Annotated in this window: 47 protein-coding genes (1 of these 47 running past the window's edge); 26 read left to right on the forward strand and 21 right to left on the reverse strand. The window is 68.1% G+C overall.

What is annotated here, in order from left to right; all coding sequences use genetic code 11:
* Window positions 1-581: 581 nt before the first annotated feature.
* Window positions 582-1,343 (forward strand): class I SAM-dependent methyltransferase, encoded by a 762-nt coding sequence (locus tag ABN034_RS26735; RefSeq protein ID WP_349693736.1) that lies wholly within the window; start codon window positions 582-584, stop codon window positions 1,341-1,343.
* Here ABN034_RS26735 and ABN034_RS26740 read toward each other — a convergent pair.
* The 3 genes from ABN034_RS26740 to ABN034_RS26750 form a co-directional block, all read right to left on the reverse strand.
* Window positions 1,330-3,291 (reverse strand): glycosyltransferase, encoded by a 1,962-nt coding sequence (locus ABN034_RS26740; protein ID WP_349693737.1) that lies wholly within the window; start codon window positions 3,289-3,291, stop codon window positions 1,330-1,332. The two genes, ABN034_RS26735 and ABN034_RS26740, sit on opposite strands and share 14 nt — an antisense overlap.
* A 199-nt stretch (window positions 3,292-3,490) precedes the next feature.
* The gene (locus ABN034_RS26745) at window positions 3,491-3,769 is read right to left on the reverse strand and encodes a hypothetical protein (protein ID WP_349693738.1); all 279 of its coding nucleotides are present in this window, start codon (window positions 3,767-3,769) and stop codon (window positions 3,491-3,493) included.
* A gap of 392 nt (window positions 3,770-4,161) precedes the next feature.
* Window positions 4,162-5,034, reverse strand: a complete 873-nt coding sequence (locus ABN034_RS26750; protein WP_349693739.1) for a sigma-70 family RNA polymerase sigma factor — start codon at window positions 5,032-5,034, stop codon at window positions 4,162-4,164.
* A gap of 167 nt (window positions 5,035-5,201) precedes the next feature.
* Here ABN034_RS26750 and ABN034_RS26755 point away from each other — a divergent pair, with 167 nt between their 5' ends.
* The 4 genes from ABN034_RS26755 (at window position 5,202) to ABN034_RS26770 (ending at window position 12,826) form a co-directional block, all read left to right on the forward strand.
* Window positions 5,202-5,657 carry a carboxymuconolactone decarboxylase family protein gene (locus ABN034_RS26755; RefSeq protein WP_349693740.1) on the forward strand — a complete coding sequence of 152 codons (456 nt, stop codon included), beginning with the start codon at window positions 5,202-5,204 and terminating at the stop codon, window positions 5,655-5,657.
* 322 nt (window positions 5,658-5,979) lie between these two features.
* Entirely contained in the window at window positions 5,980-7,038 is a 1,059-nt protein-coding gene (locus ABN034_RS26760) for a phosphotransferase enzyme family protein (protein WP_349693741.1), read from the forward strand.
* Window positions 7,039-7,052: 14 nt separating this feature from the next.
* A complete protein-coding gene (locus ABN034_RS26765) occupies window positions 7,053-11,786 on the forward strand; it encodes an ATP-binding cassette domain-containing protein (RefSeq protein ID WP_349693742.1) in 4,734 nt (1,577 codons plus the stop codon).
* Entirely contained in the window at window positions 11,783-12,826 is a 1,044-nt protein-coding gene (locus ABN034_RS26770) for a hypothetical protein (RefSeq protein ID WP_349693743.1), read from the forward strand. Before ABN034_RS26765 ends, ABN034_RS26770 begins: the two co-directional genes overlap by 4 nt.
* 39 nt (window positions 12,827-12,865) lie before the next feature.
* Here ABN034_RS26770 and ABN034_RS26775 read toward each other — a convergent pair whose 3' ends face one another.
* Complete coding sequence (locus tag ABN034_RS26775; RefSeq protein WP_349693744.1) at window positions 12,866-14,083, reverse strand: Gfo/Idh/MocA family protein; 1,218 nt, start codon at window positions 14,081-14,083, stop codon at window positions 12,866-12,868.
* 425 nt (window positions 14,084-14,508) lie between these two features.
* Here ABN034_RS26775 and ABN034_RS26780 point away from each other — a divergent pair, with 425 nt between their 5' ends.
* Window positions 14,509-15,129, forward strand: coding sequence for a dihydrofolate reductase family protein (locus tag ABN034_RS26780; RefSeq protein WP_349693745.1), 621 nt, complete (start codon window positions 14,509-14,511; stop codon window positions 15,127-15,129).
* An 82-nt stretch (window positions 15,130-15,211) separates the two neighbouring features.
* Here ABN034_RS26780 and ABN034_RS26785 read toward each other — a convergent pair whose 3' ends face one another.
* The 4 genes from ABN034_RS26785 to ABN034_RS26800 all read right to left on the reverse strand — a co-directional run bounded on the left by ABN034_RS26785 (window position 15,212) and on the right by ABN034_RS26800 (window position 21,153).
* Entirely contained in the window at window positions 15,212-15,598 is a 387-nt protein-coding gene (locus tag ABN034_RS26785; RefSeq protein WP_349693746.1) for a hypothetical protein, read from the reverse strand.
* A gap of 422 nt (window positions 15,599-16,020) precedes the next feature.
* On the reverse strand, window positions 16,021-16,407 hold the full coding sequence (locus ABN034_RS26790) for a hypothetical protein (RefSeq protein WP_349693747.1): 387 nt from the start codon (window positions 16,405-16,407) through the stop codon (window positions 16,021-16,023).
* 434 nt (window positions 16,408-16,841) lie between these two features.
* The gene (locus ABN034_RS26795) at window positions 16,842-18,116 is read right to left on the reverse strand and encodes a hypothetical protein (protein ID WP_349693748.1); all 1,275 of its coding nucleotides are present in this window, start codon (window positions 18,114-18,116) and stop codon (window positions 16,842-16,844) included.
* Window positions 18,117-18,861: 745 nt separating this feature from the next.
* Window positions 18,862-21,153, reverse strand: a complete 2,292-nt coding sequence (locus ABN034_RS26800) for a hypothetical protein (RefSeq protein WP_349693749.1) — start codon at window positions 21,151-21,153, stop codon at window positions 18,862-18,864.
* Window positions 21,154-21,475: 322 nt separating this feature from the next.
* Here ABN034_RS26800 and ABN034_RS26805 point away from each other — a divergent pair, with 322 nt between their 5' ends.
* Entirely contained in the window at window positions 21,476-22,162 is a 687-nt protein-coding gene (locus ABN034_RS26805) for a DUF899 domain-containing protein (RefSeq protein ID WP_349693750.1), read from the forward strand.
* 14 nt (window positions 22,163-22,176) lie between these two features.
* Here ABN034_RS26805 and ABN034_RS26810 read toward each other — a convergent pair whose 3' ends face one another.
* Window positions 22,177-22,614, reverse strand: a complete 438-nt coding sequence (locus ABN034_RS26810) for an SRPBCC family protein (protein ID WP_349693751.1) — start codon at window positions 22,612-22,614, stop codon at window positions 22,177-22,179.
* A gap of 204 nt (window positions 22,615-22,818) precedes the next feature.
* Here ABN034_RS26810 and ABN034_RS26815 point away from each other — a divergent pair, with 204 nt between their 5' ends.
* Together ABN034_RS26815 and ABN034_RS26820 are read left to right on the forward strand one after the other, a co-directional pair.
* The gene (locus tag ABN034_RS26815; RefSeq protein ID WP_349693752.1) at window positions 22,819-23,394 is read left to right on the forward strand and encodes a TlpA family protein disulfide reductase; all 576 of its coding nucleotides are present in this window, start codon (window positions 22,819-22,821) and stop codon (window positions 23,392-23,394) included.
* A gap of 15 nt (window positions 23,395-23,409) precedes the next feature.
* Window positions 23,410-24,315 carry a cytochrome c biogenesis CcdA family protein gene (locus tag ABN034_RS26820; RefSeq protein WP_349693753.1) on the forward strand — a complete coding sequence of 302 codons (906 nt, stop codon included), beginning with the start codon at window positions 23,410-23,412 and terminating at the stop codon, window positions 24,313-24,315.
* A 26-nt stretch (window positions 24,316-24,341) separates the two neighbouring features.
* Here ABN034_RS26820 and ABN034_RS26825 read toward each other — a convergent pair whose 3' ends face one another.
* Genes ABN034_RS26825 through ABN034_RS26835 form a run of 3 tightly spaced genes read right to left on the reverse strand, consistent with a single transcriptional unit; the run spans window position 24,342 to window position 31,734 of the window.
* Window positions 24,342-26,162, reverse strand: a complete 1,821-nt coding sequence (locus ABN034_RS26825) for an ABC transporter ATP-binding protein (RefSeq protein WP_349693754.1) — start codon at window positions 26,160-26,162, stop codon at window positions 24,342-24,344.
* A complete protein-coding gene (locus ABN034_RS26830; protein WP_349693755.1) occupies window positions 26,162-28,006 on the reverse strand; it encodes an ATP-binding cassette domain-containing protein in 1,845 nt (614 codons plus the stop codon). Before ABN034_RS26830 ends, ABN034_RS26825 begins: the two co-directional genes overlap by 1 nt.
* A gap of 29 nt (window positions 28,007-28,035) precedes the next feature.
* Window positions 28,036-31,734 (reverse strand): ABC transporter ATP-binding protein, encoded by a 3,699-nt coding sequence (locus ABN034_RS26835; protein ID WP_349693756.1) that lies wholly within the window; start codon window positions 31,732-31,734, stop codon window positions 28,036-28,038.
* Window positions 31,735-32,197: 463 nt separating this feature from the next.
* On the opposite strand from ABN034_RS26835, the gene ABN034_RS26840 reads away from it, so the two are divergent.
* The gene (locus tag ABN034_RS26840) at window positions 32,198-32,998 is read left to right on the forward strand and encodes a VldE C-terminal domain-containing protein (RefSeq protein ID WP_349693757.1); all 801 of its coding nucleotides are present in this window, start codon (window positions 32,198-32,200) and stop codon (window positions 32,996-32,998) included.
* A 369-nt stretch (window positions 32,999-33,367) separates the two neighbouring features.
* Here the strand turns inward: ABN034_RS26840 and ABN034_RS26845 are convergent, their stop codons facing one another.
* Entirely contained in the window at window positions 33,368-34,789 is a 1,422-nt protein-coding gene (locus ABN034_RS26845) for a metallophosphoesterase family protein (RefSeq protein ID WP_349693758.1), read from the reverse strand.
* A gap of 306 nt (window positions 34,790-35,095) precedes the next feature.
* Window positions 35,096-35,539 (reverse strand): winged helix-turn-helix transcriptional regulator, encoded by a 444-nt coding sequence (locus tag ABN034_RS26850; protein ID WP_349693759.1) that lies wholly within the window; start codon window positions 35,537-35,539, stop codon window positions 35,096-35,098.
* A gap of 121 nt (window positions 35,540-35,660) precedes the next feature.
* Between ABN034_RS26850 and ABN034_RS26855 the strand changes: the two genes are divergently transcribed.
* From ABN034_RS26855 to ABN034_RS26870, 4 genes are all read left to right on the forward strand, one after another.
* Complete coding sequence (locus ABN034_RS26855; RefSeq protein ID WP_349693760.1) at window positions 35,661-36,605, forward strand: NADP-dependent oxidoreductase; 945 nt, start codon at window positions 35,661-35,663, stop codon at window positions 36,603-36,605.
* A 233-nt stretch (window positions 36,606-36,838) separates the two neighbouring features.
* Window positions 36,839-37,423: a class I SAM-dependent methyltransferase gene (locus tag ABN034_RS26860; RefSeq protein WP_349693761.1), complete on the forward strand. Its 585-nt coding sequence runs from the start codon at window positions 36,839-36,841 to the stop codon at window positions 37,421-37,423.
* Window positions 37,420-38,673 (forward strand): molybdopterin-dependent oxidoreductase, encoded by a 1,254-nt coding sequence (locus tag ABN034_RS26865; RefSeq protein ID WP_349693762.1) that lies wholly within the window; start codon window positions 37,420-37,422, stop codon window positions 38,671-38,673. The genes ABN034_RS26860 and ABN034_RS26865 overlap by 4 nt, the downstream gene beginning before the upstream one ends.
* Window positions 38,674-38,688: 15 nt before the next feature.
* Window positions 38,689-39,213: a hypothetical protein gene (locus tag ABN034_RS26870; protein WP_349693763.1), complete on the forward strand. Its 525-nt coding sequence runs from the start codon at window positions 38,689-38,691 to the stop codon at window positions 39,211-39,213.
* On the opposite strand, the gene ABN034_RS26875 is transcribed toward ABN034_RS26870, so the two are convergent.
* Window positions 39,178-40,605, reverse strand: a complete 1,428-nt coding sequence (locus ABN034_RS26875) for a hypothetical protein (RefSeq protein ID WP_349693764.1) — start codon at window positions 40,603-40,605, stop codon at window positions 39,178-39,180. The genes ABN034_RS26870 and ABN034_RS26875 overlap by 36 nt on opposite strands.
* Window positions 40,606-40,718: 113 nt before the next feature.
* Between ABN034_RS26875 and ABN034_RS26880 the strand changes: the two genes are divergently transcribed.
* Window positions 40,719-41,828: an NAD-dependent epimerase/dehydratase family protein gene (locus ABN034_RS26880; RefSeq protein WP_349693765.1), complete on the forward strand. Its 1,110-nt coding sequence runs from the start codon at window positions 40,719-40,721 to the stop codon at window positions 41,826-41,828.
* 51 nt (window positions 41,829-41,879) lie between these two features.
* Here the strand turns inward: ABN034_RS26880 and ABN034_RS26885 are convergent, their stop codons facing one another.
* Window positions 41,880-42,968 (reverse strand): sensor histidine kinase, encoded by a 1,089-nt coding sequence (locus ABN034_RS26885; RefSeq protein ID WP_349693766.1) that lies wholly within the window; start codon window positions 42,966-42,968, stop codon window positions 41,880-41,882.
* Between the two features lie 5 nt (window positions 42,969-42,973).
* Window positions 42,974-43,738 (reverse strand): response regulator transcription factor, encoded by a 765-nt coding sequence (locus ABN034_RS26890; protein ID WP_349693767.1) that lies wholly within the window; start codon window positions 43,736-43,738, stop codon window positions 42,974-42,976.
* 209 nt (window positions 43,739-43,947) lie between these two features.
* On the opposite strand from ABN034_RS26890, the gene ABN034_RS26895 reads away from it, so the two are divergent.
* Genes ABN034_RS26895 through ABN034_RS26905 form a run of 3 tightly spaced genes read left to right on the forward strand, consistent with a single transcriptional unit; the run spans window position 43,948 to window position 46,227 of the window.
* The gene (locus tag ABN034_RS26895) at window positions 43,948-44,607 is read left to right on the forward strand and encodes a glycosyltransferase family 2 protein (protein ID WP_349693768.1); all 660 of its coding nucleotides are present in this window, start codon (window positions 43,948-43,950) and stop codon (window positions 44,605-44,607) included.
* Window positions 44,608-44,611: 4 nt separating this feature from the next.
* Window positions 44,612-45,298 (forward strand): TIGR04282 family arsenosugar biosynthesis glycosyltransferase, encoded by a 687-nt coding sequence (locus ABN034_RS26900; RefSeq protein ID WP_349693769.1) that lies wholly within the window; start codon window positions 44,612-44,614, stop codon window positions 45,296-45,298.
* 8 nt (window positions 45,299-45,306) lie between these two features.
* Window positions 45,307-46,227 carry a phosphotransferase family protein gene (locus ABN034_RS26905; RefSeq protein WP_349693770.1) on the forward strand — a complete coding sequence of 307 codons (921 nt, stop codon included), beginning with the start codon at window positions 45,307-45,309 and terminating at the stop codon, window positions 46,225-46,227.
* An 87-nt stretch (window positions 46,228-46,314) separates the two neighbouring features.
* On the opposite strand, the gene ABN034_RS26910 is transcribed toward ABN034_RS26905, so the two are convergent.
* Window positions 46,315-47,700: an MFS transporter gene (locus ABN034_RS26910; RefSeq protein ID WP_349693880.1), complete on the reverse strand. Its 1,386-nt coding sequence runs from the start codon at window positions 47,698-47,700 to the stop codon at window positions 46,315-46,317.
* Between the two features lie 298 nt (window positions 47,701-47,998).
* Here ABN034_RS26910 and ABN034_RS26915 point away from each other — a divergent pair, with 298 nt between their 5' ends.
* The 5 genes from ABN034_RS26915 (at window position 47,999) to ABN034_RS26935 (ending at window position 51,221) form a co-directional block, all read left to right on the forward strand.
* The gene (locus ABN034_RS26915) at window positions 47,999-48,379 is read left to right on the forward strand and encodes a VOC family protein (RefSeq protein WP_349693771.1); all 381 of its coding nucleotides are present in this window, start codon (window positions 47,999-48,001) and stop codon (window positions 48,377-48,379) included.
* Between the two features lie 80 nt (window positions 48,380-48,459).
* Window positions 48,460-49,356 (forward strand): NYN domain-containing protein, encoded by an 897-nt coding sequence (locus ABN034_RS26920; RefSeq protein ID WP_349693772.1) that lies wholly within the window; start codon window positions 48,460-48,462, stop codon window positions 49,354-49,356.
* 135 nt (window positions 49,357-49,491) lie between these two features.
* The gene (locus ABN034_RS26925) at window positions 49,492-50,001 is read left to right on the forward strand and encodes a hypothetical protein (protein ID WP_349693773.1); all 510 of its coding nucleotides are present in this window, start codon (window positions 49,492-49,494) and stop codon (window positions 49,999-50,001) included.
* 174 nt (window positions 50,002-50,175) lie between these two features.
* Window positions 50,176-50,679, forward strand: coding sequence for a hypothetical protein (locus ABN034_RS26930; protein ID WP_349693774.1), 504 nt, complete (start codon window positions 50,176-50,178; stop codon window positions 50,677-50,679).
* Between the two features lie 95 nt (window positions 50,680-50,774).
* Window positions 50,775-51,221, forward strand: coding sequence for a DinB family protein (locus ABN034_RS26935; RefSeq protein ID WP_349693775.1), 447 nt, complete (start codon window positions 50,775-50,777; stop codon window positions 51,219-51,221).
* Window positions 51,222-51,442: 221 nt separating this feature from the next.
* Here the strand turns inward: ABN034_RS26935 and ABN034_RS26940 are convergent, their stop codons facing one another.
* Complete coding sequence (locus tag ABN034_RS26940) at window positions 51,443-51,943, reverse strand: serine hydrolase domain-containing protein (protein WP_349693776.1); 501 nt, start codon at window positions 51,941-51,943, stop codon at window positions 51,443-51,445.
* 306 nt (window positions 51,944-52,249) lie between these two features.
* Between ABN034_RS26940 and ABN034_RS26945 the strand changes: the two genes are divergently transcribed.
* Window positions 52,250-53,287, forward strand: a complete 1,038-nt coding sequence (locus ABN034_RS26945) for a uroporphyrinogen decarboxylase family protein (RefSeq protein ID WP_349693777.1) — start codon at window positions 52,250-52,252, stop codon at window positions 53,285-53,287.
* Between the two features lie 57 nt (window positions 53,288-53,344).
* Here the strand turns inward: ABN034_RS26945 and ABN034_RS26950 are convergent, their stop codons facing one another.
* Entirely contained in the window at window positions 53,345-54,733 is a 1,389-nt protein-coding gene (locus tag ABN034_RS26950) for an amidohydrolase family protein (RefSeq protein ID WP_349693778.1), read from the reverse strand.
* A 150-nt stretch (window positions 54,734-54,883) separates the two neighbouring features.
* Complete coding sequence (locus ABN034_RS26955; RefSeq protein WP_349693779.1) at window positions 54,884-56,152, reverse strand: MFS transporter; 1,269 nt, start codon at window positions 56,150-56,152, stop codon at window positions 54,884-54,886.
* A gap of 289 nt (window positions 56,153-56,441) precedes the next feature.
* Here ABN034_RS26955 and ABN034_RS26960 point away from each other — a divergent pair, with 289 nt between their 5' ends.
* On the forward strand, window positions 56,442-57,254 hold the full coding sequence (locus ABN034_RS26960; RefSeq protein WP_349331070.1) for an IclR family transcriptional regulator domain-containing protein: 813 nt from the start codon (window positions 56,442-56,444) through the stop codon (window positions 57,252-57,254).
* Window positions 57,255-57,460: 206 nt separating this feature from the next.
* Window positions 57,461-57,671 carry the 5' portion of a CaiB/BaiF CoA transferase family protein gene (locus ABN034_RS26965; protein WP_349693780.1) on the forward strand. The gene runs 983 nt beyond the window's last position, so 211 of the gene's 1,194 nt are visible here — the first part of the coding sequence; it begins with the start codon at window positions 57,461-57,463; the stop codon falls past the right edge of the window.

Here is a 57,671-nt window from a genome sequence, read left to right on the forward strand (position 1 = left end):
CTCCACACCGCCGACCTCACCCTCCTCCTCCAAGCCCACACCGCCTACAACCCCCACACACTCCGAGCGGCCCGCCTACTCTTCGACACCCGCGGCGTCAGCGACGGGACAGCCGAGGTGCTCTGACCATCGTGCTCTCACCCCCCGAGTACACCGCCGACCATGACGTCATCACTCGACCACGAAGTGGGGCACCTGACGGCATCCAGGCTCCCACCGAGCGGATCCGGAGTAGTCCTCTTTCGGATCAAGGCGCCGCTGACGGGACGTGCCCAGATCATGGCTGAATCCCGGGCGAGAGCGCTGCGACCTGGTTGGCCGCCCACGTGGCAATGGGGCCGTGCCGTGCCCTACCATCGCCCGATGGGCACCGCGCGACTCGGCCCACGGAGACGTAGGAGACCCGCCCGCGAGTGTGGAGCGCACGAGCGGACTACGACGATTGGACGGACCGGCCAGTGAGAATGCGTGGGTATGCGGCCATCGGTGGCGTTGCATGGCTGGCGATCGTGACACTCGCAGCAGCCGGTTCGGCCATCGGACTTGCTACAGCAGTATTGTTTGCCGTCCTCGGCCTCCTGGTGCTTGGCACCCTCGCCACCATCGTCACCACTCACCGGTTGCTCCAGAGGGTTCTAGCAGGCGTATCGCGACTCGATACGTCGAAGTTCGATGCAGATCTCAACGCGACCGGAAACCTTGTTCGCCGGGACCTTCGCAAGACCTTCCGGCAGGTCGAAGCGATGCAGAACCTCTACGCGATCCTCGACATTCAGCACGCGCTCCCTGCATCCAGAGGCTTCCCCGCCTCACCTGATCTGTTGCTGTTCCTGGTCGATCTGGTAGACCGCCACCGGCCACGAATGATCGTCGAGTGTGGGAGCGGCCTGTCCACCCTTTGCCTCGCGCTTGCCATGCGCCGCTTCGGTATCGACGGCAAGGTCGTGGCACTGGAGCACCTTGCCGAATACGCCGAACAGTCCGAAGAGCTTCTCCGCAGGCACGAAGTAGGCAACCTCGCCGAGGTTCGTCGCGCACCCCTGGAGCCGTTCGCGTTCGACGGCTCATCGATCGACTGGTACGCGGAAGTTGCTTGGAAGGACCTCGACGGTATCGATCTGCTTTTCGTGGACGGGCCACCAAGCAAGCTGTCGCGGAACGCGCGTTACCCGTCGATTCCGTTGCTGTACGACCGACTGGCCGCCAGTGCGCACATCGTTCTCGACGACTACGCGCGCACGAAGGAGAAGGCCGTTGTCGAACGGTGGCGTAATGACTACCCGAGCCTCGTGGTCGAGAACATCTCGCTGGAGAAGGGCGCAGCGCTACTTACACGCCGCTGAGTCGCTGTAGAACCCGCGATCCGGCACGCCGTGCCCGCCATACAAGGTTGATCCGCCCAACGCGGATGGCAAGGCTCGCGGAGCCCGGCACCTGCCGCGCATACCTCGGCCACTGGAACGGCTTTCCCCACCGGACGCCGCCAGTAAGGCTGTGCTGAGACGGGACGGGGATGTCGCGGTAGGTGTCGGTCGTCCCCACGCGAATGTGCACCGTCCACTCTCCTTCGGGGAGATCGCCCACATCAAACCGCGCGGTGAACCTCCCGCTGTCGGACACGATGGGCATGGTCCGGATGATGCCGTCCTCGGCGTGGAGCGCGACCGCGACAGGGTTGTGGTCGACGAGATCGAACTGTCCATCAACAGCAAGCGAGGTGCCGTCCCAGACCGCGCGGTCAAGCCGTACCGCGTCGCTCAAACTATGTTTGCTCTCGCCTATGTCGACGCTGAGGTTTCCGTACGGAACGGTGAAGTAGGTCGCTACCGCCTGCAGGCCACCGTTGCCGTCATCGGCGAGGTGCAGGGCTGTGGTGGTGCGAAGCTCAGACGTCCGCTGGCTTCCCAGCCGGGCTGTCCTGGTGAAGCCACCACGCCTGACTCTGATATAGAGATCCCAGATACCGTCGGGAAGTGGCCGGCCGTCGGCCACGTCAAGGATGTTCAGGCGTGCCTCGAATCCTCTTTCGTCAGTGTGGGACGCAGTCACGGAGTACTCCGGGGACTCTGTGTCCCTCTCACGGACAGCGATCTCAATCGTGGAGTCCTCTGGAGCGAGCACCCGATCGAGCCCAGCAGTGCCGGTAAGGTGCAGCTCGGATCCTGTGAGGGAGTACGTCATCAGTTGGTGGCTGACCGTGAGGTAGTCGGTGACCTCGAAGTACCTGTCGGCGATCGACACGTCGGGATCGCGGAAGTACGGCAGATTGGCGAAACAGCGATCACCCTCGACTGTGAGGTTGAAAGGCCGGTAGCTCCGCTCGAAGAGATGGACCTCCATCAGGACGTCAAGGAGCTCGCGTTCGACCAGGTGATACCGGAGCCGGAGCGACCATGGGTGCAGCCGCTGTGCAAGTTCTGGCGTGAGATGGGTTCGGACAAGTGCGACGATCCGCGCGAACAACGCTTCCTTCTTGGCCCGATTCTTTTCTCTGGAGAGGTGGCTCATCACGTGCCGCAGCTCCAACTCGAAGTGTCGCCGCAGCAGGTGCTCGCGCTTGTCCGCTGCGGGAACTTCACTGGCCAACAGTGCGCACATGCGTTCCAGGACGGTGAGCCGGGACTCGGTGCCGCCCGACCTGGTGACGTGCTTGCCGTCGTCGCGGCGGATGGCGAAGTAGCAGTCATAGTCGGCCACGACCGAGATCCGGCGTGCCCGAAGGTATGCCAACGCGCTGAAGGGCTGGTCCGAACAGTTCGTCAGATCGGTGGGGAAACGTATCGAGTGCTCCTCGAGCAGGTCTCGACGGAACAGCTTCAAGCAGCACAACGTCCAATAGACCCTGGAGCTGAAGAGATCGGCATCGGGCTGGTTGCTACGGAACATCGATTCCGGCACGCCGCGTCCGCCGACTCCCTTCATCTTACCCAGCACGATGTCAGCGGCGTTTGTCTCGGCGGTCCGGAGCAGCCGCTCCAACGCCTCGCGACCGAGATAGTCGTCTGCATCGACGAAGTAGACATAACGACCCCGGGCGAGATCGAGGCCCTTGTTGCGTGGGGCTGCCGGACCTCCAGACGCCTCCTGGTGAACTGGCCGGATCACATCCGGGTGCAACGCCGCCCACCTGTCCAGCTCCTCTCCGGTGCCGTCAGTCGAGCCGTCATCGACCACGATGAGCTCCATACGCTCGGTCCCGAGCGACTGCGTAAGCACGGAATCAAGGCATTTGGTGAAATACGGCATCGCGTTGTGCGCCGGAATGATGACGCTGACGTCAGGCACACGCATACGGTCCTCCCCTGGATCGTCGCCATGATGAGCAGCCTGTTGACCTGCAGGATCAACTTGCTGCGGAGAGCGGGCTTCACATTGAAGCCAGCTCGTGGGTCTCCAAGGCCCGGCCGCGAGCTGGCTTCCACTCACAACAAGGAATCGGTCGAGTCCGAATTGCAGGTAATGCCTACTAATAGATCGGAATTGGTTGAGGCTAACTTGACGACAAGGCAGGCTTCTTCGAGGCGTTGTGCTTGACACTCCACTCGGCTAAAGCTGCCTCGAGGTCCCCTTTCGCATTGATGCGGTCAAGAAAGGCTGGAAAGTCCGTTTCGGCCGATTCGAGCCACATCGTCATGGCGCTCCGGCCATGAAGGAAGGTCTCTATGTTGGCCGTCACGGTGTCGACATAGTGGCGACAAACCTCGAGGCGCCGCTCCTCTGGCCAATCCTTGACACGCTTGACGATTCCGTGTCCGAAAGCGCGAATCATCGATGCGCGGTACGCAGAGTTCCAGCGCTTGAGAAAGCTACGGGCAACGGCGTCAGGATCTCGGCGGAGGTGGACGTACAGAACCGGGCCGTCGCTGTATCGAGCGCCGAGAGCCCCGAGGTGCCAGCTAAGCCGGTTGTCGACCTCGACGTGGTCCGGCGGAAAGTCAAACCGCTCCGGGCCGACAAGCCGGGCTCGAGACTCGTGACCGGAAGTGTAGTTCGTCAGGTGCCCGCATGCCCGAGAGAATGTAACCGATCCACACCGACCGGTGCAGAGGACGAATATATTCACCGCCGCATGGTTCCACAACGACGTCACACAGGCAACCAGTCGCGGGATCCAACCACGGCCAACTGGTCAGCCCCACACGCGCTGTCTCACGCGCTGTCTCACGCGACCCAGGACGGGACGACCTGGGCCAACCGGTCCGGGTCGGACAGCAGGCGGATCACTGTGACGGCGCCGCCAGTGACCGTGAAGGCCATGACCGAAACCGGCCGCCCATCCACCGTGACGAGGACGCCCGGAACACCGTCGACGACCGCCGGATGACCCAGTGCACCCGAGCGTGCGCCCAGCGTCGCCTGAGCCGCCACCTCGTTCGCGCCGCGGACGACACGGGTCCCTACGGGGCTGGTTTGCCGGAGCTCGACATCGGGGGCGAGCACGGCGAGCAGTCCCGCAATGTCACCCCGGCCGGCTGCCGCGAGGAACGCGTCGACGACCTCCTGCTCCGCCGCGTCCGCTGCCGCCGCCGGCTTCCCCAGGCGGATCCGCCCGCGTGCCCGGCTGGCCAGCATCTTCGTGGCGGCGGTGCTGCGGCCGAGGATCGCGGCGATGCCGTCGAACGGGATCTCGAACACGTCGTGGAGGACGAAGGACACCCGCTCGGCCGGGGTGAGGGCGTCCATGACGACGTACAGCGCGAGGCCGACGGAGTCCGCGAGCAGGACTTCCTCCTCGGGATCCGCCCGCGAGCCCCCGGCGTCCTCCCGCCCGAGCACCCCGACGCTCAGCTCGAGCGGCTGCTCGCCCCGGACCCCGCGCCTGCGGAGCATGTCGAGGCAGATCCGCCCGGTCACGGTGGTGAGCCAGCCGCGCAGGTCCTCGATACGCCCTCCGCCGGTGCGGGCGAGGCGCAGCCATGCCTCCTGCACGGCATCGTCGGCGTCGGCGTGCGAACCGAGGATGCGGAACGCGATCGCGTGCAGATAGGAACGATGGCTCTCGAACTCGGCGGCGATCTGTTCTTGCTCAGTCACGGTCTTCCCCCCGCGTGGGCGGCTGTGTCACCTATCAGGACGCATCGCGAGCCCGTGAGGTAACGCCCGAACCGGTGTTACTTCAGGCCGCGGCCGGCGTTACCTCCAGCCGCCGCCATACGTCGTGGTGCCGTCCAGAGATCCACGATCTGCTCCACGGAGGAACGGTGAAAGCACGAATCCAGAACGCGGGGGTTCAGCCCGACGTCACCACCGGCGTCCAACACCTCTTCAAGGCCATCTACGCCGGGGGCGCACCCCGTCAGACGCTGGAGCTGGTGCATCTGCGCGCGAGCCAGATCAACGGCTGCAGCGCCTGCGTCGACACCGGCGCCGAGACCTCGAGGAAGGCCGGTATCGGACCTGAGAAGCTACTGGCCCTCGCCGCGTGGTACGAAAACCCGCTCTTCGACGACGCGGAGCGGGCGGCGCTCGCCCTCACCGAGGCCGCGACCCGGCTCTCGGACCGACCCGGCGCGGTCACCGACGAGATCTGGGCGGAGGCCGCCAGACACTACGACGAGGGGCAGCTCCATGCCCTGGTACTGATGGTGGCGGTCACCAACTTCTTCAACCGCATCAACACAACTCTCCGGGTGCCGGCCGGGACCCGGTGGGACTGACGCCGAACAGGGCGGCACGCGGGCGCGGAAGGTCGTACGCGTGCGTCTGTTCCGTTCAGACGAACGGACATGCCGGCACCGGCACCGCCGATCGCAGCACTTTCGAGGGGCGTCTCGACCCGCAGTCGAGCGCTTGACAAGTGCTGCGTCGGTCGGGGATTGTGCCGCCACGGCGGTGACCGGTCGCCGAGCTGTGGAACATCTCGCCCCAGTCGGGGTTCCATTGGCGAAGGGGAGTTCGCCCTCTCGGTCGTCGATATCACAAGCCGTTCTCTCCAACACCGCGTCGCTGGGGGACGAAGGTGTTCAGAGGAGGCTTGTCATGACCAGGCACGCCAGCTTCAAGAAGGTCGTCCGGCGCCACGCCGAGCAGACCGGGCAGCGCTACACCGAGGCGTTGACCGATCTCGAGGGCCTCGGTGCGCGCATGGACCACATGCCCGCCGCTGACCGGCTGCTCGCGCATCTACGGGATCGGTACGAAATCGACGCGACGGCGGCGACGAAGCTGAGTCCGCACGCCACGTACGTCTTCCGCATCGACAGGAATGACGGCGACCCGTGGATCGCCCGTGCGTTTCACCCCGCCCGTCCGAGGGCCGGCGCCGAGGGCGACGCCGCGATTTTGCGATTCCTGGAGCGGCACGACTACCCCGCGGAACGTCTCGCGGTCGACGACGCGGTGTCCGACTTCGACGGAAGCTCCGTCCTCGTCACCCGATTCGTCGAAGGCGAGCCCCTCCCCAAGGGCAGCGAGATCGCCCTCATGGGTGACCTGCTCGGACGGCTGCACGCGCTGCCGTACGACGAATCGGCCAGCCGCCCCGGTGGAGCCGTTGGTGATGACCCCAGCCGGGAAGGCGCTCCGCGTCAGGACCTGCTGGCCGCCCTGTCGTTTCTCGACGCGGTGGACACGAAGGTCTCGGCGGCCCATCGCCAGCGATTCGAGCAGCTCCGGGACCAGGTGCGCGCGGCTGACGACGGTCACGGTCTTCCCGAGGCGCTGCTCCACGGCTGCCTCCTCGCCTCTCCCGATCACGTGGTCGTGACCGGGCAAGGGCCGGCCGCAATCCATTGGATGGGATCTGGGCGTGGTCCGCGCCTCGCCGACTTCGCCTACCTGATGTGGGGCACCTGGCTCAATGAGGAAGAGATCGACGCGGGCGTCAACGCCTACCGCCGGCACGTCGAGCTGACCGACGAGGAACTCGACCGACTCGAGGCGGTGATGCGCATGCGGCCGCTGTACCTCATGGCCTACACGTACCGGCGTCACGTCGAGAGGCACCACGACGGCGGCGCCGAAGTCGACTGGAAGTGGTTCAACCCCGAGTACATCCACGCAGCTGCGGCCGCGACCAGAGCCGCGTTCCGCAGATAGGTAGCGTTCGCGAAATGGTGGGGAAGCTGAGGGTTCTCGGCGCGGCCGAGCACAACCTGCGTGACGTCGACGTCACGTTCGGGCCCGGCGTGACTGCCGTCGTCGGCGTGTCCGGCTCGGGGAAGTCGTCGCTCGCGTTCGACGTGATCTACACCGAGGCGCGGCGCCGGTTCATCGAGACGCTCGCACTCGGCCGTCGAGGCGGACGCGTGCCGGCCGCGCAGGTACGCAGCATCGAGGGGTTGGGGCCGGCGGTCGCGATTGCCCAGAACGTGCTGAACGTCAATCCGGCTTCGACGGTGGCGACGTCGGTTGGCCTGCACCCGTTCCTGCGTATTCTCTACGCCCGATTCGCCGACGTCTCCTGCCCGCGTTGCGAGGTGCCGGTACGGGCGGTGTCGCGCGAAGAGCGGCTCGCCATCGCCCTGGACATGCTCGCCTCCGCGGGCACTGTCGAGGTCGAGGTGGCGGTGGTGCGGAGCCTTCGGCGCAGCCACGCGCGCCTGCTTGCCGGGCTGCGCGGCCAGTTCGATGCGGTCACGATCGACGGGCGTCCGTGGGCGGCGAGCAACTCCAGCCGCGTGCCGCGGCTCGACCCGACGGTCCCGCACGACGTGGTCGTACGCGTCGCCACGCTGCACGCGGGAGCGTCGGCGGCAGACGTTCGCGCCACGCTCGAGCGTGCCGACGCGTTGGGCTCACCGGAGGTCCGTCTCGGCGGTACTCCGGTGCTGCGGGCGCCGATCTGTCCGAGCTGCTCGGCGTGGGTCCGGCCGCTGGAGCCGTCCGCGTTTCGCGACGCGGCGGTTCCTCGTGGGGAGACGATCCCCACACCTCCGCTGCCTTGTGGGGAGACGATCCCCACACCCCCGCTGGACACGTCGTCGCATCGCATCGCCGGCGTCACCCTGACCGAGTTGCTGGCCTGCTCGGTGAGCGAGGTTCTCGAGTTCGTCGACCACCTGCCAGTCGGCCTGCGTGCTGCACGAATTCAGGATGAGCTGCTGCGGCGACTGAGGCCCCTGGTCACGTTGGGACTCGGCCACCTCAGCCTCGACCGGTCGATGCCGACGCTGTCGCGCGGAGAGGCGCAACGGACCCGACTCGCGGTCGTGCTCGGCGGCCGGCTCGAAGACCTCCTGCATGTCCTCGACGAGCCGACCATCGGGCTGCACCACACCGATCTCAAACGCCTGCTGGATGCCATCGCGTCGTTGCCGGGGCCCGTCCTGATGGTCGAACACGACCGGGCCGCGATCGCCATGGCCGACGATGTCGTCGAGATCGGCCCGGCCGGAGGCCGCGGCGGCGGCCAACTGGTCTTCCAAGGGACGCCCGCCGAACTGTGGCGCGCCGGCACGGCGTCCGGTCGCGGCTTCTCGGCGACGACGCGCACGCGTCGTGCGCGCCGCCCGCTCGCGGAGGGGCGGATCGGCATCACTGGCGCCCACCTGCGCAACCTGCGCGACCTCGACTGCGAGATCCCGCTCGGAGCGCTCACCGTCATCACGGGCCCGTCGGGAGCAGGCAAGACCACGCTCGCCCGCGACGTGTTGCTGGCCTCGATCCGAGCCAACGCGCCGATCGGTTGCGCGACCTTCGACGCTCCAGCCGTACGCGCAATCGCCGTCGATCAGAAACCGCTGGGCAACAACCCGCGTTCGAATCCGGCAACCTATACGAAGGTGTTCGACCGAATCCGCGACGTGTTCGCGAACGAGACCGGGCGATCCGCGTCGGAGTTCACGTTCAACCGAGCCGAAGGGGCGTGCCCGGAGTGCGAGGGGATGGGCGCGGTCGCCATCAGCCTGAGCGACCTGGCGCCCATCTGGATGCCGTGCGAGGCCTGCGACGGCCGCCGTTATCGGCCCGAGGTCCTCGAGGCAACATGGGCGGGGCTGTCGATCGCTGATGTGTTGGACTTGGGCGTCGACGAGGCCCACGCGCTTTTCGTCGAGCACCGGTCGGTCACGCGCATCCTCGAGACCTTGCAGGAGGTTGGGCTCGGCTATGTGACCCTCGGGCAACCCTCGCCCAGCCTCTCGGGCGGCGAAGCGCAACGAGTCCGCCTCGCTCGCGAGGTGACCAAGGCCAAGTCCGGCGACCTCGTGCTGCTCGACGAGCCCACGACCGGCCTTCACCCTGGCGACCTGGACCGACTCCTCACCGTGCTCGACAAGCTGACGGTCAACGGCTGCACCGTGGTCGTCGTCGAACACCAGGCCGACGTGATCGCCTCCGCCGACTGGCGGATCGATCTCGGCCCGGGCGGTGGTCCCGACGGCGGACGCCTCCAGAACTGCGGCCCGCCCGTGAACGAGAAGCAGCCGCGGGTGACGCCCCGCGCCAAGTCGCGCCGCGGCCGACGGTCGAGCGACGCCATCCAGGTGCGGGGCGCCCGCGCCCACAACCTGCAGGGTGTCGACGTCCAGTTCGCCAAGGGCCGATTCACCGTGGTGACGGGCGTGTCGGGATCCGGGAAATCGTCGTTGGTCCACGACGTCGTCGCGGCGGAGGCCAACAGGCGGCTGCTCGAGTGCCTGTCGGTCTACGAGCGCCAGTCGGTACGCGAAGGACCGGAAGCCCCGGTCGACTCGCTCACCGGGCTGGGCCCGACGACCATCATCGACGCGGGCGGGACGAACCTCGGTCCGGGTGGGCCTGCCGCCGAGCATGCGGCCCGGACGACCGTCGGCCGCTCCAGCGACCTCGACCGCCTCATCACGCTCGTCCTGGCGCGCACCGGTGTGAGGACCTGCCTCGCGTGCGGTAGTGACAGCGTCCGGCGTGGCTCGCCAACACCGGAGGCGGCGTGGGCCTGCGGCACCTGCGGGGCGGCCGCGGTGCCGATCGAGCCGCGGCACCTCATGGGATCGCCCGTGTCCATCTGCCCGCAGTGCCTCGGTCTCGGCGTCGAGCGGGAGTTCGACTTCGACAAGGTGATCGTGAAGCCGGACGCACCGTTCGGCTCGGGAATCTTCGGCGGACCGCTCGCGTGGGTGCACGTGACCTCCGCGGACCGGTTCCTGCAGGCGCTCATCAGGCGCTACGACTTCGACCCGACCACCACGCCATGGTCCGAGATGTCAGACGAGGCCCGGCACGCGATCTTGTTCGGCGTCGAGGGTTGGGTCGGCCTGAACTACTGGGCGCAGCAAGATCTCGGCGGCATGCACACAAGGGTGTTCACCTGCCGTGCGTGCGATGGCAACCGTCTGCGCGCTCCCTACCTGGCCATCCGCATCGGGCACCACGACCGCAACGACCTGTTCTCGTCGTCATGTGCGGAGATCGAACAGGTCCTGACCTCGATGGAGGCGCCACTCGACACCCACGCGGCCGACGCCCGCAGGCTGGCGTTGCACCGCATCGGCTTCCTCCGCTCCGTCGGGCTCGGCTACCTCCACCTGAACCGCATGACCTGGACGTTGTCTGCGGGCGAGGCGCAGCGGATCAAGCTGGCGTCGGTGCTCGGCGGCGGCCTCGTCGGCATGACCGTTCTGCTCGACGAACCGTCCCGAGGGCTGCATCCCTCAGAAGTAGCCGCGCTCGCCGGCGCCCTGAGCGAGTTGCGCGACGCCGGCAACACCGTGATCGCCGTCGAACACGACCCCACCCTCATCCGCGCCGCCGACGATGTCCTCGAGATCGGCCCCGGTCCCGGACGTGCCGGCGGCCGCCTCATCGATCTCACCAGCGACCAGTCGGTCACCCGGGCGGCGCGCGACGGAGGAACCTCGGTCCCTCGCCGCGACCGACGGGTGCCGGCTGGGTGGATGCACGTCACGGGCGTACGTGAGAACAACCTGCGCGGCCTCGACGTCCGCATCCCGCTCGGCGTGCAGGTCGGCGTGTGCGGTGTGTCCGGGTCGGGAAAGTCCTCGCTCGTCGTCGACACGATCGCGCTGGGACTGGCGCGACCGAAAACCAACATCACCGGCGTCGGCGTCATCCGCGTCCAGCCCGGCGTTCACGACGCCATTTCGGGAGCGCCCGGCCGCACCATCGTCGCCGACCAGGCCTGCGCCGAGATCACCTCACCCGGCATGTTCCTCGGGTTCATCAACGCGGTCCGCAAGTCGTTCGCCGCAAGCGAAGCGGCCCGCGAGCAGGGCATCACGATCAAGGACCTCGCCTACGGCTGCGACGCCTGCGGCGGCAAGGGGACGTGGCAGGAGGGCATGTCGTTCCTGCCGTCGGTGACCCAGATCTGCGAGGCGTGCGGCGGTTCCGGCTACCGCCGCGAGGTCGCCGCCCTGGTCGAGCGGGGCCGAACCCTCGCCGACATCGAAGCCCTCACCATCGGCGAACTCGTCGAGGAGTGGGGCGACATCGACGCCGTGCACCGCGTCGGCGACGCCGCTCTCGCGCTCGGCCTCGGCTACCTCATCGTCCGCCAGCCCGGTTGGAGCCTCTCGGGCGGCGAAGCGCAGCGACTCAAGCTCGCCAAACAGCTCGCCCGCCCCGCCAAGGAGGGCAGCCTCTACGTCCTCGACGAGCCCACCGTCGGTCTGCAGGTCACCGACGTCGCCGTGCTTGCTCGCGCCCTCGACACGATCGTCGACGCCGGCAACACCGTCCTGGTGGTCGAGCACGATCCCGTCCTCCTCGCCACCTGCGACTGGCTCATCGAACTCGGTCCCGGTGCCGGACCCGACGGTGGCGAGATCGTTTTCGAGGGCCCACCCGAAGAACTCGCCAAGACCGACACAGCCACCGCGCCGTACATCCTCGAGGCCCTCACATGAAGATGACATCGCTCCTGCTCGGAGATCCGTCCCCGTCGCTCCAGTGGCGCGCGGCGGTCGAGCTCGAGGGAATCACCGCTGACAACGACGACGTGCAGGAGTCGCGCGCCGAGATCCGCGAGAGCGCTGTGGTCCGGTCGCTCCTCGCTCGGCTCGAAGCCGCGCGCCACCGACCCAACGCTGCGGGCTACCTGCTCTGTCAGCTCGCGTACCTCGGGTACACCGGGCCCGAGTTGGGCGACGCGGTCGACGCCATTTTCGCCCGCCAGCAGGAGGACGGGTCGTGGCGAGTGTGGCTCGACGACGACAACGATCAGCCCGCACCCAATCCCACCCGGAAAGCACAGCCACAGTTGGCCCCATCCGATGGACCGCGGTTCGTCCCCATGCAGACCGTCGTGCCGTTGCGCGGCATCGCCGCTGCGGGCTTTGCCACCGACCCTCGTGCCGAGCGCGCCTACGAATGGCTCCTGGGCGTACGCCTCCCCGACGGGTCCTGGCCGTCCGGACCCAAAGCCGATCTCGGCGGTCCCGGACGCCCCTCACAGCCGGAGAAGGACTACCGGCGACTCACCCGAGGCGCTGGGTGCCGATCGTCGACGACCGGCGCCGTCGCCTGCTTCGCGCTGCACCCCGAGCGGAGACGATCGGACGCCGCCCGCATCGGCGTCGACCATCTCCTCGCCCGAGAGACCCGAGACGAATCGACGCTCGGCTGGGAGGTCTCCCGCCTCGTCGGGCTCGAACGGGCCATGGGACAGGTCACCTTCTACGTCACCTTCGATCTCGCCTTTCTCCTCGACCTCGCGTCCCGATGCGGCGTCTCACCGCAGGACCGACGAGTGCGAGAGCTCGTCGCCTACCTCGAGACGTTGCGAGGGCCGTATGGCCTTTGGCAGCACCACGCCCACCCGCAGCTGTCCCGCTGGCTGACGTTCGACCTCGAGTGCAGCCTCCGCCGGCTCGCCGACGGCGACTGGATCGGCAACGAAGAACCCGCCGCCTTCACGCCCTACAGACGGGGGCGGCGGCGCTACTAGCGGGGCAATACCCCGGCTCGCGTCCGGCGGCTGCCAGGTTCACCAGGCAGGATTCTCCGGGCCGTCCCCGAAGTCCGGGATCGGCAACCGGGCACCACCCTGGCGGGCCGACTCGAACGCGATCACACCCGGCAGCGTGAACCGGGCCGCCTTCCAGGCGTTCACCGGCGGCTGCGTCTTGGTTGTCACCGCCCGGACGAAATCGTCGGCCAGGAAGTGGTGGGAGCCCTCGTGCCCGTTGTGCGCGCCCTCGAACTCCTTGGGCAGCCGGCTGCGGTCCTGCACCTTGGCGGTGCCGGAGGCGAAGCTCTGCATCAGTGCCGGGTCGACGTCGCCGAATCCCTCCGGCATCTGACGTTCGCGGGTGTAGAAGAGATCGCTGATGTCGAGGGTGTCGCCCTTGCGGTAGTCCTCACCCTCGGTCTTGATGCTCCAGGTGGCGCCGTGACCGGTCTGCTCCATCACCGAATCGGTGCCGTAGAACCGGAACCTGGACTCATGCCCCTGCCAGTAGCCGACCCGGCGGAACTCGTTGGTGCGCATCGCGCCGCCGTCGGCGAGATGAAACAGCCCGCTCATGTTGGAGAAGTCGTTGCCCCACAGCGACACGTCCTTGTCGAAGACGCCGTCTCCGCGATCGTCGACGATGCCGATGCAGCTGACGCTGGTGGCGTAGGTCGGCAGCGCGCCGAGGACGCCTCCGATCGCGTGCGTCGGGTAGAGCATGGGCGGGTAGCTGGCGGTCTTCTTCCAGTCCTCGCCGCCGCTGTACTTGTAGGCGGCGTAGAAGCCGTTGTCCATGTCGTGGACGTAGTCGCCCTCGGCGTAGAACACCCGTCCGAACGCGCCCTCGGCGACCTTGTCGCGGGCCCAGACCACGGCCGGGTTGTAGTAGCTGGTCTCGCCCATCATGTAGATCAGCCCGGTCTCGGTGACCTTGTCGACGATCGCCTTGATCTCCTCGACGGTGATCGCCATCGGCACCGCGGAGTAGACGTTCTTTCCGGCCTCCAGGGCCTGCAGCACCAGCGAGCCGTGCGTCCAGCGCTGGGTCATCACCGCCACCGAGTCCACGTCGGAGGCCAGCATTTCCTCGGCGTCGGCGAACGTGCCGGCCAGGTCGTACTTCTCCTGGTGCTCCTTGGCCCGTTCGGGAACGAGGTCACAGGCGTAGACCGCCTCGACGTCGGGATGCATCTGCCACAACGAGATGAAACTGCGGGCGAACTGCCCGGTACCGATGACGCCGATCTTCATGTAGATCATCCTTGCCGCTGGTCTTGGTCGTGTACGAGCGGGGATCGCCCTGCCGGGTTCACACCCACGTGAGGGCGCCGAGACAGGCTACGGGCCGCCGCAGTCCCGGACCACTCCCGGACCGAAGCAGGACACCGGGCTGACTCGCCTGGTCCCATGGCCGGCTCCCCGACGTCGGCCGGACCGCGCCACCGGTAGGCGACACCTTGGTGAAGTTGAACTCGCTCGCGACTCGCTGCCGGGAGATCGCGACTAGCCCTTCGGCGTCCGCGATCCGGACGCGAAATGTCGGCTTGCCGGACCGACTAACTGTGTCTACGATACACAGTGTCTGGCAGACGCAGTGTTGGCCACGTCGCGTTGGATGCTTTGACAGGAAGCTCACCGGGAAGGCGACGGCGGGTCGCCACGAGGAGGACAGTGCAATGACCACACGTATGGGCAAGGTGATCGCCGAGATCACGATCTCGGCCGACGGGTACGTGGCCGGGCCCAACCAGAGCGAGGAACGCCCGTTCGGTGAGGACGGCGGCGACGGCTGGGGCGACAAGCTGCACGCCTGGATGTTCGACGGCTCCGAGGAGAACCCGGCCGAGGTCGAGCAGCCGACAGCGCCTGGGGCGTTCGTGATTGGCCGCAACATGTTCGGCCCCGTGCGTGGCGAGTGGGACCGGCAGTGGAACGGCTGGTGGGGCGACGATCCGCCGTTCCACGCCCCGGTCTTCGTGCTCACCCATCACGCGCGCGATCCGCAGCCGATGGACGGCGGAACCACGTACTACTTCGTCACCGACGGAATCGAGTCGGCACTGGCACAGGCACGCGCGGCGGCCGGCGACGGCGATGTCTCTCTCCAGGGAGGCGCGGCCACCATCAACCAGTACCTCGCCGCCGGCCTGGTCGACGAGCTACGGCTGCACATTGCGCCACTCACGCTCGGCGCCGGCGCGCGGCTGTTCGAGGGTGTCCCGCCGCTGAAACTCGAGCAGGTGGAATCGCGAGTAGCGAAGACGGTGACGCACGTGACCTACCGCGTGCTGTCCTGAGCAGGACGGCGGTGTGCGCGACTACCGCGCACCCCAGCTTGTGACGTCCGGACAGATGCCCGCCCCTTGCGGCGCTGGGCGGTCAGCTCGCTGGTGTGCAGTCGAGGGTGTGAGGCGAGAGTGTGGCGACCAGGCGTAGCTCACCGATGACTGTGGAGGCGTCGTTGTCGACGTTCGCGCCGGCCCACTGGACAGCCTGCCTGCGCAGTCTCTCGTCTCGTGCGAGCACGATGCCGGCCAGTTCGGTGAACAGTTCCTTGCAGGTCGGGTTGCCCGGTCCGTAGGCACACATCAGGTCTGCCTCTCGTACACGATTCTCGGAGTCGTAGGCAATGGTGACCTCGAGCTCGCTCGCGGTATTACCTCGAGGACTGCACTCCGCGCGTCTGGGTGATCGACTGTTGATGCGGGAGTGGAACTCGCAGGTCCATTCCTTCTGGGCAAGCCAGTCCCTGGCAATTGCCGACACCGTCGCTCCGCGAATGTAGCGTTGCGTCCCATGCGGAAAGTGGGCATCGACGGTTGGCGGGTCGGTCGGACCCTTCGGACCGGTACCTGCGAAAACCCCGATCGCAGCCCCTGTTCCCCCGGCCACGAGCACCATGAACACGAGCGCAACCACCATCGCCGGTCGCCGGCGCCGCCGCGGGAAGCCTTGTGCGGGCGGGTACGAACGATGCGGCTGCGGGCTGGGCGACAGCGGAGGCTGCATTCCCCATTGCGGCTGATATTCCCACGTCCGCGGTGGCGGCTCCCGCGGTGGCTGCGGCGCCCATTGCGGCTCGTGCCGCCCTGCGAGCTGCGGTGGCGGTGGCGGCGGCTCCCGATGCGGTGGCCGTGCCGGCGTCGTGCGGTGTGGTCGCGGCCGCCACTGCGGGGAGGCTGGCGTGGTCATCGTCGAATCACCGCGTCCACGTCGAGGTCGACGATGTTCCCTGCTGTGGCATCGATCTCGTACCTGTAACCTCCGACGTCGGCCACTGCCGTGGCGCGGGACTTTACCTGCCGGTGTAGCCACGTGTTGATCTGTGCTTCGAACTCCGGCTCATGTGCATAGGGGAGGTGGGCTGACCACTCCAGGTAGGAGATGGCCGCCTTGCCGGGCTGGGTCGTTTCGCTGCTGGGCGCACCGTCGATCACCGTGCTGACTTGTGCCGAGTACGTGTGGATCTGACCGCCGACCATCTCCAGGGTGAAGGCGTACTGCGTGAGGCCGATCTGCAGCACGCAGTTTCGGTTGTCGGCGGACGTCGTGCACGTGTGGCCCTGCGCCTTCAACGTGCCGATGACACTCGCGGCGTCGAGTTCCGGTATGCAGGCCTTGGCAGAACCGACACAGTGTGTGGGCCCGAACTGAGGTGTCAGCCTGCTCGCGGCGACGTACCCACCAATCCCGCCCGCGGTGAAGGCGAACAGGCCAGCCAGGATGGTGGTGGCGACGATGCGGCCCGTTCGGCGGCGGAGCGGTCGACGGGCGGGGACAGCATCAGGTACGACGCGCGCAACGGATGGATGCGGCCACTGCCCGCCCGGCCCCGGCCACTGGCCCTGAAGCGGCTGCCACTGACCTCCGTACGGCCCAGGGCGTCCGTACGGCCCAGGGTGTCCGTACGGCCCCGAATCTCCGTGCGACGCTGGCTGCCCGTGCGGCAGGCCATGTCCGTCCGATCCAGGGTGTCCGCGTTGGCTGGTGTGGGCCCGCGGGGTTTCCGTCATATCGCCCCCCTACGAACGAAGTCGGCCCACTGCTGGAGGAACGCAGGTCCTCTGATGCCCATCAACTGCTGGCAGATTCGGTCGAAGGCAGGTTCGTCGACCAACGGTGCGTCCGCAGGCTCGCTGTGCGCGATCAGGCTGGCGTAGAACTCGACCACGGCCTCCCGCCCTTTCATCTGCTCGACGTAGACGAAGACCGAGGCGCCGATGTCATAGCTGAAGACGACGTCCTCTGAGAAGAAGTCCTCCAGGCGCGGTGGCTTTCCGGAGAACTTTCCGGCGGCTACCGCGACCCGTACGACGTAGCGCAGATAGTCCATCCGGCTTGGATTGTCGACGGTCTCCACCCATCGGGCGAAGCCCTCCATCGCCCACCGAGGCGCGGACACCACCAGGTTGCCGGAACTGCCTGCGACACTTGTCGCCCGGGCGGAAACCGCGTGTGCCAACTCGTGCCGCATCACCAGTTCCGGATCGTCGTTCCACGCCTCCGCGACTCGAAGGTTGACCACGATCCGCGAGCCCGCGTATTGGCCGCTGTAGACCTGCCCGTTCCGCCGTACGCCCTGTAACGGAATCTCGACGCCCTCGAGCGCGGAGCTGAAGCCGGCGAACGAGCCGAGGCCGAACCACTTCTTCATGTTCTTGGTGTTCCGCGTGAAGAACAGCAGATGGCCGGGAAACCTGATCCGATCTCCCCACAGGGCCTCAACGTCATGGAGGTGGGCCTTCGCCACGGAAGCGTAGCGGTCGAGATCGGTGACGCTCGAATCGCCGGCGAGCCAGACCTTCCCCGCTCGAATCACCTGCAGGCGGGTGAAGTTCCACGGCGCATTTGCCTTCGGACCATGGGCTATCTGTTCCGCATCCGTGGTCACGCCGTCGATCTCTGTGATGAACAGCTTGTCGTACCGCGGGACCAGTGTGTACTGGAACGTCTCCGCGGGTGCGACCCCACCAGGTCCGGCGTCGGTGGTGAGCTGGGTGATCTGCAGGACCGGGACGAAACGTATGAGCGCACCGTCCTGCACATGGGTGGTCTGCTCCGTCACGTAGTCGAACCTGGTGAACTCGAACTGCCGCAGGTTGGCGAAGAGCAACTTCTGGCTCCTGACAAGCCGGTCGTTCCGTTCGTCAAGGTCGGCCAGGAACGTCCTCTCGTCATCGTTTCGGAGAGCCTTCACCCGACGGTCGAGGATCTCCCGAAACTCCCGAACCACGGGATCGCCGCCGACCTCGCGGCTGATCGTCCGGATGGTCGGCCGCGGCACCTGGCCACACCCGGCAACCAGCAGACCAGCCGACAACACCGCCCGCCTCGACAACCCCGACCGGTTCGAGCCCGATCCGGTGTCCAGCTCACACGGCGCCCTCACACGCCACCACCGCCTCAGCCGAAACGGTGGATCCGGCACCGGCGATCGGCACGCGGTCGCGCAGCCCGTCGGAGAACCTACGACGGTAGAGGCTGCGACACGTCGTCGGCTTCAAGCACACTGCAGTTTCGACAGGCCGGCACCGAGCAGACATGGAAGACTCCCCACCCCAATGATGACGATTCCCCCGTCAGCTCAAACTGGGCGTATTTCTACACCACGCCCGACGGCCCTGCGCCGGAACCTCGCAGATCCGCCCCTTCGACGACCTTCGGTCTCTTCCGGACAGCTACGCAGGGCCGCTGCTTTTGCCGCTTTTGCCCAAATCCCTCCGCCACATTTGAACATCGAGGACTGGAGCGAACCGATAAGAAAGGGCCAGAAAGTCCCTACCTCTGTCCTTTTCCATTCAAATCGGACATTTCTTAAAGGAATAGAGGACTCAACGTGAGATCACGTCGGGTGTGGGGCCGCCTTGCTGGCGGTCGCGGGCCTGACGGGGGGATTGGTTGCTGCCGGAACGACCGGTGGCGTACCGGGAATCGCGTGGGGTGACCTCTGTTCCGGTGTCGGCCTGTCGGGATCGACGTACTACACCAAAGGCACTGCGCCCGTCGGCCACCCGCCCACCCCCCGGCTCTCAGGACGTCGCTGCGACGAGCCCGTACGCCCGGATCGTGGTCATGCTGAAGACATACGACCGGTCGGTGACCGTCTTGGCCCGGACCGAGACGAATCCGTTCGGCTTGTTCGGGTGGTTCACGATGCCGTGCCAGCCGAGGGTGGAGTCCCGGGTGGTCGGCACGTCCTTCCACGTCTTCCCGTCGTCGAACGACACCGACAGGGCGACCGTCTGTGGCGTTCCCGTTTCCCGGGGCGGGTCGACGGTGAGGTCGAGCCGGAACGGCTTATCGGCAGGCGCCCGGCCGTACACGTCGAACGCGCCGGAGACCCGGATGTTCAGGAGCCTCATCGGGTGGACAACGTTCGGCGTGTGGCACTGGTACTTCCAGAACGCGTGCACGCTGGTGGCGTACTTCGACCAGGTAGGTGTGTGCCGCGCCAGGAGGTCGAGGGTGTACCACGCCGACGGCAGGGCCTGCGGACCGGTCTCTAGCAGGAACGGAGCGTCAACCGTGTCGGCGGGCACCCCGGTGCCCTTCAGCGTGGCTCCGCCGGTGATTCCGGTCGTGTCCCACCAGATGATCCGGTTGTTGTCGACCGACGGCGAGAACGGTTCGAAGGTGATGTTCATCGTCTGGTCGCCTTTGCGCTCGCCGCTGGCCTCGGGCCGGTAGGCGGCCGGACTCCACGGCTGCTCGACGCTCTCCCCAGCGGGCAGGAGCACCGGCGTACGGAGCTCCGAGTACCTCAGGGCCAGGGGACTCGGCCCGACGTCCAGGGACGCCGACCACGGCAGTGGCTCCGAACCGAACGTGGGGCTGGTGAAGTGCACCTGCTTGGACGGCAGCCTGGTGTCGTAGAAGCCGCCGAGCCCGACCTGTACGTCACCCGGCAGCTGGGACTCGCGGAAGTACACGCCGTCGAGGTCGAGGCCGGTGCCGGGGGAATAGAAGGTGGACCTGATCTTGGCGAGGTCGGCGTTGCGGATCTGGTAGGACGTGGTCGCGGGGATCCGCTGCGGTGCGCCGACGAGCAGGTCGTACATGCCCCAACTGGTGCTCAGCGACTGGAACATCGCGAAGTTGTACGCCCGGTCGGTCACCTCGGACGTGGTGCTCGCGAAAGCGCGGAAGTTCGTACCTGCCGGGATGGTGACCAGCGTGGTCCACGGCCGCCCGGCGAAGAGCTCGACGGTCCCGAACGTCGTGACGATCGGCTTCGGGCTCGGCGCCTGGATCCTCGCGGTGACCTCGTGCGCGTTCCGGGCGTCGAGGGTCATCGTGAGGTTGCCGTTCACCGTGAAGTTGGGGCGTGCCAGGTCGGTGTAGCTCGTCGGCTTGAATCCGTGTGCGGTCACGATGATCTCGCCGAAGCTGTACCTGCCGGGGGGCACCTGGGCGCCCACGCCGGTCTTTCGGGGCTCCAGGTTGTAGATGTCCTCGGTGTCGAGGTTGAGGACCACCGGCTGGGTGATGAAGCCCTCGTCGAGGCTGGTGAGCAGATGCCCGTTGCGGTCGATGATCCGCAGCAGGACGCTGTACGTCGCCGCCTGGGGACCGGCTGCCGTTCGGGCGTGCGGGTGCGCCCCGCTGCCACGCGCCGGTGCACCGGCGTCCGTGGTCGCGCCAGATGGCTGGGTCGCCGGGCGGACTGCCGACGGTCGGAGGCGCAGGGACAGATTCTCGACACCGGCCGTGAGCGCTCCGCCGACAGGGCGGGGCGTACCCACCTCGGCCGGCTTCGGTCCGGTGAGCCAACGCCAGAACGCCGCCGCATCCTTCTTGCGGACAGCGAGCGGCGTCGAGTTCCCCGTGGTCTCCTGCCCCGCCAGGGTGGCTCCGTCGGCGTGACCCGCCACCGCGCCCCGGCCGGGTGCGTGTCGGGCGGCGACCGGGAGCACCTTCGTCGACGCGTCGTCGTAGCCGGCGGCGATCAAGCCCGCGACGTCGAACAGGCGCGGGTCAAGCCGCCCCGACCGCAGCAGCGGCCGCGCGTCGGAGGGGACGACCTCGATCGCGGTGCCCTGGTAGCGGATGCTGTACGGCCGCGCCACGCGGCCCGGCAGCGGCGTGGGGACCACAGTCCGCGACCCGTCAGCCTGGGTGGTGATCCGTACCCGGTCGCCGGTGACAAGGGTGACCATCGAGACTGTGGGCCTGCCGGATGCGGCACCGGCGACCTCGTGGGTTCCTGTGGTGTGGTGGGACGAAGCGACGGGGTCGGCGGCGGCGCCGGAGACGCCGGAGACGCCGGCGACGACGAGCGTGCCTGCGAGACCCGCCAGCAACGTCATCCAGGGGCGAGCCATGGTCATCCTCGTTTCGTGAGGTCGCCCCCAGCAGCCCGGGACCGTTCCGGCGGAACGTCGGGCAGAGCGGGGCAACTCGCAACAGTCCCCCACCACATGCCAGAAGCTCCGCAAATCGAAACCTCGTCCGCGGATTAGAGTCCTCTTGTGGCGGCCCTTTCCTCGGCTGGTCCGCCGGCCCCACTGGTGCAGTCCGAGCGAGGCCGACTCCAGGCGTCGAGCACACCTTTTGCCCTGGCACCGATGAGTTCCGCGACCGGGCACGGTCTCTCTACCTGTGAGCCACCTTCCGTGGACACTGATGATCATTTCGAGGAGCCTCATGACTGCCAACGCACTGCCGCAGATCGTCGACGCCGACACCTGGCAACACCAACTCGATGCACTGCGTGACCGGGAGAAGGCCGCGACCCGGGAGCTCGACGCGATCGCCGCGCAACGTCGCCGAATGCCGATGGTCAAGATGCCCGACTACACCCTCGAGGGCGAGCAGGGACCGGTCCGGCTCGTGGACATCTTCGACGGTAGGTCACAGCTGATCGTCTACAACCACATGTGGTTCCCCGGCGAGCAGTGGCAGTGCGGCGGCTGCACCGGGTACACCTCACAGTTCACCCGGCTCGAGTTCCTGGACAACTACGACGCCCGGTTCGTCATCGTCACGCAGGGTCCGATCAACGAGGCACTCGCCTACAAACGACGAGTCGGGAACACGATGACGTGGTACTCCACGGCGAACAGTCCCTTCGGCACTGACGTCGGCGCGCCGCCCGGCGGCGGATTCGCCGTCAACGTGTTCCTGCGCGACGGCGACACCGTTTATCGCACCTGGCACACCAACGGCCGTGGCACCGAGCAGCTCAGCCACAGCTTCCCACTGATCGACATCCTGCCGTACGGCCGGCAGGAGGAGTGGCAGGACTCCCCCGAAGGCTGGCCGCAGTCATCCACCTACAGCCGATGGGCCACCTCCCAGGACATCGCCGCGTTCTACGGTCCCAGTACCTGAGCGGAGCTGCCGTTCTATGACGACTCCAGGATCTGTTTGAGCGTGGCCAGGTCCTTCTGGTTGGCGCGCCGGATCGCCGCCGCCATCATCGGTGCGGCGACCTTGGCGAACCCGGCCGGCTCACCGCGGTTCCGCAACGTCATAAGGGTGGAGGCGGCGCCCGCGGAGTGCCAGGTGTAGGTGGTCTCCATCGGGAACGGTCCCTGCGCGGTACGCATGACCAGCCGGTCCGGGCCGTAGTCGACGACTTCGTAGGTGTAGGCGAGCGTTCGGCCGAGGAACCGGGCCACGAAATCCATCCGCGAGCCCACACCAACCGGCGGTGGCGTCTGCCAGCGCACCGAGTTGATGTTGGCGTACCACGCGGGTGCGTGGGACGGGTCGCCGGCGTAGGCGGCGACCTGCTCACACGGGCGCTCGATCACGATCTCGGTGGTGACATCGACAGGCATGCCACCATCATCGCCCACCAGGAGTCCCTTCATCGGGCAGCAGGTACGAGACAGCGGTGGACGCGGCAGCCTGCCCTCGAACGGTGAGCACGGTTACAGTGCGGAAGTCAGCGGGCATGCCAGGTTGTCACGGGCCGTGGAGGAACTGCCAGGTCGATGCATGTCGCTCTCGACAGGGCTTGGGCCAGTTCATGGAGGTTAGTGATGCGCACCCGGGCAGCTCTGCTCGTCCTCGTCGTTGTCGGCGCAGTCGTCACCGCCTGCGGAACCCAGAGCCCGCGCGTCGACGCCGCGCCCACCCGGTCGACGGCCACGCCGACCGCCGCCGGCGCCGACGCGAAGGCCAGGTCGGGGACCGAAGCGACACCGGCGCAGGCGTCAGCCACGCTGGGATTCACCGCGCACACATTGGACGGTGACACGTTCGACGGGCGGAGCCTGGCGGGTAGGCCGACGGTGCTGTGGTTCTGGGCTCCGTGGTGCCCGACCTGCGTGGGGCAGGCACCCACCGTCACGAAGCTTGCCGAGGCCTACGACGGGAAGGTCAATGTCGTCGGGGTCGCCGGGCTGGACCAGGCGGCGGCGATGGAGGAGTTCGTGACCCGTACAGGTGTCCAGGGGATGAGGCACCTGTCCGACGAGAAGGGCGCCGTGTGGAAGCGGTTCGGCGTCACTGCGCAGTCGACCTTCGTCCTCCTCGACGCAGACGGCGAGGTCGCCTTCAAGGGCTACCTCGAACCGTCCGACCTCGCCTCCCGCGTCGACGCACTCACCGGCTGACCCCACAGGCCTGACATGACGGAGCTGCCCCTCGCCGTTGCCGTGGCGGCCGGCATGCTGGCCGCGGTGAATCCGTGCGGGTTCGCGCTGTTGCCGGCCTACCTGTCGCTGCTGGTGCTCGGTCACCACCCAGCGGGACGAGGGCCGGCGGTCGTCCGGGCGCTCGGACTGACGGCCGCGATGTCGGTGGGCTTCGTCGCGGTGTTCGGTGCGTTCGGACTCGCGGTCGCCCCGGTCGCGGGAGGCGTCCAGGCTCACCTGCCGTGGTTCACCATCGTGCTCGGTCTGCTGGTCGCCGCGGCCGGTGGCTGGCTGCTGGCCGGCCGGGACCTCCCGGCGCCCAGATTGAGGCGGGGTGCGGCGGTGACCGGAAGCGTCCGGTCGATGGTGACCTTCGGCGCCGCGTACGCGGTGGCCTCGCTCGGTTGCACGATCGGTCCGTTCCTGGCGATCGTCGTGACCAGCTTCCGCGCCGGATCCACCGCCGACGGGTTCGCGCTGTTCGCCGCGTACGCGGCCGGTATGGGGCTGGTCGTGGGTGTGGCCGCGGTCGCCGTTGCCCTCGCCCAGACATCACTCCTCGGCCGGATCCGCCGCGTGGGCCGGCTGGTGCCCCGCCTCGGCGGAGCGCTGCTCCTGACGGCAGGGCTCTACGTCGCCTACTACGGCTGGTACGAGGTACGCACCTATCGCGGCGTCCCAGCGGCCGATCCCCTCATCGATGCCGCCGGTTACGTCCAGCACCGGCTGGCCGCGGGCGTGGAGCGACTCGGCGCTCCAGCGTTTGTCATGATCCTCATCGCCGTGCTCGCCGGCGTCCTGGCCGCCCGGACACTCCTACGCGTCCGGCCCCGACGAGACCGACAGGTGGCGTCAGGCGACCCCCGCCCCGTTCCCGACACACCCGCCCACCGAGACTGACGCCGAAGGCACAGCTCGGTGTCGTTCTATTGGTAGGCGCTGGCTTGGAGCGCGAAGAGCTCGGCGTAAGGCCCTCCGGTGGCCATGAGTTCGTCGTGGCTGCCGGACTCGGTGAGTTCGCCGTTGTCGAAAACGAGGATGAGGTCCGCCATCCGTACGGTGGAGAGCCGGTGTGACACCAGGAGGGTGATGCCGCCCGAGGCGCGGGTGGCAGCGGATGCGGCGTTGAACCGGTCCAGAAGGGCGTGTTCGGATTCGGGGTCGAGCGCGGCCGCGGGTTCGTCGAGCAGCACCAGCAATGGACGTTCGCGCAGGAAGGCACGGGCGAGTGCAAGTCGTTGCCACTGGCCGCCGGAGAGGTCGGTGCCGCCGAACCGTCCGCCCAGCCGAGTGTCCAGACCGTCGGGGAGCTGGTCGATCACGGCACGGGCGTCGCCGGCGTCGATGGCCACGTCATAGCCAGCATCGTCATCCGTACGAACATGCGGTGCCGTTGGTGGACCTGGGTGGTCGGGCCGGTCCAGTCGAGTGGGTTCGCCGAGCCCGATGGCTTCGCGGGCTGTGTATTCGTACCGTACGAAGTCCTGGAATCCGGCCGAGATCCGGTGGCGCCACGCCTGGTGGTCGATCGTGCGGAGGTCGGTGCCGTCGACGAGGATGGTGCCGCCCGTGGGGTCGTAGAGCCGGGCCAGCAGTTTCACCACGGTGGTCTTCCCTGCGCCGTTGTCCCCGACAAGGGCGACGGTGCTGCCCGCTGGGAGATGCACGTTGAGTTCGCGTAGCACCGGGTGGGCCGTTCCCGGATAGGCGAAGGACACGTTCTGGAGCTCGATTCCGCTCCGCAGAGCGGTGGGGGGCTCGTCGGATCCGGCCCACGCGGCCTGCTCGTCGCCGTACCGCCGCAGCCATTGGATGTGTCCGGCGACGTCCAGCAGGCCGATGAACACCCGTACGGAGTCGGAGAGTCGTTGTGCGGCCTGGTCGGTCTGCGGTGCGAGGAGCAGCACCATCACCACGTCTCCGGGCGTCGCGCGTCCTGCCCGTGCGAGCCACAGGACGAACACGATCGCGCCACCGTAGGCGAGGCCGAAGAGTACGCGAGCGGCGATCTCCAGCAGCTTGCCCTGCCGGATGGCCTGCCAACGCGGGCCGTTCTGCGAGCGGAACTGCTCCGCGATCTTGTCGGTGAGCAGTCCACGCAACCCGAACGCGCGTACTTCCAGGCCGTGCCCGGGGTGGCTGACGATATCCAACAAGCTGGCCTGGCGCCGGTTGTACTCCATGGTCGCGGTGATCGCATGCCGAAACTGCCTGGCGCCGTGGGCCGTCGCCCACAGTCGCAGGAGACCCAGCAGGGGCAGCGTCAACAGCAGCGGGTGGATGCCCGCGAGCAGGACGAGCACGGTGACGATACTGACCAGGACCGCCAACCCGCTGCCGATGGTGCCCGCGGTCCCTTTCAGGCGGCGGAACTCATCCCGAGCGGCACCCAACCGGTCGGCGATCTCGGGCTGCTCGTGGTGGGCGATCCCGGGCGGTGTGGTGGCCAGGTCCAGCAGTTCGCGCTGTAACCCGATCTCGATCCCGTCCTCGAGCCGATGCCGTACGGCATCGGAAAGGACCAGACCACCGAACGCGACCGCGAGTGCTCCGAACAGGATTGCCGCGCCCACCGTTACCGAGCCGTGCCCGGAAACGGCGTTCACCACCCGGGCCACGCCGTAGGCCTGCGACGGCCCCGAGACGGCCATCGCCACCACGAGCAGCAACTCGGTCGCAGCCAACAGCGGAGACGCCGCGACCGTGAGGCGCACCAGGACCACCAGCGAGCCCCACCGCTCACGCATCACAGCTCGCCTCCCACGTACCGCGCCGCCTGCAGCGTGAACATCGCCGCGTAACGACCGCCCGCGTCCAGCAGCTCGTCGTGTGTTCCGTGCTCGCCGATCACGCCCGCTTCCAGAACGCAGATCCGGTCGGCGTTACGCACCACCGAGAACCGGTGCGAGATCAGGAGCGAGGTCACGCCGGTGGCGAGCCTGAGGTAGCGGTCCACCAGCTCCGCCTCGGACCGGACATCCAGGGCCGCCGCGGGCTCGTCGAGCACCAGCATCCCGGCGCCGTCGTTCACCGCGTACAGGGCGCGCGCCAGCGCCAGCCGCTGCCACTGCCCGCCCGACAGCTCCCCGCCATCGGTGACCGAACGGTCCAGCATCGTGTCCCAACCCCGCGGCAGGTTCGCCACTGCACCGTCGGCTCCCGCGGTCGCCGCCACCGCGGCCAACTGCTTCCGGGCCGCTGCTTCGGCGAAGGTCACGTTCTCCGCCGCGGTCAGCGGCAACCGCAGGAACTCCTGGGTGACCGGCGCCAGCCGGCGCTGCCATGCCGCCAGCTCGTGATCATCCAGCTCGGCCAGATCCACCCCGTCCACGGTGACCCGCCCTGCGGTCGGCTGGTACGCGCCCGCCAACAGATGCACCAACGTCGACTTGCCCGCGCCGTTCAACCCCACCAGCCCGATCGCCTCGCCGGCGCCGATCCGCAGATCCAGTCCGCGCAGCACATCGACGTCAGAGCCCGGGTACCGGAACCACACGTCCTCCAACCGCACCTCCGGTGGACCCGACGGCGGGCGCGGCGGGTCCACCACGGCAGGCCCGGACACCCGCGCTGCCGGCGCTCCCTCGGTTCCGCCGGCTCGGTACGTGCCCTCCCGCACCGCCAACGCCGTCCCCGGCAGCCGGTACAGCGCCCGCAACGCCGACGTCGCCCGCTCCATCGAAGCGGCACCGGCGCCGTTGGCCGACATCGCAAGCCGCAACAACGCGGTCAGCACGGTCGCGACCTCGGTAAACCCCAGCGACCCCGCGTTCACATCCCGCACCAGCACCCAGACAGCGACCGCCAACGCACCAAGGTGAGCCGCATACACCGCCATGGTCCGCAGCGTCGCCGTCCGGCGGACTCGCCACAGTGGCACCATCCCGGCCCGCCAGTCACGCACAAACCGGTCCATCAGCCAGGGCGCGAAACCGAACACCCGCAGCTCCTTGGCCGCCGTCCCCATCCCCAGCTCGTACGCATAGTCGGCTTCCCGACCGGACCGGGTCCCCCCGCGCCACGTCAACTCCTCCGAGGCCGACATCCGCGCCGACCACCACTCGACCAAGCCAGTGGTCGACAACAGCAGAACGGCGACCGGCCACGAGAACAACGCCCCCACAACCACGGCCGCACCGATCGCCAGCAGCCGCGAACGAACAAGCTCCGCCAGCGCGATCAACCCCACCCAGACCGCACGGTTCCCGATTCCCCGAGCCCGCCGAGACTCATCCGCCACCACCGTCGACTCCAGGTGGCCGATCCTCGGGGACGCCGTCATCGTCGCCGAGATCGCTCGATTGATGACGAGATCAGCGTCGTACGTCAGTCGCGTCGTCACCATGCTCGACACCACGGTCAGCACACCGTCGACCGTGAACACGAAGACCAACGCGACCACCAACAGCGCGAAGGCCGTCGGCGACGAACCACCCGGACCACCGGCCACGAACGCCGGAGTCGCACCCACGACCTGACCGATCAGCACGGTCACGGCGAGACTGGTCAGCGCGCTCAGGATCGCCAACGCCAGCAACCCCCCACCAGCCCGTGGGGTCACCGCTATCGAGAAACGCAGCAGCGCGAACATCGATCTCCCCTCACCGGCTCACCAGGCGACTAAGGGAGATGGGCCGGATAGTCGCTGCCGGTGAAGCTGCGCCAGAGTCTGGCGTAGGTGCCGTCCGCGGCGACCAGGTCGTCGTGCGTCCCTTGCTCGACGACCGCGCCGCGGTCGATGACGACGATCCGGTCGGCTCGCTGCGCGGTCGTGAGACGGTGGGCGATGACCATCGTGGTCGGTGTGGTGGCCAGCTGGGCCATGCCGTTGTTGACGGCGGCCTCGCTCGCCAGGTCCAGTGCCGCGGTGGCCTCGTCGAGCAACAGGATGTCGGGTTCGACGAGCCGGGCCCGAGCGAGGGCGAGCAGTTGCCGCTGGCCCGCCGACAGTCCGCCGCCGCCCTCGCCGACAGGGTGGAGGTAGCCGTAGCGCAGGGCGCAGATCATCTCGTGGGCGCCGACGGCCCGGGCCGCGGCCTCGACGTCTGCATCGGAGGCGTCCGGTCGGGCGTAGGAGATCGCGTCTCGTACCGTGCCCGAGAAGAGGTACGTCTCCTGCGGTACGACGCCGAGCCGCCGGCGGTACGACGGCAGGTCCAGCTGGGTGAGGTCGTTCCCGTCGACGCGGACGCTTCCCGCCGTCGGGTCGTAGAACCGGGCGACCAGCTTCATCAGCGTCGACTTGCCGGCGCCGGTCTCCCCCACCAGGGCGACCGTCTCGCCCGGGGCGATCCGCAGCGTCACGTCGCGTACGGCATCGTCGGCACCTCCGTAGCCGAACCGCACGTTCTCGAGGGACACCTCGCCAGCGAGACTGTCTGGCGCGCGGGCGTGCGCAGCCGAGGGCGTGGAGACCGGTGTGTCGAGGACCTCGGCCACCCGGCGCAGACCAACCCGGGCCCGCTGGTAGCTGTCGAAGATCCCCGACATCTGCTGGACCGGAGCGAACAGCATGGTGGCGTAGAGCATGACCGCGGCCATGCCGCCCACCGTGAGTGTGCCCCCAGCGATCCGGTGGGCGCCGACCCCGAGCACGAGCGCGGTGGTGAACTCCACCACCGCCCACCCGAACGCCAGCAGGAGCGCGATGCACATCTGGGCCCGCAGCTGCGCTGCGCGGTAGTCCGAGGCGACCGTACCGAACCGTTCGATGGTGACCTCTTCGCGGCCGTAGCACTGCGCCACGCGGATTCCGGCGACGTTCTCCTGGAAGGTCGCGTTGAGCTCGCCGAGGCGTCGCCGCGCGGTCTCGTACTCCCGCCGCGAGTACCTGCGGTAGAGCAGCGCCGCCGCCGCGAGCGGCAGGCACATCGCCGCCACGGCCGCGGTGAGACCCACGTCGATGGTGGCCATGACGACCAGCACCCCCACGAACGTCATCACGGCGACCACCGCCTGACCCAGGCCGGTCTGGATGAACGTCTTGACCGCCTCGATGTCGCTCGTCATCCGGGTCATGAGCTGACCTGCGCGCTCGCGTTCGTAGAAGTCCATACCGAGCCGCTGCAGCTGGGCGTACAGCTTGACGCGAAGCCACAGCAGCACCCGCTCACCCGTACGTCCTGTCAGCCGCTCCTGCCCGGTCCGGACGATCCAGTCGGCGACCACGACGCCAAGGGCCACACCGGACAGCAGGAAGACAACGTGCACCTGGCCCGGGGTGACACCGCGGTCGATGACGGCACGCGTCAGCCACGGAATGGCGAGCTGCGCAGCGGTGTCCAGGGCCAGAAGGACCAGCGAGACCGCAAGGGCCGCGGCGAACGGCCTGAGCAGCCGTCGCAGGCGTAGGTCCTGGTCGAGCCGCCGACACTCCTCCAGGTCGAGGTCCGGCGAGGCGGCCGACGGCGGCGGCGGGAGGGCGGCGACCCGGGCCGCCTGGTCGGCGGGGAGCGCCGCGCCGTCGAACAGCCCCTCGGTCTCGGCGGGCGGTGGGGTGGACCACGGGTCGACGGACTCGCGGGCGGCGTCGTCCTCGCGTCCGCCGATCTCCTCGTCGTCGCGTCCGCCGATCTCCTCGTCGTGTCCCGACAGCAGCAGGCGGTACCGCGGGCATCGGGCCAGCAGCTCGGCGTGAGTCCCCACGTCGACGACCTCGCCGTGGTGCAGGACCGCGATCCGGTCCGCGAGCTGCAGGGTGCTGTGCCGGTGGGCGATGAGCAGGGTCGTACGTCCCCGCATCACCCGTCGCAGCGTGGCGTGGATATCGGCCTCGACCCCCGCGTCGACGGCCGACGTGGCGTCGTCGAGCACCAGCAGCCGCGGGTCGGTCAGGAGCGCGCGGGCCAGGGCGATGCGCTGCCGCTGGCCGCCGGAGAGGGTGAGACCCCGCTCCCCCACCACCGTGTCATAGCCGTCGGCGAGGCCGTTGACGAAGCCGTCCACCTCCGCCGCACGCGCGGCCGCGCGGACCTCGGCGTCGGTCGCGTCGGGCCGGCCGAACGCGATGTTCGCGCGGACGGTGTCGGAGAACAGGAAGCTCTCCTCCAGCACGGTGCCCATCCGCGCGCGCAGCGACCCGATCGTGAGCGCGCGGATGTCGCGACCGTCGAGGCTGACCGCGCCACCCTGTGGGTCGTAGAGGCGGGCGAGCAGCAGGGCGACGGTCGACTTCCCGGACCCGGTGCCTCCCACCAGGGCAAGTGACTCACCCGGCTCCACCCGCAACGACACGCCCCTGAGGACAGGGTGGTCGGGGTCGTATCCGAACGTCACGTCGTCGAGTTCGACCGGCACCGCGCCCTGCGGCGCTATATCGGCATCGGGCGCGTCGGTGATCGTGGGCCTTGCGTCGATGATCTCCAGGACCCGGACGACCGCCGCCCTGGTGGTGTTCCACTGGGCGAACTGCCCGACGAACGTCCGTACAGGCGCCACCATCAGCGCGAGGTAGCTCGCGAACGCGAGGAACGTCCCGAGCGTGATGTCGCCGCGCAGGGTGAGCCAGCCTCCGAGCGCGAGCACGCCCACCTGCCCCACCGCGGGAATCGCGGTCAGCGCCGGTACATACGTACTCGTGAACCGTGTCCGCCTGATCCCCGACCTGAACTGCGCACTCGCCGCTGCCTCCAGCTTCGCGAGCTCCTGCCCCTCCTGGCCGAACCCTTTCACGACCCGCACACCCGTCACCGCCGCCTCGACCACGGCTGCCACCCGGCCGGACTGGTGCGAGTAGTCCCACGACGACGGGAACAGCACGGCGTTGCCGCGGCGGGCCACCAGGTACAGCACCGGCAGCATCACCAGCGCCACGAGCGACAGTGTCGGGGCGAGCACGAGCATGATGACGAGGGCCATCACGAACCACACGAGGTTGGTGACCAGCTGTTGCGCGGTCTCGATCGACCGCTCGATCATCGCCACGTCCGACGTGCTGCGGCTCACGACCTGGCCCGTCCGCAGCCGGTCCTGCTGGTGCCCGTCCAGCCTTTGCAGGGACGCGAAGAGGTCGGTACGCAGCGCGTAGCCGACCCGGTTGGCGAGCTGGCTCGCGTAGTAGCGGCGCAGCATGCTCAGCCCGAAGCGGGCGACGCCGGCCGCGACCAACAGGATCAGCCACGGGGCGAGCGGAGAGCGGTGGGCCAGGATCACCTCGTCGACGACCTGGCGGACGACGAGCGGCGTGAACGCGGGAATGACGGTCCCGCCGATACCGCCGAGCAGAGACAGGAAGATCGTCGTCGGATGGGCTCGGCAGTACGCCCACAACCGCCGCCACCACTGGCCCCCCACCTCCGCACCCACTCTCTGCCGGCACACGCGGCGAGGATGCAGCCCATCGAACTCTGAGCGCCTTAGTCAAGGCGGAACGACCGCAGCTGGTCAGGTCCAGGTTCGCTCCGCGATGACACGCGCCCCCATCAAGGCAACGGCGGCCTGGCCCGACTCGGCTGGCCAGCGGCCCGGCCTCCGTGGCACTCACCGCTGTTTGGTCTGACACGCCATTTGCGTACGTCGAAACGGGCTACGCTCGATGCGCCTTCGAACAGGCGTAGACCGAAACGGTGCAATGCCGAAATCCCGGCTGCCTTCCGCGTTCATGCAATCCGATTGGCCTTCGGCGACCAGACGTCGGTATGCCGTCCGCCGGGCAGTCCGCGTGCCCAAACATGCCTTCGGCCGGCAGCCCTACTCCCAGCCAATGCGGTGAGCTGGAGGCATGGATCAGGCAGGCGCGAGAGAAGGACGTCCTTTGCGGCCGGCTCGCCGGAGCATCATGGCGGTGGCGGTCTCCGGAGCACTGGCAGGGTCGTGGTTCCGGCCGGCAGCAGCGGCGGCGAGCCCGGCAGCAGCACAGGTGCAGGGACCGCCGTCGTCGCGGGTCGCGATCCGCGTCATGCCGCAACGCCCGTCGTATCCCCCCTTCATCGATGCGTATGCACCGTACGACGGAGGCACGACCTGCGACCTTACGGACAAGCGCGGTCCGATAGACCTCAGGAACATCATCTTCGACACGTATGGCAGCCGGGCATGGAGCATCACGCACCCCTGCTCGTCAAGGGTCAACGAGCACAAGGAAGGTCGCGCCCTGGACGTCTTGTTCGACGCGGCGATGGTCGGGAGTCGGCAGGCCGCGAACGACTTCCTGTACTGGTTGCTACGCACCGACGAGTACGGCAACCGCCATGCCTTCGCGCGTCGATTCGGGATCATGTACATCATCTGGAACCGCAAGATGTGGCGCTCCTACCGCCCGGACGAGGGCTGGTTGCCCTACACCGGAAGCAATCCGCACACCGACCACATCCATTTCAGCTTCAGTTGGGACGGCGCCCTCAGGCGTACGACCTGGTGGACAGTCATAACGGAACTATCCGAGGAGGATTTCGTGGCCGGCATTCCCGCACAACTCGTTCGCATATCCGGACAGAACGCCGTGTACGCCGTCACCCTTCAGGGTGCGGTACACGTCAAGAATCCCACCCACCTGAGGTTCCTCCAGGCGCAGGGCTGGGTGACGACCGACGTGCAGAACATCACCGCCGCTGAGCTCGCCGGGCTTCTCGAGCGCGAGATGTGAGCGCCTGCGCGCCTGCCCTCCACCCGACGTCATCCACGACCGGGACGGGAACAACCGCGACGACCTCCCGCTGAGCCGGTGGCGCTGGTGAGCGCGCGTGTCCTACTCGGTCGGGAACGCTTCGTCTGCTCCGAGCCGCTCTCGGTATCCGGCGACCATGAGGCCGGGTCGGCCGAGGGACTGACCGTCGGACTGACGGTTGTGCGGTTGGCCCACTCGCCGATCAACCGGTCCAATTCGCCCCACCACCGTACGATTCCGCTCATCGTAGTCGAGTCACCAATACCTTCGTGCTCGGTGCGTGAGCCGTCCGGTGACCTGCCACTGGTGGGGTCCAGGCGTACTTCCTGGTCGAGGCAAGCGACGCCATCAGGTGCAGGCGAACTGCGTGGTCGTTCCGGTGCTGAGGACGCAGTCCTTGCCTTGCTGGGTGCCGGCGCTGTCGTGGTAGGTCAGGTGCCAGCGGCCACCCACGTCGCGCAACAGTGCGTAGCCGTGGCTGTCGTGGGAGATCGACTGGTTGACCTGCTGCCCATCGACGGTCTTTCCCTGCACCAGGGCGTCGACTGGCGGTGTGTCGAGCTTGGTCCCTGAGGATCCCACTGTCACCTGCGCGGGACGTGTGCTGTTGGTGAAGTCGAGCATCTGGTACAGATGCTCATGCCCGGACAGCACGAGACGAACGTTGTCCGCCAACGCCTTGCCGCTGGTCTGTCCAACCGCGCTCTGCAGGGTCCGGTTCGTCGACTCTACGAGCGTGGATGAAGCCGCCTTGACCAGCCACAGCGGCTTGTGGGAGATCAGGAAGTAGTCGTCTTTCGGGTTGTTTCGCGCCAGCGCGTTCACATGGTCGAAGAAGCGCGCGTATTCGCGAGCCTGGGTCTGGTTCACCCCGATATCGGTGGCCAGGGAGGAGTCGAACAGGATGAAGTGGAGCGATCCCGCGTCGATCTGCACCGGTTCGGTGTGGGCGTCGGCGAGAGAAGAGGTAAAAGAAGTGAAGCATTCGTCGTTGCTCTGCAGGTCGGTCGCGAGGTAGCGGAACCACTCCGCACCCCGGCCGACACCAGCGGAGCAGAGCTCGTGGTTACCCCGCGCGAACAGGACTGGCGCCTGCCCCAACAGGGCCTCAGCTGGTCTGAGGAAGTCCTTGACCAGGCACCCGAAGTCGTCGTCCTGTCCACGCAGGTTGCATCCGGTGCTGCGGTCATTCGCCAGCTCGGGATGGAAGCGGTACACGTAGTCGCCAACGTGCACGACCAGGTCCGGGCGTGAAAGCGCTGCCGCGTTCGTGGATATGCCCTGGAAGTGCCAGTCCTTGCTGCAGTTCTGGTTGTCACTCAGGTTGGTCGACTCGGTGTCGCACCCGGTGTCACCGATCACCGCGACGCTTCGAGGGCGGCCGGAGGCCGACCATCTCGGCAGCGGAAGTTGGAGGTTTGCCGGGTGAATGGTTGCCGCGTTGGTCGTCGTGTGCTGCAGTACCGCATCGCGTGCGCCTTCGGGCACCGGCAACCTGCAGACAGTGGTCGGGAACTGTGCGGGGGTCGTCCCTCCGCGCCCGCTCACGAAGATCATCGGGTGGGGTGCTCTGTTGCCCTGAGCGTCGGTGTAGTTCACGGTCGGGCAGCTGCCGGCAGGTGCCTCGGTGGTGGCGAACCGGATCACCGTCCCATGTGCGGTGAGTTGGGTCCATGCCCATGCCTCGCCGTTCTTTCCCACCTGGGGCTGGATCGCTCCCGGTGCTTCGGGCACCAGCGGTGTCGGTCCGGCGGACTCTGCACCGGACATTGTGGAGTCCGCCGGTGGTGTGAATGGGGGTGTGCCGTCTGACGGTTGCACCGACGTGGCTGTGCGGCGGGTCGCCGTCTGCGCCATTTCCGCTTGGCCTGTTGGCATGCTGGCGACCAGCAAACCGATGACAGGGACAAGCATTCTCCACCTACGTGACATCGTGTGACATCCCCACCTGAGTCGCAACAGTGGGACGGTTGGCCGCCGTCCTCCCAGAGACTTCATCGCCCCATGCGCGACAGGTGAATCCTGGCTGTCGACCTCACGCGGCTGAGCCCTTGGTCAGCGACGGGCGCGTGCCGTTCAGGCAGGGCGGCTGTCGTACGCCTCGCGATTGGCATGCACTTCGTCCATGTGCGCCTCGGCCCACACTTTGATGCCGCGCATCACGTGGTGGAGCGAGAGACCGAGGTCGGTCAGTTCGTAGGTGACGGTGACCGGCACGGTCGGGGTCACGGTGCGGGTGAGCATGCCGTCGCGCTCGAGCGAGCGCAGCGTCTGGGTGAGCATCTTCTGGCTCACCCCGGCCAGCCGGCGGGCCAGCTCGGAGTAGCGCATCGACCGCGGTTCACCGACGCAGTCACCCCCAGGTTGGTACGGACCGTCGCTGCAGAGTGCGGCCAGGATCAAAGCGACCCACTTGTCGGAGATCCGGTCAAGCAGCTGCCGGCTGGGGCAGCCCGCCAGGAACGCGTCGTAGTCCACCTTCGCCTGCGTCCGCTGCTGGGCCGCCGTCCTCGTGGGCATCGACCGCTCCTTCCTACCCAAGGGTGACCTACGCACTTCGAAGTGCCTACTTCCCGATGGAGAGTAACCCATCCACAGTGATGCGGGTCAACTGTCGAGCGTAAGCACCAGGAGCGAATCCATGAGCACCTCCACCTTCCGCGCCGCCACCTTCCGCGCCGCCGTCGTCCGCAGCCCGAGCGGGCCGGACTCGATCGAGATCATCGACGTCCCCGTCGTTCAGCCCGGACCCGGCGAAGTCCGGGTCGAGATCGCTGCCGCAGCGGTCAACCCCGTCGACCTCGGGGTCGCGAGCGGCCTCTTCCATGCGATGGGGCTGGTCGACCAGCCCGAGCACACCGGCCTGGGCTGGGACTTCGCCGGCACCGTCGTCGCCACCGGCTCCAGCGTGGACCTGGCCGTCGGGACCCGGGTCGCCGGCCTGGTCGCCGGATTCGACCGCGACTTCGGCACCTATGCCGAGCAGCTCGTCGTGCCCGTCGCCGACCTCGCCGTCGTACCCGACGGACTGGACCTGACAGCGGCGTCGACGGTGCCGCTCAACGGGCTGGCCGGCGCCCAGATCGTTGATTTGCTGGGCGACGCGCCCGCCGGCGAGCACGCAGGTGGCAACCGGCTGCTGGTGACCGGGGCGGCCGGCGCGGTCGGGGGGTACGTCGCCAGGCTCGCCCAAGACCGCGGCTGGCAGGTGACTGGTCTGGCCCGAGCCGAGGACGAGCAGTTCGTGCGTGGCCTCGGCGCCGACTTCACCACGCACGCCGAGCCGGGTTGGGACGCGGTCGCCGACGGTGCGGTGCTGCAGGAGCGGGGCCTTGCCCTTGTCCGCGACGGCGGGGCCTTCGTCGGCGTCCGGCCGAACGCCGAGCCGGCTCCCGAGCGCGGAATCACCGTGCTCACCGTGGTCACGCACCCCGACGGTCCTCGACTGGGCGACCTGCTCGCCCGCACCGCGTCCGGCGAGCTACCAGCCCGAGTGCACGCGGTCGTGCCGCTGGACCAGGCAGCCGACGCCCACCGCGCCGTCGCCAAGGGCGGGTTGCGCGGCCGATACGTGCTCGAGCCCTGACCGGCTCCACCACCCTGCGCCCGGCGCGCTTACCTCACCAGTGGCCAGGTCAAGGACTCGAGCCCCTCGTCAACACACCGCGTCAACCGGAATGCCGCCGGTGTCGAAGTCACAGTTCCGTAAGCAGCATTGAGCTATCTCGCCACCTCGGATGTCCCTAGCGTGGCTGCCGTGGTGGTTGACGTGGCATTCGTACGCGCGCCGCAGACCGGCCCGCACAGTGGTGAACGACTGTGAGCGGGCAGGTGCTGGTCGATCTGGCGTGGTGGGACCGACCCCCGGACGCGGTCGACGACCAGGTGTTGCGGCGGTGTGGTGGTCCCACGCTGGATGTCGGCTGCGGTCCTGGGCGGATGGTGGTCGAGCTTGCCCGGCGTGGCGTTCCGGCGTTGGGCATCGACGTGGTGGCACGCGCGGTCCGTCAGGTGCTGGCACGCGGCGGACATGCACTCACCCGTTCGGTGTTCGACGAGCTGCCATGTGAGGGGCGTTGGCAGACCGTCCTGCTGCTGGATGGCTGTGTCGGGATCGGTGGTGACCCGAAGATTCTGCTGGCCCGGATCCGCGAACTGCTCGCGCCGGGCGGTGTCGCCTACATCGAGCATGATCCGGAGCCGGACCGGGCCGAGTACACCACGGCGCGGCTCCGCTATGCCGGTGGCGAGGAGGCGACCGTGGACTGGACGGAGGTCGGTTGGTGCCTACTCGCCCGCGTCGCGGGTGAGGTCGACCTCGTTGTCAAGGACACCTGGACAGCTGGCGGGCGGTCGTTCGCCGCGTTCAGCCGGCCGGTCGAGAGAAGGGCGGAGTGGTCATGAACGCGCCGCCTGGCAAGGACATCTGGCGGAGCCCGATCCGAGGCCCTTGGCTGACGTCGATCCTCGGGCTTGTCCTGCTGGTAGGACTTCCCGTGCTGTTCCTGACCGGGCTGTTGTCGTACGCGGCGTATGATCCCGCGCTCGGCGGCCGGTTCAACGATCCCACGCCAGGTAAGGGAATTCTGGGCTTCTACCTGTTCGAGTGGCCGACCCGGCCGGCCTGGCTGTTCTGGTTGACCCAGGGCATCCATGTCATCGGCGGGTTGATGCTTGTACCAGTGCTGCTGGCGAAGCTCTGGTCGGTGATTCCGAAGCTCTTCGCGTGGCCACCGGTCAGGTCGCTCGCGCACCTGCTGGAACGGCTCAGCCTCCTGCTCCTGGTGGGTGGTGGGATCTTCGTGTTCGTGACCGGCATCCTCAACATCCAGTACGTCTACGTCTTTCCCGCGGGCTTCTACGCGTCTCACTTCTACGGGGCCTGGGTCTTCGTCGCGGCACTGGCCCTTCACGTCATCCTCAAGGCGCGGACGATGGTGACCGCACTCCGCTCGCGCAGCATCTGGAACGAACTCCGCACCGGTCTCGCCGACACCCGGCCAGAGCCGGCCGACGCAACCGGACTGGTCGCCACGGTGCCCGCGGAACCGACGGTGTCGCGGCGCGGAGCGCTCGGCTTCGTCGCAGCCGGCTCCGCCCTTCTGGCGTTGCTGTCGGCGGGCCAGACGATCGGTGGACCCCTACGGCGGCTGGCCGTCCTGGCACCCCGCGGCGGAATCGAGGGTCCCGGACCGAACGACTTCGTGGTCAACAAGACCGCGGCGTACCGCAGGATCACGCCGGCGCAGACCGGTCCCTCGTGGCGGCTAAACCTGCGCGGCTTCGACAGCGTTTCGCTGTCCAGAAGCGACCTTCTGGCGCTGACGTTGCACAGCGAGCGCCTGCCGATCGCCTGCGTCGAAGGCTGGACGACGGTTCAGACCTGGACCGGCGTACGCCTGGCAGACCTGGCCGCGCTGGTGGGAGTCCGCGAGGCGACGGGCGTCGCGGTGGAGTCGATGCAACGCGGAGGCGGCTTCGGCTCGGCCAACCTGGCAGGTAACCAGGTGCGCGACCTCCGGTCACTGCTGGCGCTCCGGGTCAATGGTGCCGACCTTTCACTCGACCATGGCTTCCCGGCGCGCATCATCGTCCCGAACGCGCCCGGGGTGCACTGCACCAAGTGGGTTTCCCGGCTGACCTTCTGGACCTGACCCCCGGACGTGATCATGACGACAATTCTGCGCAATCTCGCCACTGGGCGGGTCGCCCGTTGGTACGGCGCCAATCCTCTCCACCTGTTGGCGTGTGTGGGCGCTTTCAGCCTCGCCGGCTATGCGGCACTGCGGTTCGTACCCGCCAATCCGCTCGGGGTCGCGGCGTGGTTTGTCGGCGGCGCGCTCGGCCATGACCTGTTGCTGTTGCCGTTGTACAGCCTGGCAGACCGATCGGTGGCGGTGGTCGTGCGACGTCGGGCTTCGAAGGCGACGCAGACTGTGTGGCTCAACCATGTCAGGATTCCCGCGGCACTGTCCGCTCTGGCGTTCGCGGTGTTCTTCCCGCTGATCCTGCGGCTGCCGCGGAATCTCGAGGGCGTCATCGGTCGCCCCCCGCCCGACTACTTCGGACGGTGGCTGTTGCTCACCGGCATGCTGTTCGCCGGCTCGGCGTTCCTGCTTGCCTGCCGCCTGCGCCGGCTCCAGCGACGCGGGTCTGGTTCACCAGCTCGTCAGGACGAGGTGCTGGACGCCTAGCGCGGTGACGGCCTGCGCCGCGAGCCACCAGCGATGGGTGCGTGGGGGAAGGAGCGCACAGGCGGCCATCAGCCAGAGCGCGAAGGGCAGCCAGATCCGTTCGACCTCGGCCTTGCTGAGCCCGGACAGGGTAGCGGCGGTCACCGCGAGCAGGGTGGGCAGCACGAGGGCGACCAGCGGTCCCGCAGATCGCAGGCCGGCAACTGCCCGGCCCCGTCCGGCCACTGCCCCGCCCAGTCCGGCCACTGCCCGACGCAGTCCGGCGACGGCGGCCGGTCCGATGCAGATGGCCAGGGCGGCCAGGTCCGCCCACACCCAGTACGCGTAGGGCCGTACGCCACCCCAGCCCTGGTAGTAGCGGACCCTCAGCTGTACGTACCCCTCCCACCACCAGAAGCCGCCAACGGTGTAGCTGACCACGACGCCCACCACCACGACGCCGGCAACGAGTGAGGGCATGAGCCGGCGTCCGGCGATCAGTACGCCCAACGCGACCACGCCGATCAGCGCCAGGCCGTAGGACAGGAAGAGGGCCAACCCGAGCAGCATCCCTGCCGATACGGCGGCGGCCCACCCGGGAAGACCGCGGCGCCTGGTCGCGATCGCCAACAGGGCGAGGCCCCATGCCGATACCGCGAGAAACACCGCGTCGGCTGAGACGCCGATCCACAAGGCGGCCGGCGCGAGGACGAGAAACGGCAACCCGCGCCTCGCCAGCGCTTCGCCCGCCACCGCGCGCACCGCGACAGCAACGGCCGCGCAGGCAGAGGATCCGAGCACCATACAGATCACGGCTGCCCATCCGCCGCCTCGCAGGCCCAGCCGGTCCACCAGGATCCAGAACTCCAGTGCCGCCGGGGGGTGCCCCGCCACATGGGTCACCCACGCATCGGGTTCGCCCGGCCCGGTCGGACCACGGGCGATGCGGTCGGCGAACGTGGGCAGCAACTCGCTCCTCGGCGGCGCACCCGGCACCTCCGCGAGGTACTCGCCTGGCCTGGCCAACCGGTGGGCCAGCCGGGACCATCCGTCGACCAGGCCGAGTGCGAGGACCCAGCCGAACGACGCCGCCCAGGCGGTGGCCAGCAACGCGCGCCAGGGCAGTCGCGCCGCGACGGCCGGACCGGTGGCGACGAACAGCAGCGCGAGCGCGACGGCCACCGCTGTCGTCGGGCCGACTCGGGGGTCCCAGACCCCGCGCAGGGGCGCGGTCGACGCGTAGATGGGTACCTCACGGTCGCGCAGCACCGTGCCGACCACGACGGCAGCGACGACGAGCAGGCCCGCGGTCGACGCCGCCACGAGGTCGGCGACGTGCCCGGGCGGCCGCCGTGGCGGGACACCCTCGTCAACTCCGCTGGCGGTTCCGGGTTCGAGCATCCCGTGCGTCACCCGGGACAGCGTAGAAAGCCACCAAGCTCGATGGTGCCTGCCGAGGCCGGCCGTAAGAACCCCGTAATCGAACGCTCCGGCAACCCGGACGCGGCCGCCACTAGCGTCGGCACATGCGCATCCTGGTTACCGGAGGAGCCGGCTTCGTCGGCTCTCACGTCGCCGATGTCCTCGTCCGACGCGGCCACGAGGTCGTCCTGGTCGACGCCCTGCTGCCGGAGGCACATGGTGCACGGGGCGGCACGCCAGCAGCGGCGGCGGCCAGAGCGCCGACCGGGGCGCCGACCAGGGAGCCGGGCGAGTCCGAGGGTGCCGGTCATGGGCGGCCGTTCGTTCACGCCCTGATCCAGGAGCCTGGGGTCCTGGCCGATCTTCTGCGTGGCGTCGACGTCGTCTGTCACCAGGCGGCGATGGTGGGTCACGGTGTCGATCCTGGCGACGCACCTGCCTATGCGCGGCACAACGACTATGCGACCGCGTGCCTGCTGGCGGCGATGTACGCCCACGGCGTCAGGCGACTCGTCCTCGCTTCGTCGATGGTCGTCTACGGGGAAGGCGCATACCGCTGCGTCGAGCATGGAGGCGTACGCCCTGGCCCGCGGCTCGTTGCCGACCTGGACGCCGGGAGGTACGAGCCACCCTGTCCCCGGTGCGGCAGTGCGCTGGAAGCCGAGCTGATCCCCGAAGACGTGGCGCTCGATCCACGCAGCCTCTACGCCGCGTCCAAACTCGCCCAGGAGAACTACGCGGCGGCCTGGGCTCGGCAGGCCGGCGGCACCGTGTGGGCGCTGCGCTACCACAACGTCTACGGCCCGCGGATGCCGCGAGACACGCCGTACGCCGGTGTCGCCTCGCTGTTCCGGTCGGCGTTGGCGCGTGGCGAAGCCCCACTCGTCCTCGAGGACGGCCGGCAACGTCGCGACTTCGTCCACGTACGGGACATCGCGATGGCGAACGCACTCGCCGCCGAGTCCGCACCGCCAAGCGCCTTCGAAGCCGTCAACGTCTGCTCCGGCGACCCGCACACCATCGGTGAGCTCGCCGAAACCCTCGTGCTCGCCAGCGCGGGTAAGCCGCCCCGCATCGTCGGCGGTGCTCGGGCGGGCGACGTCCGCCACATCGTCGCCGACCCGGCCAAGGCGAGGCGCCTGTTGGGCTTCGCCGCTGCGACGTCGTTCGCCGACGGCATACGTGCCTTCGCCGACGATCCCCTGCGCTCATAGCGGATCGCAGCGTCCCGGCGGCGTTTCATCCCGGTCGGTCGATGCGAACCGTCAGGACAGTAACGGCAGCCGCACCTCGAACCGGCAGCCGGCGCCGCGGTTGCTGGCGCGGATCCGGCCGCGATGTGCCTCGACCAGGCCACGGGCGATCGCGAGGCCGAGTCCGCTGCCCGCGGGTTGTTCGGCTCCGCCGCCGCGCTCTCGCGGCGTCCGCGCATGGCTGCCACGGAACGCGACGTCGAACACGCGGCCCAGTTCGTTCTCGGGGATGCCGCCACATGCGTCGTCGACCCACACGGACGCCTCCCCGTCGGTGCTGGCGACGTATACGGTGACGCTCGACCCGGGTGCGGTGTGGTGGACGGCGTTCGACACGAGGTTGCGGACCACGCGCGCCAGCTCGGGAGAGCTGCCCAGCACAGCCGGACCCGGCGGACCCACCGCCACCCGCGAACGCAGCACGACCCCCTTGCGGTCCGCGACCGGACGCTCGGCCGCCACCGCCTCGTCGACCACCTCACACAGGTCGACCGTCGAGAGGGTGAGGCGGAGTGCACCGGCCGTGATCCTCGAGTACTCGAACAGGTCGTCGACCATCCGGGACAGCCGTTGCGCCTCGCCGGTGATCTTGTGCGCGTACGCACCCACCTCGTCCGGCTGTGCCACCACCCCGTCGGAGAGCGCCTCTGCCATGGCCCGGATCCCGGCCAAGGGTGTACGAAGGTCGTGGCTCACCCAGGCGACGAGCTCCCGGCGGGCGGCCTCGGCGGCCCGTTCGCGGGCGCGGGCGTCCCGCTCCCACACACTGCGCCGGGCGAGCGCGCGCCCGAGCAGAACAGCGGTCGGCACCGTCACGGCCGTGACCAGCGCACAGATCACCAGCGTCGTCGTCAGGATCGGCGTGAACATGAACCCGCTCACGCCGACCACGCCGGCAAGGGTGGCGGCCAGTGGCGTCAGCACGAGCATCGTCATCGAGGTGGCGAGGCGCCGGTTGCGCAGCTGATGAAGGACGGCCGCCCCGACAAGTGCCACCGGAAGTGAGAACGCGACGGCGTACGGCGCGACGTGCACGATCTCGGTGAACACGTCCGGCGCCGCGACGAAGAATGCCGGCGCCCCCACGGAGACTGTCTGCACGGGTGTCAACCTTGCCGGTCGTAGCGGTAGCCGACGCCCCACACGGTCACGATCCGGCGCGGCTGGGTGGGGAGGGCCTCGATCTTCTCCCGGAGCCTCCGTACGTGCACCGTGACCGTCGACTGGTCGCCGAAGTCCCAACCCCAGACGCGTTCGAGGAGCTGGGTGCGGGTGAAGGCGGTCCCCGGATGGACGATCAGGAAGCTCAGCAGGTCGAACTCGCGGATGGTGAGCGCAAGCTCGCGGCCACCCAGCGTCGCCCGGCGGGCCGCCAGGTCGATCATGAGGTCCGCGTCGACGAGCTGCCGGTGTCCACTGGCGCCGTCCAACCCGTCGGGTGCGGGACCGTCGGCGGTCGGGCGACCGTCGGACCGCCGGAGGATGGACTGGACCCGGAGGGCCAGCTCGCGCGGACTGAACGGCTTCGTCACGTAGTCGTCGGCTCCGACCTCCAGGCCGAGGATCCGATCGTCCTCCTCACCCAACGCGGTCAGCATGAGGACGGGCAACGCCGAGCTTCGGCGGATCCGGGCGCACACCTCGATGCCGCCGATGCCCGGCAGCATCAGGTCGAGCACCACCAGGTCGGGATGGCGCTCGTTGACCATTTCGAGCGCGGTCTCGCCGTCCCCGGCCATGATCACCTCGTGGCCGGACCTTTCCAGGTAACGGCGTACGACGTCACGCACCATCACGTCATCGTCGACGACCAGCACCCTGCGTGGCGAGGCGCCGCCGGTCACCGCCTCCCGGTCCGTTCGTTCATCCATGTATCGCCTCACCGCGATGGTCGCACCGCCTTGGTCCGACGGGTGTGCTCGGCCTCCAGCCCGCAGGGTACGGGCAGCAGTGGCGAACCACTCCGGACACCCAGCCTGCCGCTGAGCCACCAAGGACGGCGCACGCGGTGGCGAGCCGTCAGGAATTGGTAATACGTACCTTGCGCCTTGATGCGCGTATTGCGCCCTATCGTCAGGCCGTGGACGAGATCGACGTCGTGTTGCCCTGCCTCGACGAGGCCGCGGCACTTCCGGGTGTGCTGTCGACGTTTCCCGCCCACTATCGCGCCATCGTCGTCGACAACGGGTCGACCGACGGATCGCCTGAGATCGCTCGGCGACACGGCGCGGTAGTGGTGACCGAACCTCGCCGCGGCTATGGCGCCGCTGTGCACACAGGGATGCTGGCCAGCCGGAGCGCCATCGTGTGCGTCCTCGACGCCGACGGCTCGCTCGATCCGGTTGAGCTGCCGCGCCTGGTCGATCCACTCACCAGCGGAGCCGCCGATCTTGTCCTCGGGCGGCGGGTGGCCAGCACACCCAAGGCATGGCCCTGGCATGCCCGCTGGGGAAACGCCGTTCTTGCCGGGCTGGTACGCCGCCGCGGTCTGAACGTCCACGACATCGGCCCGATGCGGGCTGGTTACCGCACTCGGTTGCTCGACCTGGGGATGACCGACCGTGCGTTCGGTTACCCGCTCGAACTCCTGCTCCGAGCCGCCCGGGCCGGGTGGCGAGTGCACGAGCTCGACGTCGCCTATCGGCCGCGAACCGCGGGCACCCGGTCGAAGGTGTCGGGCTCGCTGCGAGGGACGCTGCGAGCCGTGCGGGACATGACGACTGCCATGCGCCGGGTGTGACCACATGCCGACAGGTGTGCTCGTGGTCGTAAAGGCGCCGGAACCGGGGCATGTCAAGACACGGTTGACGCCAATCGCGACCCCGGTCGAGGCGGCGGACATCGCGGCGGCCGCGCTGCTCGACACTCTGGACGCGGTGCACGCCACCGGAGCGGTCGTCATCGTCGCCCTCGCGGGCGACCTGGACCGATCCCTTCGTGGCAAGGAGATTAGGTCTCAGCTCGCCCGCGGCGTCGTCCTTTCCCAACGCGGCGACAGCTTCGGCGACCGGCTCGCGAACGCGCACCTCGACGCGCGCGAAGTCCATCCGTACGGGCCGATCCTGCAGATCGGTGGCGACACTCCGCAGGTCACCCCGGAACTACTGTCGCAAGCGGCCTCGCGGCTCCGGAGCCGCGAGGTCGACGGTGTGCTGGGACCGGCAGCCGACGGTGGCTGGTGGGCGATCGGCCTCCGCACCGCGAAACACGCCGAGACTCTCCGAACGGTGCCCATGTCACGCAGCGACACCGGAGCACAAACCCTGGCAGCCCTTCGTACATTGGGCATTCGCATCACCATGCTGCCCCAACTGCGTGATGTCGACACGGTCGAGGACGCCGTGGCGACCGCCGCCCAGATCCCGGGCAGCCGGTTCGCACGCGCGGTGGCCGCACTGCGGGACCGGACTCCCACACCGGTGGAGCCCTAAACTGCAGCATGGGCAGGAAACCGGACCTGAACAGTGTTGACGTCCGCATGCTCGCGCGGGAACTGCTTGCGAGCGACGAGGTGAACATCTCGTCGGTGCAAACAGAGGGCGAGGAGACTCACGCCTACCGCGTTGCGAGTAGGGAGCGTGTCGGCTGCCTCCGCATTGGTCGCTCGACCCGCGGCTTCACCAAGGACCGCTGGGCGCACGAGATGCTTGGCGACAGCGTACCTGTACCCCGCATCTGGGAGATCGGCCAACTCGACGAGAAGCGTGCGTTCTGTCTGAGTGAATGGATACCCGGTGCGACTCTGCAGGATCTCACCGCAGCGGAGGTGAAACAGGCACTGCCGGCGGTTTTCGACGCCTGGTCGATCATCGCCAGCGGCGATGTCGAGAACATCTCCGGTTACGGCACCTTCGACCCTGAAAGCCAGGTCGCCGCTCACGAAACATGGCACGGGTTCCTTCGGGCACCCGCCGACAAAGCCGCGTCCTGGGACACCGCCTGGACCGCCCCTCGATCCGGACAACTCGCCGAACTGCTGGACACCTACACCGTCCTCGTCGGCCGCTGCCCCGCCGAACGGGGACTCGTACACGGCGACTGGGGATCCAACAACCTGCTCGTCGCCGACGGCCGCGTAGCCGCAGTACTGGACTGGGAGGACGCCGCCATAGGTGATCCGCTTCAGGACGTGGGAAAACGCTTCTGGGCAACCTGGCCACCGGTGGCTACCTGCGTGACGCTGCAAGCCGCATACTGCGAGGCACGGTTCGGCGACGTGCCGGGCTACCGCGACCGGATACTGTGCTACGACCTGCACCGCGGGCTTGACGGCATCGGCGCCGCCCTTGCCGACGGTGCTCACACTTGGGCGGACTGGGCCTTTCGCCGCTGCCTCGAGCTTGTCCAGCAAGCCCGATAGCCGTCGCTTCCCGCGTTCCTGCATCATCTGAAGCGACTCCTGCACACCTTGGACTCCGAGCGGACGCCATCGGGAAGATCACCAGGATCAGGTCATGGAGTCGTTCACGGCACGTTGGTTCTGGGTATCGGCCGTCTGTTTGCCGGCTGCTCGGATACACACGAGCGCGACGGCTGACAACGCACTGATCGCCGTCGCCAGAATGATGGCTGCTCGCATCCCTCCAGGCTGATCGGAGAGGGACCACACGAGGGTGGCCAGGGCGGGGCCCATGGCGAAGCCCATCGTGCGGGCGAGGCTCGTCGAGGAACCGGTGGTTGCCAGCAAGTGTGGCGGTGTGTTGGTCATAGCCATTGCCATGTTCGGCGCGTTGAAGAGGCCGTTTCCGCAGCCTGCCAGGAACAGTCGCCACGCCAGGTCGGCGGGACCCCATGAGCCGTCCATCGGCAGGAGTAGAGCCAGGCCGCCGGTGAACAACACCGCGCCAAGAACGGCGGTACTCCGATGACCCCACCAGTCACCCAACACGCCGCCGACCGGGCCCATCAGGGCCATTCCTGCGGGGAAGAAGAGGAGCGTGACACCGGCGACGGACACCGACTCGCCGACTTCCCGTTGCATGAAGTACGGAGTAATGAAGAACACCACGCCGATGGCCGTCGCGGCCGAGCCCAGCGCGAGATGTGGTCCCACCTCTCCTGGTGTGCGGAAGAGTTCACGGACGGCGCCACTGATAGGCATTCGTAGCCAGAGAAGAAGCAGCGGTGGCGAGAGGAGTGCCAGCATCATCCACGCTGGCCCTTTGCTCGCGGTGAAGGAAAGGGCGAGCAGGAGGGCGGCGACAGCTGCGCTGAGCAACGCGGACTCGGCAAACCATGTGCGACCGGGCACCCGTAACGGCGCATCAGGCGCCAACATACGCACTCCGACCACCATGACAAGAACACTCACAGGGACGTTGACGAAGAAGATCCACGGCCAGCCAAGCACCTCGACGACCATGCCGCCCAGCCCCGGCCCGCTGATGAGTCCGAGCGGACCGAGGGTCGTGATCAGCCCCATCGCACGGCCGCGCAGCCCCGGCCCGCTGATGAGTCCGAGCGGACCGAGGGTCGTGATCAGCCCCATCGCACGGCCGCGTGCCTGCGGCCGAACGGCCGCCGTGGCCAACGCCGGAACGAGCGAGAACAGGAGTGCGCCGAAGGTTCCCTGAACCAGTCGGGCACCGATCAGCCAGGCCAGGCTGGGTGCAATACCCGCTGCGATGCTCGCGAGAGCGAAGCCGGTGAGCGAAAACCCCAGGGCCGGCCGCCGTCCGACACTGTCCAGCCAGCGGCCGCTCGGCAGTGCCAAGCCGGCAAGTGGCAGCAGGTAGGCGAGCACGACCCATTCGGTCATGCTGGTGGCGACCTGAAAGTCCCGCTCGATCGCCGGCAGCGCGACATTGACGATGCTCATGTCCACGGACGCCATGAACACGGCCAGGCCGGCTGCGACCACCAGCCACCACTGGTTCCGTACTCCGTCGGCTAGCCCTGAAGGGCTCGAGCGACCGCTGGGCCCGTCAGCCACGACAGAACCCCTCCATCTCAATGCGCCCAGCCCGGCTTCCAACAACCCGCGACGAATCACATGTGTGCTTGCCCCATGCGCGACCGGCCGCGGCTCGTGCCGTCGGCCAATGCATCAATCTGATTTGACCTAACTCTGTTTGATGTATCCTCCAGTCATGGCTGTGTCCTGTCAACCATCGACGTAAGGAGGTCCGGCCGTGACGCCATCCGATCAGTTCGCCAGTGTCCGCTACCTCGTCGACGACGTCCAAGCTGCCGTTGACTACTACACCGGCCATCTCGGGTTCGCCCTAGGCTTCAACGCCGCACCTGCCTTCGCCGAAGTCACCGCGGGTCGACTGCGGCTGCTGCTGTCCGGACCCTCCAGCTCCGGCGCCCGCGCGACCCCGGACGACGCCGCCGGCGGCGGAGGCAACCGCATCCATCTGATCGTCGACGATCTCGATGCCGAGGTCGGCAGGCTGCGCAACGCCGGGCTGTCCTTCCGCAGCGACGTGGTCGCCGGGCCCGGCGGACGCCAGATTCTCCTCGCCGACCCTGCCGACAACCTCATCGAACTGTTCGAGCCCGCCAACTGAGCTGATCAGGTGTTCGGGCTGCGCGAGGCGGGCACCGTGCAGGAGACTGGCGGCTCACCGATCGAGGAGATCCACCGCGCATGACTGATGACAGCACCCGCCTCGCCGTCCTGATCGACGCCGACAACACCTCTCCAAAGCTGATCAAGGAGATGTTCGAGGAACTGGCCGGCTACGGGACCATCACCGTCAAGCGGGCGTACGGCGACTGGACCAACCCGCACCTGGGCGGCTGGCGCGACATTCTCCTCGCCAATGCCATCTCCCCGGAGCAGCAGTTCGCCTACACCTACGGCAAGAACGCCACCGACTCGGCGCTGATCATCGACGCCATGGACCTGCTGTACTCCGGCAACGTCGAGGGCTTCGCCATCGTCTCCAGCGACAGCGACTTCACCCCACTTGCCACCCGACTGCGCGAGTCGGGCAAGCGGGTCATCGGCGTCGGGCGCCGCAAGACGCCGAAGGCCTTCGTGGAGGCGTGCGAGAAGTTCGTGTTCCTCGAGGTCCTCGCCGGCGACGGCGGTGCGACGGAGCCGGCGAAGGATGACCAACCGCGTCCGATCCAGAGCGTGCTGACCAAGGCGCTGAACAGGGTGGACACCGACGACGACGACTGGGCCTCGCTCAGTGCGCTCGGCAACCACCTGAACCGCACCGACCCGGCGTTCGACTCGCGCAACTACGGGTTCGGCAAACTTAGCGATCTGGTCAAGGCGCAGCCATTCGTCGAGACGAAGACCGTCACCGGGCAGGGTGGACGTGGGCGGCTGTGGGTGCGGCTCAAGGGTCGTCGACCTGTCGACGCGGTGCCGACGGCGAAAGCAGTGAAGAACACGACCAAGAAGGCGGCCGCGAAGAAGTCCACCGAGAAGACAGCGAAGAAGGCCGCCGCCCCGAAGACGGCCCGGAAGACGGCCCGGAAGACGGCGCGGAAGTCGGCGGCGAAGGCTCCGAACCGCGACAGCCGCCTGTAGTCCGAGTGGACGCTCAGCCACCGCTTCCGATGCGCCCAGCTCGCGTTGACGGCTCGCCGTCGGGCGGGCCGGTCCCGACCCGAGCTGCAGTGCGCACCGCTTCCATCCACCCCGGTGGCCTGCCATCATTCGAGCGTGAAGACGATGGTGGCTCGGCTGCCCTGGGAGGTGCTCGTCGCCGCGGCCATCGTCGCGCCTCTCGTCTACGTCGTCCTGGGACTCGGGCGAGGCCCAGGTGACCGTGAGTTCGTCGAGGAGCAGCTCACCGACGGTCTGCATGGCCTGCCCATCGCCCTGCCCGTGGAGCTGCCCGACGGCTATTCGCCCCCCAGCTGGTACCACTCCGAAGGCCACAGCGTAAGAACCGCGTGGTTCGTCGGCTTCGACACGTTCAACTTTGGTGACTTCGGGGACGACCCTCCGCCTGTCGAGCTGTGCATCCAGCGCGCTGACAGCAACAGCCGACGCTGTGCAGGAACCAGCGGGTCCAGGCCCAGGCCCGAATCCGAGCGCGGGCTCCACGTCGAGAGGCAGGTCGGCGCAATCCGCGTAGTAGTCAACCCCCTGGTCGACCCCCGAACATTGTCGAATCGGACCTCAACGCATGGGATGACGTCGAGTTCACCACCGACCTCGACACGGTGACGTGGCTGCGATAACAACCCGCGCCGATAAACGCATACAGCGGAAAGGTTCAGCAACACCGCCCACCACGGCCGCCCGAGCGAGACCGTCAATGCCCGTAGGGCCAGAGCGAATGTCCTCGTCGACCCACGTGCCCGCCTTTCCACGTACTTGCTGGTCTGCCATGCTGCGGAAATGAACCCCTCGCGGCGGCCGATCCCATCTGGGTGGTCGCTCCTGCTCGGCACGGCAGCCATCCTGGCCCTACCTGTCCTGTTCGTAGCCGATCATCTGACGGTCCGGGCGCCCGACATCACAGACCGCGCCACCGTTCGCGAGATGGTCGGACCACCAGGAGGGATTCCGATCGCCCTTCCCGTCGAGCTGCCGCCCGGCTACGAGCCGCCTGACTTCTGGGAGCACTCCACAGACGTCAACGGCAGGGTCGACTCGCGGAGCGTCGCCTTCTTCCCGACCGCCGAGGCACGAGATGGCCGCCAGGTCGCAAACGTTCGGACGTGCGTCGAGGCCGACAGCATTGGCCACGGTCCCTGCGGCTTCGGCGCAAACCCCGTCGAGCGCCACGTCGGGAATGTTCGAGTACTCATCTGGCTTCCCGACCACGACCCAGACAACCGAGCGGCCTGGCGTACCGTTCCGTTCACCATGGACCTCAACGAGGTCCGTTGGGTGCGCTGACCTGACCAGGAAGCGCGTCGATGCGTCGGCGGCTCGAGCCCGACGCGATGCGCCGCCGGGTCCGCCGCCGAGGCGCTCGTTGCTACGCTGCCGGCGTGACCTCGGAAATGCGGCAACTCCGCGCCGCTCTCGACGGTCTGCGGGCTGGCGTCCTGAAGAAGCTTGCCGGGCTCAGCGAGGCCGACGCTCGGCGCAGCACGGTCGATTCCGGGACGAACCTCGCCGGGCTGTTGCAGCACCTCACCTATGTCGAGTCCCTGTGGTTCGAGGAGGTCGTCGCCGGTGGCACGGCGAAAGGGATCCGGTCGATGCAGGTCGATCCCTCGGTATCGGTGCGGACCCTGCGGGCCGGCTACAAGGCTGCCTGCGAGACCAGCAACCGGATCGTCGAAGCGATCGGCGACCTGGACGCGCCGGTGACCCGCAAGCGCAAGACCCACGACCTGCGGTGGGTGTTGCTCTCGGTCATCCAGGAAACCGCCCGGCACGCCGGGCATGCCGACATCATCCGCGAACAGGTCGACGGCCAGACCGGGCGGTGACGCTGAGGTCCGCGCCGCGCTTCCGAAGATGGTGCGGGGGACGGCGGCCGTGCGTACAACAACGCCCCAGGGTGCTGTCACAGGAGCTGGTGGCGCAGGTCCGGCCCTACGAGTGGCGGCATGTTCCATTCGGCTGATGCGCCGGTTCCTGCGATGGTGAGGCGTACCCGGACATTCCCACACGGCGTCAAGCGGGGCTTGCATGTTCGTGGTCGCCGCTGTCATCGCCACGACGACATCGGCTTCGGGGACGACGAGACAGACCTGCCCCATCGCGCCGTCGGCTCGGTAGCCGTGACGGGACATCCAGAACTGGTAGCCGTAACCCTGAAGCACTCGCCCGGCCCGATACCCATCGGGCGGAACAGACGTTCGTCCAACACCTCCGGCAGCGGCCGGCCCGTGACGTGTTCGACGATCCGGGCCAGCACGTAGGTGGTGGGGTTGTTGTACGCATGGACCGTCCCAGCTGGTCTCGTCGGCGGTATCCGCAGAAAACCTCGTACCAGATCCAGCGGCTCGAGCGCCCAGGCGTCCTCGAGTACGTCCTCGGTATGTCCGGTGGTCATCGACAACAGATGGTGAACGGTCAGTTCTGCCACCTGCGGGTGCATGTCGTTCGGTACATGGTCTGGGAGGAGATCGACCACACGATCGATGAGCCCGACCAGCCCGTCTGCCAGGGCGAACCCCACCGCGATCGAGGTGAAGGACTTCGACATCGAATAGAGCCAGGTGCGGCCGGTCGGCGGTAAACGGAGCCCACCACCCCTCCGCCACCACGTGACCGTGCCGAACAACCATGATCGAGTGCAGCTCGATGCCCTGCTCGCAGGCCCGATCGAGGAACGCAATCAACCCGGACGCGTCGATCAGCTGATCGGAAGGAGTCGAACGCGGAAGGAGATTCACAGGTGCAGTCTGCAAGGTGCCGCCTAGAGAACCTATTCCTTATCGCTCTGTTCGATCGGTCTGTTCGGATCAGCGGAGGGTTGCCTGGAGAGAGGATGTCCGCAAGAGTCGGGCCCATGCAGATGCTTCCCTTGTTCCCCACCTCGTTGGTCGGCAGCTACGCGCAACCGGAGTGGCTCATCGACCGCGCAAAGCTGGCCGGCCGATTTCCACCCCGGGTCCGCGCCCGTGAGCTGTGGCGACCGGAGGCGGATCATCTGGCCGAGGCGCAGGACGACGCCACTCTGCTCGCCATCCGGGCGCAGGAACGCTCCGGCCTCGACATCCTGACCGACGGCGAGATGCGCCGGGAGAGCTACTCCAACCACTTCGCCACGGCTCTGGAGGGTGTCGACATCGACAACCCCGGCGAGGCACTCGACCGCAGCGGTCACCCGAACCCGGTGCCTCGGGTGGTCGGACCCATCCGGCGGCCGCGGGCCGTCCAGGCCGACGACGTCCGATTCCTGCGCGCCAACACCGACCGCGTCATCAAGGTGACGGTGCCCGGCCCGTTCACGATGTCGCAGCAGGCGCAGGACGACCACTATGGACGTCCGGAGGCGCTCGCGATGGCCTACGCCGAGGCTGTCAACGCCGAGGTCCACGACCTCTTCGCCGCCGGTGCCGACATCGTGCAGCTGGACGAGCCCTACATGCAGGCGCGTCCAGAGCGCGCACGGGAATTCGGCCTGCAGGCGTTGAACCGAGCGCTGGAGAACGCTCCGGGGACGACCGCCGTGCACATCTGCTTCGGCTATGCCGCGATCATCCACGACCGGCCCTCCGGCTACTCCTTCCTTCCCGAGCTCGCCGGCTGTTCCTGCGACCAGGTCTCCATCGAGACCGCGCAGTCCAACCTCGACACGTCCGTGCTCAAGCACCTGCCCGACAAGACCATCATCCTGGGCGTGATCGACCTTTCCGACCACAGCGTCGAGTCGGCCGAGACCGTGGCCGCGAGGGTCAGGAGGGCCCTGCCGTTCGTCGAACCCGACCGCATTGTCGTCGCGACCGACTGTGGCATGAAGTACCTCCCGCGCCGTTCCGCAGAGGGCAAGCTCCGCGCCATGGCAGCGGCCGCACGTATGCTGCGCGCCGAAGCCGAGGGGTGAGGGATGAAGGCCGAGAAACCGCATCGCTCACAGCATTTCCGGCCTCATCTGCGACAGCTAACCGCTCGCCTGGTGTGTGGCCGCGCTGCGGTAGTCGGTGTACGTGTACGGGTTGTCCAGCACCTTCGTCTGTGGGATGTCCGGATTCATGCCCTGCTGCCATGCCTCGGCACCCAGTGCGCCCTGCAGGTACTCGACGGTCGCCTCGATCGCGCGGCGTGCCGGGGCCAGGTCGACACCGACCAGCCGGTGATTGTGCTTGACGACGCGGCCGTCGACGATGACGGTGTGGACGTCGGCCCGCTGGGCCTGGAAGACGACGTGCCCGTAGGGATTGAGGATCGGGAACATGACCGGCGAGTCGTCGTTCTTGAGCAGCACGACATCGGCCTTCTTTCCGACTTCGAGGCTGCCGATCTTCTCGTCGAGACCGAGCGCCCTCGCACCACCGCGGGTGGCCCACTCCACTGCCTGGTCGGCACGCAGATGGCAGTGCGTGATCGTCTCTCCCTTGGCATGCGCCTCCAGGTGCTCGCGGGCCCGGTCGGCGCCGAGCGTCGACCGCATCGCCGAGAACAGGTCCGCGCTCCACCACACGCTGGTGTCCACGGACAACGCGACCGGGATGTCGTGGGACCGGAGGATCCACGTGGGCGGGTAGCCCTGGCCACAGCTCTGCTCGCTTTCGGTGGACACCGAGACCGTCCCGCCGGTGGCGGCGATCCGGTGGTACGAATCGGCGCTCAGCGTCGCCGCGTGTACGTACACGGTCTGCGGCGTCATGAACCCGTGGTCGTACATCAGCTGGACGCTGTCGTTGTTAGTGGCACCCCAGACACCGGCATGCGTCGTCACCGGTGCGCCGAGCTCGCGCGCCACCTCGAACGCGGGACGCTCGGGAAACGCCGGGTCCCCGGTCACGTCGAAGGCCAGCTGGAAACCCAGCATGTCGTCGCCGGTGAAGCGCCGATCGACGAAGGCACGGAACTCGGGTTGGGTGGACCATTCCCAAGGCCCTGCGTGGATGTTGCCGTAGGCGAGGACGAACCGTCCTGGTACGGCCTGGAGGGCATCGACCGCGGCCTCGGCGTGGTCGATGGTCTGCAGCCCGTGTGACCAGTCCACCGTGGTGGTGACGCCGGCCTCGATCGACTCGATGGCCGATGCCAGGTTGCCGGCGTGGATGTCCTCGGGCCGGAACTTCTTGCCGTGTTCGAGGTAGTTCCAGACGAAGTACTGCGTCAGCGTCCAGTCGGCGCCGTACCCGCGCATCGCCGTCTGCCACATGTGCCGGTGCGTGTCCACCATCCCCGGCATGATGATCCCGCCGGTGGCATCGATCTCCACGGTCCCCTCGGGCACGTCGAGCTGTCGACCGACGGCCTCGATGCGTTCGCCGACGACCAGAACGTCGGCGTCGGTGAGCACCGACTTTCCGTCGTCCATGGTCAGAACCGTCCCGTGCGGAGCACCACGGTCCGGCCCGCCCCGAATGTCGCCTCAGGCGCATTGCTGGTTTCCATGAGCGCTCCTTCGTCCAGACGCCCACCTGCGCTGGTTTGTGGGGAGAGTCGTCCGTACGGGCCGATGGGTGACCTACCTGCCGGCGCGGTGAGGGACCAGCATCCTGGATGTCTTCACCAGAGCCACCGCCGCGACCCCGACGATCGGCAGCACCGTCAGCTGCCACAGGCCCGCACCGTTCCATCCGAACTCGCCGACAAGGCGGGCGAACAACAAACCAGAGAAGGCAGCGCCGACGTAGTAGGTGAGCATGAAGAGGCCGGCGCCGCGTCCGACGTGTTCGGGCCGGACCGCCCGCTGCATGGCGGTCGTGCAGTTGGTGAACAGGAAGCCGCTGGCAAAGGTGCCGATGAGGAAAGCGAGTACGTAGTGAGCCGCCGGAGTCGTCGCCACCTGGTAGGCGAGGAACGTGCAAGCAGAGGCACCCACGAATCCGATGGCGAGCAGTTTGCGCTGGTCGTAACGGTCACCCAGCCAACCGGCCGGCAGGGCCATCATCGCCCCGAATCCCGCCATGGACAGGGCAAACGCGGCCTGCCCAGGGGTGAAGCCGTGCTGCTCCTGGAGGAAGGTGGGATACAGGCCGAGGAAGCCGTAGAACACCACGCCGGAGACCACACAGGCGACTCCCAGCCCGAGGGTGTTGCGGTTGAACGGGCTCGCGGGCACGTGGTCGAACGCCTGCGGGGAACCTGCCGCCTTGCCCGTAACCGCCTCGGTCAGCCGCTTCGACACGACGGTGACGATGAGGACGGACATGACCAGACCGATACCCGCGAAGACGTAGAACGGTCCCCGCCAGTCTCCCCACGAGGCCACGATCTGGGTCCCGATGAGGGGCCCGAGGAAGACGCCGAGTCCGAACGCGACACCGACGACCCCGGCGGCCACCGCACGGCGGTGGAAGAAGAACGCCCCGAGGACGGCGTACACGGCCGCGGCATGCATCCCCTCTCCGATGCCGGAGAGCAGGCGGTACGCACTCATGTCCACGAATCCTGCGGCGAGCGGAACGCCCAGCGTGCCGACCGAGTACATGAGGACGGCGATCACGAGAATGTTCCGCCGCGACAGCCGGTCGGTCAGGAAGCCACCGACCAGCCCGGCGATGGCGAGACCCAGGGTGAAGCCCGTCGCCAGCGAGCCGCCCTGCTCCAGGCTGAACCCGAACTCGCTGCTGATGTCGGGAAGCAGCGGGTAGAAGATCTGCCGGTCCATCGCGTTGAGCATGTACGACAGACACAGCACCCCGAACCCGACGGCGACGACCGCCGGTGAGATCTCGACGTTTCCTGACGTGGTCGTCCCGGTCTCTACGCGTTCGTTCGGGATGCTCGCCATCGGGCGCTCCTCGAGGGTGTCGCGTCCACCTGTCCGTTCTACGGACACTCGTCCGTAAGGCAGCAAAGTATGACCGCTCCCACACGTTGTCAAGGGATCCCCGGCCCGAACGGACGGGTCGGCGCCGGTCCAGCCACCGCGCTGGCCGCTCGTGGTGGCAGGAGTGGCGCTTTGTCCGCACAGCGGCCAACGTGGTTGACTGTCTACGCCTGCGGCTCTGGCCAAGCACCTGAACGCAGAGAGTTGAGGCATTCGCCCTACGAACACGCCGCAAGCTTCAGGAGTGTCGATGCCCCGTCGCGACAGCGACCCCGACTTCATCGAGTCGATAGCCCGCGGCTTCGACGTCGTCCGGGCGTTCGACGCCCACCGGCCCGTGATGACCCTCAGCGAGATGGCGGCGGCGACCCAGTTGGCGCGCCCCACGGCCCGCCGAATCCTTCGTACGCTGGAGTCCCTGGGATACGTGCGGGCAGTCGGCGGCGGATTCACCCTCACCCCGCGCGTGCTCGAGCTCGGTCTGACCTACGTCCAGGGCATGGGGCTGTGGGACGTGGCTCGTCCGCACATGGAACGGCTCGTCGCCCGTACCCACGAGTCGAGCTCCATCGCCCAGCTCGACGGCTCCGACATCGTCTACGTCGCACGGGTGGCCGTACCCAAGATCATCACGCTGGCGGTGCAGATCGGCACCCGGTTCCCGGCACCGCCGACATCCCTCGGCAAGGTCCTGCTCGCCGGACTCGACGCCGACGAGCTCGACCACGTGCTCGCCCAGCCGAGCCGCTCGGGCGTGACCGCGAGGTGGCAGCCGGACCGGACCGAGCTCGACGCGGCGCTGCGGGAGGTTCGCGCGCGCGGGTGGGCACTCACCGACGAGCAACTCGCCTCCGGGATCCGCTCGATCGCGGCGCCCGTACGCGACGGCGCCGGCCGGGTCGTCGCCGCCATGAACGTGACCGTGCACGCGGCCGAGACCTCGGTGGAGACGCTCACCGAGGAATACCTTCCGCTGCTCCTGCAGGCGGCAAGCGCCGCGAGCGCCGACTTCGCGAGGTACGACGCCCTGCCGCGCACCGTCGTCGAACCCAGCGTCTCCTGACGGTGCCGTCCGGCCAGGCCGCCTGATCGAGGCCGCCTGACCGAGGCTGCCTGACCGAGGCTGCCTGACCGAGGCTGCCTGACCGAGGCTGCCTAGCCGCGCCAGCCGACCGGACGAATCCGCCTCCCGACCTTGACACCGTGGCCCTCGCCGACGGATTCTGGCAAGCTATCGGACGGTTGTCCGAACAGCGGACGAGGGGGACCATGACGGAAGACACCCCGGTGGCGACGGCGCGGAAGGGACCGCTCGCGGGCCTGCTGGTGGCCGACTTCTCCAGGATCCTGGCAGGCCCGTACGCGAGCATGCTGATGGCCGACATGGGGGCCGAGGTCGTCAAGGTGGAAGGGCCGGCAGGCGACGACACCCGGACGTGGTCCCCTCCGCTGCGCGGAGACGTGGCGACCTACTACCTCG

The sequence above is a fragment of the Actinopolymorpha sp. B11F2 genome, assembly GCF_040195635.1.
GTDB lineage: Bacteria > Actinomycetota > Actinomycetes > Propionibacteriales > Actinopolymorphaceae > Thermasporomyces.

Coding starts and splice junctions, on each gene's coding strand:
- ABN034_RS26775 (WP_349693744.1), bottom strand. CDS start 14,083: ATGAAGATCGGCGTCATCGGTACCGGGCAGTTCGCCCGCAGTTTCATC.
- ABN034_RS26945 (WP_349693777.1), top strand. CDS start 52,250: ATGCAGATGCTTCCCTTGTTCCCCACCTCGTTGGTCGGCAGCTACGCG.
- ABN034_RS26930 (WP_349693774.1), top strand. CDS start 50,176: ATGAACCCCTCGCGGCGGCCGATCCCATCTGGGTGGTCGCTCCTGCTC.
- ABN034_RS26805 (WP_349693750.1), top strand. CDS start 21,476: ATGACTGCCAACGCACTGCCGCAGATCGTCGACGCCGACACCTGGCAA.
- ABN034_RS26890 (WP_349693767.1), bottom strand. CDS start 43,738: ATGGATGAACGAACGGACCGGGAGGCGGTGACCGGCGGCGCCTCGCCA.
- ABN034_RS26830 (WP_349693755.1), bottom strand. CDS start 28,006: ATGTTCGCGCTGCTGCGTTTCTCGATAGCGGTGACCCCACGGGCTGGT.
- ABN034_RS26960 (WP_349331070.1), top strand. CDS start 56,442: ATGCCCCGTCGCGACAGCGACCCCGACTTCATCGAGTCGATAGCCCGC.
- ABN034_RS26845 (WP_349693758.1), bottom strand. CDS start 34,789: ATGTCCGGTGCAGAGTCCGCCGGACCGACACCGCTGGTGCCCGAAGCA.
- ABN034_RS26905 (WP_349693770.1), top strand. CDS start 45,307: ATGGGCAGGAAACCGGACCTGAACAGTGTTGACGTCCGCATGCTCGCG.
- ABN034_RS26815 (WP_349693752.1), top strand. CDS start 22,819: ATGCGCACCCGGGCAGCTCTGCTCGTCCTCGTCGTTGTCGGCGCAGTC.
- ABN034_RS26910 (WP_349693880.1), bottom strand. CDS start 47,700: ATGGCGTCCGTGGACATGAGCATCGTCAATGTCGCGCTGCCGGCGATC.
- ABN034_RS26810 (WP_349693751.1), bottom strand. CDS start 22,614: ATGCCTGTCGATGTCACCACCGAGATCGTGATCGAGCGCCCGTGTGAG.
- ABN034_RS26740 (WP_349693737.1), bottom strand. CDS start 3,291: ATGCGTGTGCCTGACGTCAGCGTCATCATTCCGGCGCACAACGCGATG.
- ABN034_RS26880 (WP_349693765.1), top strand. CDS start 40,719: ATGCGCATCCTGGTTACCGGAGGAGCCGGCTTCGTCGGCTCTCACGTC.
- ABN034_RS26920 (WP_349693772.1), top strand. CDS start 48,460: ATGACTGATGACAGCACCCGCCTCGCCGTCCTGATCGACGCCGACAAC.
- ABN034_RS26780 (WP_349693745.1), top strand. CDS start 14,509: ATGACCACACGTATGGGCAAGGTGATCGCCGAGATCACGATCTCGGCC.
- ABN034_RS26745 (WP_349693738.1), bottom strand. CDS start 3,769: ATGATTCGCGCTTTCGGACACGGAATCGTCAAGCGTGTCAAGGATTGG.
- ABN034_RS26940 (WP_349693776.1), bottom strand. CDS start 51,943: ATGTCGAAGTCCTTCACCTCGATCGCGGTGGGGTTCGCCCTGGCAGAC.
- ABN034_RS26850 (WP_349693759.1), bottom strand. CDS start 35,539: ATGCCCACGAGGACGGCGGCCCAGCAGCGGACGCAGGCGAAGGTGGAC.
- ABN034_RS26955 (WP_349693779.1), bottom strand. CDS start 56,152: ATGGCGAGCATCCCGAACGAACGCGTAGAGACCGGGACGACCACGTCA.
- ABN034_RS26900 (WP_349693769.1), top strand. CDS start 44,612: ATGCCGACAGGTGTGCTCGTGGTCGTAAAGGCGCCGGAACCGGGGCAT.
- ABN034_RS26765 (WP_349693742.1), top strand. CDS start 7,053: ATGGTGGGGAAGCTGAGGGTTCTCGGCGCGGCCGAGCACAACCTGCGT.
- ABN034_RS26870 (WP_349693763.1), top strand. CDS start 38,689: ATGACGACAATTCTGCGCAATCTCGCCACTGGGCGGGTCGCCCGTTGG.
- ABN034_RS26855 (WP_349693760.1), top strand. CDS start 35,661: ATGAGCACCTCCACCTTCCGCGCCGCCACCTTCCGCGCCGCCGTCGTC.
- ABN034_RS26825 (WP_349693754.1), bottom strand. CDS start 26,162: ATGCGTGAGCGGTGGGGCTCGCTGGTGGTCCTGGTGCGCCTCACGGTC.
- ABN034_RS26770 (WP_349693743.1), top strand. CDS start 11,783: ATGAAGATGACATCGCTCCTGCTCGGAGATCCGTCCCCGTCGCTCCAG.
- ABN034_RS26800 (WP_349693749.1), bottom strand. CDS start 21,153: ATGGCTCGCCCCTGGATGACGTTGCTGGCGGGTCTCGCAGGCACGCTC.
- ABN034_RS26820 (WP_349693753.1), top strand. CDS start 23,410: ATGACGGAGCTGCCCCTCGCCGTTGCCGTGGCGGCCGGCATGCTGGCC.
- ABN034_RS26950 (WP_349693778.1), bottom strand. CDS start 54,733: ATGGACGACGGAAAGTCGGTGCTCACCGACGCCGACGTTCTGGTCGTC.
- ABN034_RS26760 (WP_349693741.1), top strand. CDS start 5,980: ATGACCAGGCACGCCAGCTTCAAGAAGGTCGTCCGGCGCCACGCCGAG.
- ABN034_RS26865 (WP_349693762.1), top strand. CDS start 37,420: ATGAACGCGCCGCCTGGCAAGGACATCTGGCGGAGCCCGATCCGAGGC.